General features: G+C 34.8%; 47 protein-coding genes and 1 pseudogene. 17 read left to right on the top strand and 31 right to left on the bottom strand.

Annotated elements, in window-relative coordinates; genetic code table 11:
* Window positions 1–93: 93 nt before the first annotated feature.
* The 7 genes from HNS38_RS08805 to nadA all read right to left on the bottom strand — a co-directional run bounded on the left by HNS38_RS08805 (window position 94) and on the right by nadA (window position 6,606).
* Window positions 94–1,170 (bottom strand): aminoglycoside phosphotransferase family protein, encoded by a 1,077-nt coding sequence (locus HNS38_RS08805; protein ID WP_172282558.1) that lies wholly within the window; start codon window positions 1,168–1,170, stop codon window positions 94–96.
* 716 nt (window positions 1,171–1,886) lie between these two features.
* A complete protein-coding gene (locus tag HNS38_RS08800) occupies window positions 1,887–2,792 on the bottom strand; it encodes a sugar phosphate nucleotidyltransferase (RefSeq protein WP_172346318.1) in 906 nt (301 codons plus the stop codon).
* 57 nt (window positions 2,793–2,849) lie between these two features.
* Complete coding sequence (locus HNS38_RS08795) at window positions 2,850–3,149, bottom strand: type II toxin-antitoxin system RelE/ParE family toxin (RefSeq protein ID WP_172282554.1); 300 nt, start codon at window positions 3,147–3,149, stop codon at window positions 2,850–2,852.
* Entirely contained in the window at window positions 3,134–3,367 is a 234-nt protein-coding gene (locus tag HNS38_RS08790; RefSeq protein ID WP_172282552.1) for a hypothetical protein, read from the bottom strand. The genes HNS38_RS08795 and HNS38_RS08790 overlap by 16 nt, the downstream gene beginning before the upstream one ends.
* 71 nt (window positions 3,368–3,438) lie before the next feature.
* A complete protein-coding gene (locus tag HNS38_RS08785) occupies window positions 3,439–4,170 on the bottom strand; it encodes an alpha/beta hydrolase (protein WP_172282550.1) in 732 nt (243 codons plus the stop codon).
* Between the two features lie 36 nt (window positions 4,171–4,206).
* On the bottom strand, window positions 4,207–5,652 hold the full coding sequence (locus tag HNS38_RS08780) for a DUF2079 domain-containing protein (protein ID WP_172346317.1): 1,446 nt from the start codon (window positions 5,650–5,652) through the stop codon (window positions 4,207–4,209).
* An 18-nt stretch (window positions 5,653–5,670) separates the two neighbouring features.
* Window positions 5,671–6,606: a quinolinate synthase NadA gene (gene nadA, locus HNS38_RS08775; RefSeq protein WP_172282546.1), complete on the bottom strand. Its 936-nt coding sequence runs from the start codon at window positions 6,604–6,606 to the stop codon at window positions 5,671–5,673.
* A 671-nt stretch (window positions 6,607–7,277) separates the two neighbouring features.
* On the opposite strand from nadA, the gene HNS38_RS08770 reads away from it, so the two are divergent.
* The 7 genes from HNS38_RS08770 to HNS38_RS08740 all read left to right on the top strand — a co-directional run bounded on the left by HNS38_RS08770 (window position 7,278) and on the right by HNS38_RS08740 (window position 15,837).
* On the top strand, window positions 7,278–7,835 hold the full coding sequence (locus HNS38_RS08770) for a DUF4494 domain-containing protein (RefSeq protein ID WP_172282544.1): 558 nt from the start codon (window positions 7,278–7,280) through the stop codon (window positions 7,833–7,835).
* A gap of 19 nt (window positions 7,836–7,854) precedes the next feature.
* Window positions 7,855–11,229, top strand: a complete 3,375-nt coding sequence (locus HNS38_RS08765; RefSeq protein WP_172346316.1) for a DUF4175 family protein — start codon at window positions 7,855–7,857, stop codon at window positions 11,227–11,229.
* Window positions 11,213–11,704, top strand: coding sequence for an ATP-binding protein (locus HNS38_RS08760; RefSeq protein WP_172282539.1), 492 nt, complete (start codon window positions 11,213–11,215; stop codon window positions 11,702–11,704). The genes HNS38_RS08765 and HNS38_RS08760 overlap by 17 nt, the downstream gene beginning before the upstream one ends.
* 3 nt (window positions 11,705–11,707) lie before the next feature.
* Window positions 11,708–12,130 (top strand): rRNA maturation RNase YbeY, encoded by a 423-nt coding sequence (gene ybeY / locus HNS38_RS08755; protein WP_216663674.1) that lies wholly within the window; start codon window positions 11,708–11,710, stop codon window positions 12,128–12,130.
* Window positions 12,131–12,236: 106 nt separating this feature from the next.
* The gene (gene mnmG / locus HNS38_RS08750) at window positions 12,237–14,108 is read left to right on the top strand and encodes a tRNA uridine-5-carboxymethylaminomethyl(34) synthesis enzyme MnmG (protein WP_172282537.1); all 1,872 of its coding nucleotides are present in this window, start codon (window positions 12,237–12,239) and stop codon (window positions 14,106–14,108) included.
* Between the two features lie 14 nt (window positions 14,109–14,122).
* Window positions 14,123–15,028: a methyltransferase domain-containing protein gene (locus HNS38_RS08745; RefSeq protein WP_172282535.1), complete on the top strand. Its 906-nt coding sequence runs from the start codon at window positions 14,123–14,125 to the stop codon at window positions 15,026–15,028.
* A 404-nt stretch (window positions 15,029–15,432) separates the two neighbouring features.
* Window positions 15,433–15,837 (top strand): heme-binding domain-containing protein, encoded by a 405-nt coding sequence (locus tag HNS38_RS08740; protein ID WP_172282533.1) that lies wholly within the window; start codon window positions 15,433–15,435, stop codon window positions 15,835–15,837.
* A 315-nt stretch (window positions 15,838–16,152) separates the two neighbouring features.
* Here the strand turns inward: HNS38_RS08740 and HNS38_RS08735 are convergent, their stop codons facing one another.
* The 6 genes from HNS38_RS08735 to HNS38_RS08710 all read right to left on the bottom strand — a co-directional run bounded on the left by HNS38_RS08735 (window position 16,153) and on the right by HNS38_RS08710 (window position 22,529).
* Window positions 16,153–16,407 (bottom strand): hypothetical protein, encoded by a 255-nt coding sequence (locus tag HNS38_RS08735; protein WP_172282530.1) that lies wholly within the window; start codon window positions 16,405–16,407, stop codon window positions 16,153–16,155.
* 3 nt (window positions 16,408–16,410) lie between these two features.
* Complete coding sequence (locus HNS38_RS08730) at window positions 16,411–17,832, bottom strand: monomeric [FeFe] hydrogenase (protein WP_172346315.1); 1,422 nt, start codon at window positions 17,830–17,832, stop codon at window positions 16,411–16,413.
* A gap of 18 nt (window positions 17,833–17,850) precedes the next feature.
* Complete coding sequence (locus HNS38_RS08725) at window positions 17,851–19,038, bottom strand: SpoIIE family protein phosphatase (protein WP_172346314.1); 1,188 nt, start codon at window positions 19,036–19,038, stop codon at window positions 17,851–17,853.
* A complete protein-coding gene (locus tag HNS38_RS08720; protein ID WP_172346313.1) occupies window positions 19,031–20,740 on the bottom strand; it encodes a [Fe-Fe] hydrogenase large subunit C-terminal domain-containing protein in 1,710 nt (569 codons plus the stop codon). The genes HNS38_RS08725 and HNS38_RS08720 overlap by 8 nt, the downstream gene beginning before the upstream one ends.
* Before the next feature lie 26 nt (window positions 20,741–20,766).
* Window positions 20,767–21,054 (bottom strand): NAD(P)H-dependent oxidoreductase subunit E, encoded by a 288-nt coding sequence (locus HNS38_RS08715; protein WP_172346312.1) that lies wholly within the window; start codon window positions 21,052–21,054, stop codon window positions 20,767–20,769.
* 683 nt (window positions 21,055–21,737) lie between these two features.
* Window positions 21,738–22,529: a carbonic anhydrase family protein gene (locus HNS38_RS08710; protein ID WP_172346311.1), complete on the bottom strand. Its 792-nt coding sequence runs from the start codon at window positions 22,527–22,529 to the stop codon at window positions 21,738–21,740.
* 440 nt (window positions 22,530–22,969) lie between these two features.
* Here HNS38_RS08710 and HNS38_RS08705 point away from each other — a divergent pair, with 440 nt between their 5' ends.
* The 4 genes from HNS38_RS08705 (at window position 22,970) to HNS38_RS08690 (ending at window position 27,100) form a co-directional block, all read left to right on the top strand.
* Complete coding sequence (locus HNS38_RS08705; protein WP_172282882.1) at window positions 22,970–24,118, top strand: N(5)-(carboxyethyl)ornithine synthase; 1,149 nt, start codon at window positions 22,970–22,972, stop codon at window positions 24,116–24,118.
* 419 nt (window positions 24,119–24,537) lie between these two features.
* Window positions 24,538–25,335, top strand: a complete 798-nt coding sequence (locus HNS38_RS08700) for a phosphocholine cytidylyltransferase family protein (RefSeq protein ID WP_172282880.1) — start codon at window positions 24,538–24,540, stop codon at window positions 25,333–25,335.
* A gap of 42 nt (window positions 25,336–25,377) precedes the next feature.
* Complete coding sequence (locus HNS38_RS08695; RefSeq protein WP_172346310.1) at window positions 25,378–26,475, top strand: histidinol-phosphate transaminase; 1,098 nt, start codon at window positions 25,378–25,380, stop codon at window positions 26,473–26,475.
* A complete protein-coding gene (locus HNS38_RS08690) occupies window positions 26,468–27,100 on the top strand; it encodes a phosphatidylcholine/phosphatidylserine synthase (protein ID WP_172346309.1) in 633 nt (210 codons plus the stop codon). Before HNS38_RS08695 ends, HNS38_RS08690 begins: the two co-directional genes overlap by 8 nt.
* A gap of 34 nt (window positions 27,101–27,134) precedes the next feature.
* On the opposite strand, the pseudogene HNS38_RS08685 reads toward HNS38_RS08690, so the two are convergent.
* Window positions 27,135–27,767 (bottom strand): annotated as a pseudogene (locus HNS38_RS08685) (acyl-CoA thioester hydrolase/BAAT C-terminal domain-containing protein); the annotation flags it as partial.
* A gap of 15 nt (window positions 27,768–27,782) precedes the next feature.
* Entirely contained in the window at window positions 27,783–28,103 is a 321-nt protein-coding gene (locus HNS38_RS08680; protein ID WP_172282872.1) for a hypothetical protein, read from the bottom strand.
* Window positions 28,104–28,334: 231 nt separating this feature from the next.
* On the opposite strand from HNS38_RS08680, the gene HNS38_RS08675 reads away from it, so the two are divergent.
* The gene (locus HNS38_RS08675; protein ID WP_253939370.1) at window positions 28,335–30,536 is read left to right on the top strand and encodes a glycoside hydrolase family 3 C-terminal domain-containing protein; all 2,202 of its coding nucleotides are present in this window, start codon (window positions 28,335–28,337) and stop codon (window positions 30,534–30,536) included.
* 148 nt (window positions 30,537–30,684) lie between these two features.
* Here HNS38_RS08675 and HNS38_RS08670 read toward each other — a convergent pair whose 3' ends face one another.
* From HNS38_RS08670 to pckA, 13 genes are all read right to left on the bottom strand, one after another.
* Window positions 30,685–31,047 (bottom strand): hypothetical protein, encoded by a 363-nt coding sequence (locus HNS38_RS08670; RefSeq protein ID WP_172346307.1) that lies wholly within the window; start codon window positions 31,045–31,047, stop codon window positions 30,685–30,687.
* Window positions 31,048–31,173: 126 nt separating this feature from the next.
* A complete protein-coding gene (locus HNS38_RS08665) occupies window positions 31,174–31,704 on the bottom strand; it encodes a hypothetical protein (protein ID WP_172346306.1) in 531 nt (176 codons plus the stop codon).
* 62 nt (window positions 31,705–31,766) lie between these two features.
* Window positions 31,767–32,774: a hypothetical protein gene (locus HNS38_RS08660; RefSeq protein ID WP_172346305.1), complete on the bottom strand. Its 1,008-nt coding sequence runs from the start codon at window positions 32,772–32,774 to the stop codon at window positions 31,767–31,769.
* A 149-nt stretch (window positions 32,775–32,923) separates the two neighbouring features.
* Window positions 32,924–36,076: a VIT domain-containing protein gene (locus HNS38_RS08655; RefSeq protein ID WP_172346304.1), complete on the bottom strand. Its 3,153-nt coding sequence runs from the start codon at window positions 36,074–36,076 to the stop codon at window positions 32,924–32,926.
* A 230-nt stretch (window positions 36,077–36,306) separates the two neighbouring features.
* Window positions 36,307–36,549 carry a hypothetical protein gene (locus HNS38_RS08650; protein WP_172346303.1) on the bottom strand — a complete coding sequence of 81 codons (243 nt, stop codon included), beginning with the start codon at window positions 36,547–36,549 and terminating at the stop codon, window positions 36,307–36,309.
* A gap of 18 nt (window positions 36,550–36,567) precedes the next feature.
* Window positions 36,568–37,605 (bottom strand): serine hydrolase, encoded by a 1,038-nt coding sequence (locus HNS38_RS08645; protein ID WP_172282860.1) that lies wholly within the window; start codon window positions 37,603–37,605, stop codon window positions 36,568–36,570.
* 152 nt (window positions 37,606–37,757) lie between these two features.
* Window positions 37,758–40,229 carry a TonB-dependent receptor gene (locus tag HNS38_RS08640; protein WP_172282858.1) on the bottom strand — a complete coding sequence of 824 codons (2,472 nt, stop codon included), beginning with the start codon at window positions 40,227–40,229 and terminating at the stop codon, window positions 37,758–37,760.
* 50 nt (window positions 40,230–40,279) lie between these two features.
* Window positions 40,280–41,116, bottom strand: a complete 837-nt coding sequence (locus tag HNS38_RS08635; protein WP_172282856.1) for a FecR family protein — start codon at window positions 41,114–41,116, stop codon at window positions 40,280–40,282.
* A 15-nt stretch (window positions 41,117–41,131) separates the two neighbouring features.
* A complete protein-coding gene (locus HNS38_RS08630; protein WP_172282854.1) occupies window positions 41,132–41,620 on the bottom strand; it encodes an RNA polymerase sigma factor in 489 nt (162 codons plus the stop codon).
* Window positions 41,621–41,743: 123 nt separating this feature from the next.
* The gene (locus HNS38_RS08625; RefSeq protein ID WP_172282852.1) at window positions 41,744–42,898 is read right to left on the bottom strand and encodes a hypothetical protein; all 1,155 of its coding nucleotides are present in this window, start codon (window positions 42,896–42,898) and stop codon (window positions 41,744–41,746) included.
* 90 nt (window positions 42,899–42,988) lie between these two features.
* On the bottom strand, window positions 42,989–43,123 hold the full coding sequence (locus tag HNS38_RS20705; protein ID WP_256367553.1) for a hypothetical protein: 135 nt from the start codon (window positions 43,121–43,123) through the stop codon (window positions 42,989–42,991).
* 475 nt (window positions 43,124–43,598) lie between these two features.
* Window positions 43,599–44,795: a TIGR03862 family flavoprotein gene (locus HNS38_RS08620; protein WP_172282850.1), complete on the bottom strand. Its 1,197-nt coding sequence runs from the start codon at window positions 44,793–44,795 to the stop codon at window positions 43,599–43,601.
* Between the two features lie 236 nt (window positions 44,796–45,031).
* Window positions 45,032–46,666, bottom strand: a complete 1,635-nt coding sequence (pckA, locus tag HNS38_RS08615; protein WP_172282848.1) for a phosphoenolpyruvate carboxykinase (ATP) — start codon at window positions 46,664–46,666, stop codon at window positions 45,032–45,034.
* 266 nt (window positions 46,667–46,932) lie between these two features.
* On the opposite strand from pckA, the gene HNS38_RS08610 reads away from it, so the two are divergent.
* On the top strand, window positions 46,933–49,395 hold the full coding sequence (locus HNS38_RS08610) for an outer membrane beta-barrel family protein (RefSeq protein WP_172282846.1): 2,463 nt from the start codon (window positions 46,933–46,935) through the stop codon (window positions 49,393–49,395).
* Between the two features lie 575 nt (window positions 49,396–49,970).
* Here the strand turns inward: HNS38_RS08610 and HNS38_RS08605 are convergent.
* Both HNS38_RS08605 and HNS38_RS08600 read right to left on the bottom strand, forming a co-directional pair.
* Window positions 49,971–51,329 carry an efflux RND transporter periplasmic adaptor subunit gene (locus HNS38_RS08605; RefSeq protein ID WP_216659382.1) on the bottom strand — a complete coding sequence of 453 codons (1,359 nt, stop codon included), beginning with the start codon at window positions 51,327–51,329 and terminating at the stop codon, window positions 49,971–49,973.
* Between the two features lie 30 nt (window positions 51,330–51,359).
* Window positions 51,360–52,757 (bottom strand): TolC family protein, encoded by a 1,398-nt coding sequence (locus HNS38_RS08600; protein WP_172346302.1) that lies wholly within the window; start codon window positions 52,755–52,757, stop codon window positions 51,360–51,362.
* 616 nt (window positions 52,758–53,373) lie between these two features.
* On the opposite strand from HNS38_RS08600, the gene HNS38_RS08595 reads away from it, so the two are divergent.
* Window positions 53,374–53,718, top strand: a complete 345-nt coding sequence (locus HNS38_RS08595) for a carboxypeptidase-like regulatory domain-containing protein (RefSeq protein WP_172282842.1) — start codon at window positions 53,374–53,376, stop codon at window positions 53,716–53,718.
* A 12-nt stretch (window positions 53,719–53,730) separates the two neighbouring features.
* Window positions 53,731–54,189 carry a toxin-antitoxin system YwqK family antitoxin gene (locus HNS38_RS08590; RefSeq protein WP_172346301.1) on the top strand — a complete coding sequence of 153 codons (459 nt, stop codon included), beginning with the start codon at window positions 53,731–53,733 and terminating at the stop codon, window positions 54,187–54,189.
* A 50-nt stretch (window positions 54,190–54,239) separates the two neighbouring features.
* Here the strand turns inward: HNS38_RS08590 and HNS38_RS08585 are convergent, their stop codons facing one another.
* A complete protein-coding gene (locus HNS38_RS08585) occupies window positions 54,240–55,082 on the bottom strand; it encodes a formylglycine-generating enzyme family protein (protein WP_172346300.1) in 843 nt (280 codons plus the stop codon).
* A 237-nt stretch (window positions 55,083–55,319) separates the two neighbouring features.
* On the opposite strand from HNS38_RS08585, the gene HNS38_RS08580 reads away from it, so the two are divergent.
* Window positions 55,320–55,955, top strand: coding sequence for a peroxiredoxin (locus HNS38_RS08580; RefSeq protein WP_172282836.1), 636 nt, complete (start codon window positions 55,320–55,322; stop codon window positions 55,953–55,955).
* Window positions 55,956–56,052: 97 nt separating this feature from the next.
* Window positions 56,053–56,901: hypothetical protein (locus tag HNS38_RS08575; RefSeq protein ID WP_172346299.1), on the top strand; the 849-nt coding region annotated here is incomplete at its 3' end.

Below are 56,901 nucleotides of genomic sequence, written 5' to 3'. Positions count from 1 at the left end.
ACAATTTTAATATATCGCTGATTAACTAATAGGTTATCAAACTGATAGGATAAGTAAACAATTGAGCACCTCAATTCATTTTTTATGAATCTTTCAATCATATGCAAGGCTTTTTTTTATCCTATTCACCAGAGTAAACTGATTAGCAGCTCTATCTAAATTATGATTGGCATATTTAATCTTATAGTATTGATCACCATTTAAATAATCGGTAAGAAACCTCAAACCCATAATAAAAGTGATGGTCGGTGGAGCCAGATCTAGCAAGTCCTTCTCTTTCTCACTTAAAATTCCATCTAATTCATTTATAAAAGCCCCTTTGTAAGATTTATAATACTCCAAATTAAAAGTCACTTTATCCAAATCCGTTTCATCCTCAGTACTATTACTACATATGGTACGAACCGAATCTCCAAAATCATAGTGTATGATGCCCGGCATTAAAGTATCCCAATCTATCACTGCTAAAGCTTTATCATTATTATCGAATAGTATATTACTGAGCTTGGTATCGTTATGAGTAACGCGTAATGGAATCTCACCTTGCTCATGCAGCCTTTGCAGCTTTTGCATTTCTTCTCTACTAGTCAGAACTTGTTGAATCCACTCTGCAGCTATTTTAATTCTATGCTGACGCATCGGTACAGCATCGTACCGATCCTCTCCTGCTCCATCCAAAGCTTCGTCAAACTGCTGATACCTAAACGACATTTTATGGAAATCGGGAATGATTTCATAAAGATCAGCGGCATCAAAATCATCTAATGCGCGGATAAATGCTGCAAATGCATATCCCGCTTCAGCAGCCTGTTCTTTATTTTCTGTTTTTTCAAGGACCTTAGAATCAGGAATAAAATTCATCATATTCCAGTAAAATCCTTCCTCGTCTTGATAATAGTATTGGTTTTTTAAAGTAGGATAAAAATGGAGGAGGCTTTGGTGAAAATCACATTTGTGTGCTAAATGTTGTGATACATTCACTTTATTATTCATCAGCTCTGGAATATTAGGAAAAACGAGATGATTGAGTTTTTGGAGTACATAAGATTTCAAATCTGTTTCTATGAGATAAGTATCATTAATATGTCCTGAAACCAGAGTTTGATAATCTTTGAACTCACCATCAGCAGTGAAGTTTTGATATATGTTTTTCAGCTTTTGTTTTTCCATGAGCAAATCTAATTATTTATGGATAATTAAATGTGAATCATGGAATATTATTAATGGGGAGGAAGAATATAGCTCTACGATTTACAGTTTTATCATACCTACTAACACTATTAATTCCACAGTTCAGGAGAACTGTGTTACTAGTAATCAAAAACTGTTTGCTGATAAGTAGAAGTAACGCGGCTCTCCTGAGCTGCGATTTTTCCAAACCAATTAAAACCATCTATTCTACAGTTCGGGAGAAATGTGTTACTGCTAATCAAAAACTTTTTGCTGATAACTAGAAGTAACGCGGCTCTCCTGAGCTGCCGTTTTTACAAGACTAATAACATCATCTATTGCACAGTTCAGGAGAACTGTGTTACCCTTAATCAAAAACTGTTTGCTGATAACTAGAATTAACGCGGCTCTCCTGAGCTGCCGTTTTTACAAGCCTTTTAATACTACTAAATTACACAGTTCAGGAGAACTGGGGTTTAACATATTCATAATCAAAATATAAGGCACAGCTCAGGAGAGCTGTGTTACGTATTCTAAAAAAAATGCCTAAGCTTTTCAGAAAAGGTCATTTTGAGGCTTGTGAACCGACCAAAGGGAGCTCACGAACACAGTAAAATATTTAACTGTGAGTAACTTTGAAAACAATAAGTTTACTTTTCGTAAATGTTTGTTATCAGCTCAAGCGTAACGAAAAAATTGATTTTTTGTGACAAACTTTAAAACAATCTCTCAGGATATTTTCCTGCTTTTATCAAATCCCGAATACTCTCCACCACCACTGGTCTGTCTTCTTGATAAGTCACACCAAACCAAGCTGCATCCGATTCTAAGACTTTAGTTTTGGCTATGCCCTCCTCTATCATCTCATTTACTGCAGTAGGGATATAAAATTCTGCTTTGAGCTGGTCTTTATTTTTTTGTATAAACTTGGTGAAACGAGTATTTAACTGACCAAAAAACTGAGGAGTAAAACCCCAAAAGTTCATGGAAACTAAAGTATTTTCATCTAGTTTAATTTGCTCTTTTTCCTCATTTTTAAAAAAGATACCATCGGCTTTCTTTTCAATATGAGTTCTTTCCACCACATCAATTAAATAAGCATTTTCATCGCTACTGCACTGTCCACGACTCACATATCCATTATCCGATAAGGTATTCTTTAAATTATAACCCACCATACAATTGTCATTGGCATTGGGGTCTAATTCACCAAAATATTTAGCAATGGTTTCATAGGCTTCACGTCCATAGAAATCATCGGCATTAATTACTGCAAAATTTTCTTTAATCACATCAGCAGCCATTAAAACGGCGTGTCCGGTACCATAAGGTTTCTGACGATCTGGATTTGGTGTTATTCCTTCAGGAAGTTTATCCAACTCTTGAAAAACATATGCTACTTCTATTTTTCCATCCAATTTATTTCCAATAAACTCACGGAAATCGGTTTCTATGCTTTTTCGTATCACAAAAACTACTTTTCCAAAACCAGCTTGAATGGCATCGTAGATACTATAATCGATAATGGCTTCGCCACCAGGGCCAACTTTATCTAATTGTTTTAATCCGCCATAACGGCTTCCAATTCCTGCTGCGAGAATTAATAGGGTAGGTTTATTCATTTGTTTTGTTTTTCAAATTAAAAGGGCAAAAGTAGGGAAAAAGGGAATATGTGAAAGCTATTTTTTATGTTTCACATTATCAGGATTTTGGTGGAAATCCCACAAAGATATAATCTCAATAGAATGATTTTTAAGCCTATAGAAAATACCAAACCTTCCTTCAATTAAAACTCTTACATTAGATGTTTTGGTTTGTATTCCAAGTTTTGGGTAAGAGCTTAATAATTTAACAGAAGAGCGAATATCAGAATTTAATTTTTTACTGTAGGTTTTATTACCATTTCTTTCAAAATAATAGTTCAGAATTTCGAATAAATCAATCTTTGAACTTGCTGACCAAATTATTCTTCTAACCATTGATCAACATCTTTTTCAAGCTGTTCATTAGTAATGTAATTACCAATGTTCAATTCTTTCAATCCTTGTTCAATTTTATATTCCTGTTCTACATTAGTAAGATAGAGTGTTGAATCTGTTTTTAAATCAATAATATTTTTTATTGCTGCTAAGAATGATTTATCATCTATACCAGCAATTTGATGTATCAAAATATTTTTTAGATCTATAGTATTCATTTTCTAATATTTATACAAAAGTAAGTATTTTTATAGCTAAAATCAATTTTCAATAAAAGCAAAGTTTTAAATTATTTTTTACAATTTTTCAAAAACTCTTCCACTTCCTTCCAAACCAATTCATGTCCAACTTTCTCTGACCATAAAGCTCTAGACCCATGAAATCCTTCTTCCTGAGGTAAATAGAAATACTTTTCGCCTGGAACAGCATTGTAAATAACTCGCCAATACTCCTCTTCATTTTTCGCAGAAGTGATAAACACTGGGCATTTCACTTGAGCTGCAAAAGAACTAATCGTTTCACCACTAATCTCAAAATATTCTCCAGGAGAAAATGCCAAAACTGCTTTGATATCTTCAGGATATTGGCTGGCCATATAAAAAGTTAAAGCAGAAGAATAGGAAGAACCCCAAATGATGATGTCTTGAGCTTTCAATTCTGATTTTACATACTCAAGTGTGGCTTTTAAATCGGGAATAGCATTTACGTATTTGGTTTCTTTGCCTTGTTTTTCGGCTGCTAAATGCGTTTGATTAATCACTCCATTTACTTCTTTACCAGAACGTTGATCGGTAGCTATACAATTAAAACCTAATGCATTGAGCTTAGGTGCAATACTTCTATACTCTCCCCTACTAAATCCTGCCTGATGATGAAGAATAATCCAAGGTGCAGCATCGTCTATTTTATAAAGATCAGCTGTAATTTCAATACCATCCTCCGATGGAAATTTAATGGTTTCTGTTTGAGCAAATGTGCTCATTACAAAAACACTAAAAACAATAATTAGTATATTTTTCATCTTGATATTTTCTTTCAAAGGTAAATATTAATCGAACTACTTTCTTTTCAATATTCGAATAGGTCCTTGTTCATATTGCACGCTCCAAACTTGTGCTTTTAAAAGCTCCTCTGTTTTCCTTTTAAAAGCATCTTTATCTAGAGGATAGGGGTCTTCTTCATAGGAAAAAATTACATACTCAGCATCCGCTATCATCGGAAATTGATAAATATAATCTCTTAAAGCCAAATGGGGTAAAAAAGGTGATTGAGCTGAAACTACAGCATTTTCAGGAATATAATTCAACTGTTCGTGCAAAACTTTTACATTAAAATCTCTGGAATAATGATCCGCTTTATAGATTCTTATTTGTGCTCTTCCTAAATGAACAATGGGATTATCCATCACTCTAAAAGTAATACCTAAATTGGCAATCACTAAGGAATAAAGTAATACTTTTCTCCATTTATCACTCTTGATTTCATTGATAATCATAAAAATTCCAATGACCATAATCACTGCAAATTCAATACTATATTGTCCATTGGTGCTCCAGATGATATATTTATCGTGAAACATTTTCTGAAAGAAAATAGGAATCAACATTAAAATATATTGAGGCTTTTTAAAGAGCAGAAAAAATCCAGAAATAAATAAATAAATATGGAATTCAAGTTTAATGAAATCGGCATCAGGGTCTCCAATATGATTCACAAATAAGGTTTGAATACTCTCTAGAGGATGGCTCAACAAGAAGACTAGGGCTTCTTTGGAATTTGTGCCTAAAAAGGAATAATGAAAATGTGGATAAGAGTTATTATTAGCAAAGGCGGGCATAATGAAGCCAGTCACTAAAACAAAATAAAAAGCACTAAACAGGAAAAATCCCAGTAGCCTATTTCTCATTTTAAAATCTTTCCAATATTCAATTACCAATCCTAAACAGATAAAAGCCATCCAAAGCGGAATATTTTCTTTACTGATTAAAATGAAAATCATGAGCATAAAGCTCCATCCTATTTTTCTCTTTTTAATGGCATAAAAAAACCAAGGAACTATAGTTGCCGCCACCACATTAGAATGATAGTCGAAAGCTAAAGCAGTAAAAACTCCAAAAAAACTAAAATACCAAATCAATGCTGAAATGGCAATGGAGGGTTTATATTCCTCATCGGAGAAATATTTATATATGCCCCATCCTCCAAAAAGAATAGAAAGTATTTGAATAATAAGTAGAGTATAGGTCCCAAAAAGGAGAGAAAAAGGAGCAAAGAGAATCAAATAAATATCGAAATGATCAGCCAATAGGTTCTCTGAAATAGGTTTAAAAACTCTACTGTCGTTAAATTGAAAATGCATATAATCATAAAGAGCGTTTGTATAAGCTCCTAAATCGAGCGCAAAAGTTCTGAAATGATAATGATTGACTAGGGATAATATGCTATAGATAAAAGCAAAAAAGAGCAGAACAATAACAAAATTTCTATGTTTACATTTTAACATTCTTGCCGAATTATCTCATTAAATCAATCCCATCTCACGACTTATATCCAACATCTTATTAATAGGTTTTTCAGCTCTTTTCATCACATCTTCAGGAAGTTCAATTTGAGGAGTCTCATTTTTAAGACAGAGGTATAATTTCTCTAAAGTATTCAATTTCATATAAGGACAGTCGTTACAGTTACAAGTCTCATCCTTAGGAACCACCATAAATTCTTTTTCTGGAGCATCTTTTTGCATCTGATGTAAAATACCAGTTTCACTAGCTACAATAAACTTCTTAGCATTCGATTTTTTGGTATATTTCAACATAGCTGTAGTAGATCCTATCATATCGGCTAATGCCAATACTGGTCCATCACATTCAGGATGAGCCACCAATTCAGCATCTGGATGTTCCATCTTTAATTTGATAATGGCCTCAGTGCTTAGAATATCATGCACTTCGCAAGTTCCATCCCATAATACCATTTCACGACCCGTTTTGTTGTTAATATATCCTCCCAAATTTTTGTCGGGAGCAAATATGATTTTCTGATCTTTGGGGAATGATTCTACGATTTGAACAGCGTTGCCACTGGTGACTATCACATCGGAAAGTTCCTTGATTCCTGAACTACAATTGATGTAAGAAAGTACGATATGATCAGGATATTGATCTCTAAATTTTTTAAAATCCACTGGAGGGCAACTATCCGCCAATGAACATCCGGCTTCCAAATCTGGCAACAAAACCATTTTATTTGGATTCAAAATTTTGGCAGTTTCAGCCATAAAGTGAACTCCAGCAAATACAATAAGCTCAGCATCAGTGCTTGCAGCTTTTTGAGCCAATCCCAAACTATCACCGATATAATCGGCAATATCCTGAATTTCAGGAATTTGATAATAGTGAGCCAGGATGATTGCGTTTTTTTCCTTTTTGAGTTTCGCTATTTCGCTGATATAATCCATCGTTCAAATCTTTTGTTTTGTTGCAATGCAAATTTAGATAAAGCTTTCAATCTTCCTCAAAAAAATTATCAGTTTTAAACATCATCAATATTTATATATTATCTTATTTTAAATTTTAAGTTATTTAATAATAATATAGGAGGCTGTTAATATCGTTATAACTTTCTGTCAAAAAATTAGATTTTTCCGAATGATGCCATTTTTCACCTTTTTTGAACAATAGAATAGACTTAAATATCAGATTTTTGAAGGTCTTATTAACATCCTGTTGAAAAAACAAATGTGTACATTTATTTTGGTGAAAACAGGAAATCTGATGTTAATTTCAAGTTAAGAAGCTATGAAAACTTCTGAAAACTTTTCGCATTTTAACGTAACCCTAGCTTTCTTGTTCATAAGCTCCATCTTATCATATTTAATGAACAAGTCATCAACATGATTTCAACAATAATTGTTAATAGCCCTATAATCCTTTATTAACAAGTGTTGATAAGCTATTCAAAATGGTAGTTTGTAATAGATTAACATGTTGAAAAAGCATATATTATTACTCATTTTACACTATAAATCCCAAAAATTCCTAAATATTGATGTTTATGCATAAAAAGGGCATTTGGTGGTATCGAACATGATTGGTTTTGTTATTTTTGCATCTTATATAAAGAAAGATTATGCAAACTTGGTTTAGTTGTAAGGTAAAGTACCAGAAAATTGATGAGCACGGAAAACAAGTACGTGCCAGTGAAACATATTTAGTAGAAGCCATTAATTTTACTGAAGCAGAAACTCGTATTTACGAGATTATGGAGCAGTATGGTAGTGGTGATATCGTAGTAGCAGGAATATCTAAGACCAATTTCTCTGAAATTGTAAACTATGAGGATGGTCAATATTGGTATAAAGCTAAAGTAACTTGGGAAGATTTTGATGAAAAATCTGCTAAAGTTAGTAAAGTAACGAATCACTTTTTGGTAGCTGCTAATAGTGTAAAACAAACTTTTGATCGTGTAGAGGAGAATTTGGAGTCTATGATGGTTCCGTTTGAGATTCCTAGTATAGCTTTAAGTTCTATTTTAGATGTATTCCCATTATTTGGTGAAGAAGAGGAACAAGTGATTCCAGATAATTTGAAACCATTAAGTGATTTTGAAGGAGAAGCTCCAAAAACAAATATAAAAGAAGAATCAACAGATACTGATGAAGAAGCTTCGGAAGAACCGGCTGAATAATTTTACAAATTCCTGAAAATTGAGCATCAATAATTATGAAATTATCATAAAGAAACTGGATGCCTTTATAAATAAGTATTATAAGAATCTTATTATTAAAGGCTTTTTGTATTTGTTTCTGATTTCATTGAGTATCTTCATTATCCTAGCTGTTAGTGAGTATTTTTTGCATTTCTCGGTGCAAACTCGTACCATATTGGTATACTCTTATTTACTGATATTTATTGGTGTTTTTGTCTATTTTGTCTTGCTTCCGGCATTAGCCCTCCTCAGAATTTATCGTCATATTAATTATCAGGATGCTTCTAAAATTATTGGAAAGCATTTCCCTGAAATTAGAGATAAGCTTAGTAATGTTCTTCAATTACAAGAATTGGGGAATATCGATAAAAATCAAAGACTATTAATAGAAGCTGGTATTTCTCAGAAAGCGGAAAAAATTAAACCTTTTCCATTACTTAAAGCTGTTGATTTTCGTAGTAATTTAAAATATGGGAAATATCTACTTATTCCTTTAACTATCATTTTATTCACTTGGCTTATTCAACCAAAATATGTGGAGGAACCCACAAAACGCTTGGTGCAGTATGAACAAGAATTTGAAAGACAATGGCCTTTTAAAATTGAGATTGTTAATGAGGAATTAAGTGCTTTTCAAAAGGAAGATTTCGAACTCAAAGTTCAAATAATAGGAGAAGAATGGCCCGATCGCCTTTTTATCAATTATCAGAATAGTAGATATCTATTCACTAAAAAAAGTGGAAATGTATTTGTGTACACTTTTAAGAATTTGAGGAATTCCATTGATTTTTATATTTCCGATGCCTATGAGTTTCAAACCAAGAATTATCAATTAGAAGTTTTTCCAAAAGCCGTTTTTAATCATTTAGAGATAAAAATTTTTCCACCAGCTTATACTCAATTACCAAATAGAGTGGAGAAAAATATTAATGATTTGCGTGTTCCTGTTGGAAGTGTTTTACAATATCATATTAAAACAGCTCATAGTGATAGCCTTCTCTTTATTCAGAATACTGTATTTCATAAATATCAGGTTGAGGATAATCTATTTATTATTAGTGATACAATAGATGAAACTAAAAATTATAGACTTTATTCTTCTAATCAATATTTAGATAAAAGCGATAGTCTTTCCTGGTTGGTGCAAATGCTTCCCGATGAATATCCACGTATTCAAGTGGAAACTGTTGAAGATAGTTTGAATACTAAATTGCTTTATTTCAATGGAATGATTGATGACGATTATGGTTTTTCTTCCTTGAGTCTCTATATAGAAAAAGGAGAAGAAAAAATTCGTCAGAATGTAAGTATCAATGCCAATACTAAACCTCAACGTTTCTACTTTTATTTGGATTTAGAGGAAGTCAATCAAGAAAAAGGATTAGATATCACCTATTATTTTAGTGTTTCTGATAATGACAGATGGAATGGACCAAAATCAGCTCGTTCCCAAAAACAAGTTTATCATTTCGATAGTCAAGATGAGTTGATAGAAAAACGTAATCAAAACTCTGATAGCCTGAAAAATGAGTTGAGCAATAATCTGGAGGAATGGAAAGACCTTCAGAATAGAATTAAAGACTTTAAAAAAGAATTAATAGATAAGGAACTCATGAGTTGGGAAGATCGCAAGAAAATGGAAGATCTACTCAAGGAACAGGAAGAACTACAAAAGAAGATTGAGGATTTCCAGAAGCAGAGTAAAGATATTAGTGAACAAAATGAAGATTTGGAGAAAAACCAGAGGATTTTAGATAAGCAAGAACAACTTCAGGAGCTTTTTGAACAGGTGATGGACGAAGAGACTAAAAAGAAGATGGAGGAGCTCAGGAAGATGCTGGAGGAGATGAATAAAGAGAACAGTCAGGAGTTGCTAGACCAGATGGAATTAAATTCAGAAGATCTAGAAGAGCAGCTGGACAGGAACTTGGAATTGTTTAAACAATTGGAGTTCGAGATGCGAATGGAAGAAAGTATTGAAGAGCTAAAAAAATTGTCCGAAGAACAAAAGAAACTAGCTGAAGAAACCAAAGACAGTAAAAAAGATGATGCGGATAAACTTCAGCAAAAACAAGACAGTATAAATAATGCCTTTGAGGATATCAAAAAGGAATTGTCGAAATTAGATAGTTTGAATAAAAGCCTAGAGGAGCCCAACTCTTTGGACATGAAAAAAGAAGAACAAGCAAAGATTGACAGTTTACAACAAGAAGCACAAGAACAATTAGAAGACAAGAAGATGGATGATGCTTCTGAAAAGCAAGAAGAAGCAGCAGAGGAAATGAAAGAAATGGCCGAAGGCATGCAGATGGAGATGGAGGCTAATGCCATGGAAGAAATGGGAGAGGATATGGAAACCCTTCGAGAGATTCTCGACCAACTCATTAAACTCAGTTTTACCCAAGAAGATATTATGGATACGCTTTTGGCCATGGAGGATATGGATCCCAGTTATAATGGCTTAGTTAGAAGACAATTTGGTATGGAATCTAAACTCCAAGGTGTAAGAGATAGTTTGTCTGCATTGGCAAAAAGACAGCCCGCTGTTCAACCTTTTATCCTCAAAGAATTCAATAAAATAGATTATAGATTACAATCTACCACCGATTTTTTAGAAGCGCATCAAGTAGATCAGGCTTTAAAAGATCAACAATTCATTATGACTTCCTTCAATCAACTGGCATTAATGCTATCTGAAGCCATGGAGCAAATGGAGCAGATGATGAATAGCATGATGAAGGGAAATTCTAGTGGAAAATCTAAAAGTTGTCCAAAACCAGGTTCAGGTAATCCTAGTGCTAAAAGTATGAAGCAAATGCAGCAGCAGCTCAATAATCAAATGAAAGAGATGCAAAAGCAAATGAAAGATGGAAAAAAGCCAGGTAAAAAAGGAGATAAGGGTAAACAAGGACAAGGGCAAGGTATGAGTGAGCAATTTGCTCGCATGGCTGCCGAACAAGCTAAAATCCGTAGAATGATGGAGGATTACCAAAATCAAATGATGGAAGAGACGGGTGGTAAGCCTTCTGGACTCGATGGGCTATTGAAGGAGATGGAAGAAACAGAGAAGGATTTGGTAAATAAGATGATTTCTCAGGAGACTTTAAAGCGTCAACAAAATATTATGACACGCCTTTTAAAGTCGGAAAAAGCTGAACGTCAGAGGGAGAAAGAACAGGAGCGAAAGAGCGATGAAGGAAAAAACATTAAAAGAAGTAACCCTAAAGAATTTTTAAAGTATAAGGAGATTAAAGAAAAAGATTTAAATTTGATGAAAACTATTCCGCTGGACTTTAACCAATACTATAAAAAGAAAGTGGACGAATATTTTTATAAGTTTGATAATACTGATGATGATGATGTTGAGAAGTAAAGAATTAATAATTAAATCCGATTTATCCGAATTGCATAAGTTAGAAGAATTTGTGGAGCAAATCTCCGATGTTTATAATGTAAATTCTACTTACTATTCTAATATTTTGGTGGCTTTAAACGAAGCTGTAACCAATAGTATTATTCATGGGAATAAAGAGAATGAGGAATCTGAGGTTCGAGTGTTATTCGAATCAAAAAATAAAGGACTTTTCTTTAGTGTAAAAGATGATGGTCCTGGTTTCGATTTTACAAATTACCCTGATCCTACTGATATTAGCATAGAGAATTACGAAGACATTGGGCATGGGCTTTATTTAATGAAGAGTCTAAGTGATGTAATCGAATATAACGAAGAGGATAAAAGCGTTGAATTAGGCTTTAAGATAAGCAGTATCAATAAAGAATTGGCAGTTTCAAGGGTGAATTCATTACAGGCCTATTTTAGTACTGCTAATCAATCTGTAAAAGCTTAATACTTGGCTCTATTTTTTCAAAATATATATCCTAACAAGAATATACCTATTCATAAATTGACTTCCTCATGGCTTTTAAAAGCTATTGAGGAAGAAAATTATGTATTAGGCAAATTGACGTATACATTTCTCACTGACGTAGACCTGCATAAAATTAATGTGGAGTTTTTAGATCATGATACTTTTACCGATATTATTACTTTCGACTATAATAGAGGAAATATGATTATAGGTGAAATATATATGAGCATTGATAGAATTAAAGAAAATTCTGTGAAGAATAATGTGACTTTTGCCCAGGAGTTTGATAGAATTCTAATACATGGTTTACTCCATTTATTGGGTTATAAAGATAAAGATCCTGACGATAAGATCTTAATGACCCAAAAAGAAGATTATTACCTATCTTTGCAGCCGCAAAAATAAATCTATCCCATAAGAGAGAGTATAAAGCTTCCCTTAATGTAGTTTTAATTTAGAAAATAACTTTATAAACGTAAAAGACAGGTTTCACGTGGAACAAAAATACGAGATGTTTCCTATATACGATCTTATTGTAGTTGGTGCTGGTCATGCTGGTTCTGAGGCTGCAGCTGCTGCTGCAAATTTGGGTTCGAAGACTTTGCTCATCACAATGGATTTAAATAAGATTGCACAAATGAGTTGTAATCCTGCAATGGGAGGTGTTGCAAAAGGTCAAATCGTTCGCGAAATTGATGCTTTAGGTGGATATAGTGGTATTGTAACCGATAAAAGTATGATTCAATTTAGAATGTTGAATCGTAGTAAAGGTCCTGCTATGTGGAGTCCAAGAGCACAAAGTGATAGAATGCGTTTTTCCGAAGAATGGAGAAAGATGTTAGAAGAAACCGAAAACCTCGATTTTTGGCAAGATAAAGTCTATGAATTGATGATTGAAGATAATAAGGTCATTGGAGTTAAAACGCAAATGGGTCAAGAAATTCGGGCCAAATCTGTAGTTTTAACCAATGGAACTTTTCTCAATGGAAAAATGTTTATAGGAGAGAAAGTTCTGCATGGTGGGAGAATGGGCGAGAAGGGAAGTACCGGAATTACAGAACAACTCGTTGAGCTTGGTTTTCGCTCTGATAGAATGAAGACAGGGACTCCTGTTAGAGTGGATGGTAGAAGTATAGATTATTCTAAATTGGAAGAGCAAGCTGGGGACGAAGTCCCAGGTAAGTTTTCTTATTTGGATACTCCTAAATTGGAAAAACAACGCTCGTGTTATTTGGCATATACCAACCTTTCCGTTCATAATACTTTAAGAACAGGTTTTGAATTTTCTCCTATGTTTACAGGAAGAATTGGAGGAATTGGTCCTAGATATTGTCCCAGTATTGAGGATAAAATAGATAGGTTTAGTGGTAAAGATTCCCATCAATTATTTGTGGAGCCAGAAGGTTGGAATTCTATAGAATATTATATCAATGGATTTTCAAGTTCTTTGCCAGATGATGTTCAATTGAAAGCTTTGAGAGAAATACCAGGTTTTGAAAATGCAAAAATATTTCGTCCTGGTTATGCCATAGAATACGATTTCTTCCCACCAGAGCAATTAAATTATACCTTAGAAACAAAACTGATAGAAGGTTTATATTTCGCTGGTCAGATTAATGGAACTACGGGATATGAGGAGGCAGCTGCTCAAGGTATGATGGCAGGTATTAATGCCCATCTTAAAGTCTATGGGAAAGATGAATTTGTACTGGGTAGAAGTGATGCTTATATTGGTGTTTTAATAGATGATTTGATAACAAAAGGAGTTGATGAGCCTTATCGCATGTTTACTTCAAGAGCTGAATACAGAATTCTTTTGAGACAAGATAATGCTGATTTTCGTTTGACAGAGAAGTCATATAAAATAGGTTTAGCATCCGAAGAGCGTTACCAGAGAATGCTGAGAAAGAAAGACACTGTTGAACAAATTATTAAATATTTAGGCAAAACAAGTGGATTGCCTGAAGAATTGAACGAGTATTTAATAGCTAATAAAAGCCAAGGATTAAAACAGAAAACTCGTTTTGCTCAAATATTAACACGTCCTCAAGTATATTTAAGAGGTTTAATTGAGTATTCTACTTCACTTGAAACCTATCTGAATAGTATAGAATATTATGATGATGAGATATTAGATGAGGTGGAAATTCTAATCAAATATGAGCGTTATATTGAAAAGGAAAGTGAGATTGCAGACAAACTTAAGAAATTTGAAAATATCCCATTGAGCAAGGATTTTGACTACGATAAACTTTTATCTTTGTCATTCGAAGCAAGAGAGAAATTAAAGAAATTACAACCTGCTTCCATCGGACAAGCTAGTAGAGTGAGTGGTGTGAGTCCTGCAGATATTAGTGTTTTATTAGTTTATTTAGGAAGATAAAAATCAAGTTTCACGTGGAACATCAAACAGAGATTTTAAAGAAATGCCCAGTATGTGGTTCAATAAAGTTGCAAAAAGCCTTTAAAACCAAGGATTATTTTCTCACTCAAGAGGAATTTGGCATTTGTATGTGTAAGAAATGTGGTTTCCATTTCACCAATCCACGTCCAACAAAACAAGCTTTAGCTCCCTATTATAAGAGCGACAAATATATTTCTCATAGCAATTCTAATCAAGGATTATTCGGGTTTCTATATCAGCAAGTGAGGAATTATACCCTCGGTAAGAAATATGAATTGGTTTCTAATATCAAAAAAGATGGAGAATCTATTTTGGATATTGGATGTGCTACCGGTCAATTTCTCAATGAATTTAAGAAGAGAGGATGGCATTGTGTAGGCATCGAGCCAGATAAAGAAGCTGCGGATTATGCAAAGAAAACCTACGACTTAAAAGTATTTGGAGAAGAAAAACTGGATGAATTACCTTCAGATTCTTTCGATGTGATTTCCATGTGGCATGTTTTGGAACATGTGAGCGATCTTTCTAAAAGGATGGAAGAGCTTAAAAGATTAATAAAAGCCAATGGGACTGTTTTTATCGCCTTGCCAAATCTGGATTCTTGGGATGCCCACCATTATGAAAAGTATTGGGCCGGTTTAGATGTTCCTCGTCATCTTTATCATTTCAAAAAAGAAAACGTAGAATTGCTTTTTAATAACCATGGTTTTAAAATGCATCGAATCGATCCTATGAAATTTGATTCTTATTATGTGAGCCTCCTCTCTGAAAAATACAAAAAGAATCCACTTCGATTATTTTCTGCTTTTTTCAAAGGGGCTTACTCCAATTTGAAAGCAGGCAAGAATCCTCCCAATCATTCCAGTTTATTGTATATTCTTAAGCCAAGAGTGGTTTAGGAGTCGATAATCAGCTGAAATTTGCTTTTTCGCTCATAATTAGGCTCTATTTGCTTCTTGTGCTTCTCTAGTATTACTATATTGATTTTTCGAGAAAAGCGCTTAAATCAAAACATGTTTGTAAGTGATTGAAATATAGAATATCCAATAGGGCTTTTTAGCATAAAATAACTGGTTTTTATATTTTTTGTAGAGAATTGTGTATTCTTGATTTTTTTATTTGGTCTAAAAAGTCAACTGAGCTAATTGAATTGAATAATGCGAAAATAAAAAAAACGGTAATTGTTAAGCTAGCTACTTCAATAAGTTCACTCACTATATTTATTTCTTGGGTTAAAAAACTCTTAAACCTGAAATGATCAATTCATTTTTCTTATTTTTGAGGAAACCTTAAAACAAATTTTATGAAAAAGTATTCTATTATTCTCACTGCTGTATTTTTTGGCTTTCTGTTTTATAATTTTACATGCCTAAATGTACAAGATGGTAGTATCGTACCTGTTAAAGGAGAATTAAATATGCCTGCCGATGTTAAAGCTATTGTAGATAATTCTTGTTATGGATGCCATCACACGGATTCTAAAAATGAAAAAGGTAAGAAAAAACTTAATTTTGATAGTTTTGGTAGTGATTATTCTGCCATTAAAAGCAGTGGCAAATTAAAAGAAATAGCCAAGGTAACTATGGATGGTGATATGCCACCCTCAAAGTTTTTAGAACATTATCCTGAAAAAGCCCTAGATGATAATCAAAGAGCACTTATAAACGACTGGTTTCGTATAGAAGCAAAGAAGTATCAGGAAAAATAGAAAATACGCTTAGAAGCTTTGTTTGTGCTTGGAAATATACATTGTGCTTGTGTGAAGGATCTATAAGATGAAGGATCTAGTACTGCTTTTTTGGTCACTGAGTTTGTTGAAGTGAGCTCAAGAAATGCATTTTATGTCGTTATTTCAACTGGCTCAATGAACTAATAGTTGCCTTTAAACATCTATTTGAAAAATAAAAAAGCCACCTTACCAGGGTGGCTTTTGCATTAGGGATACTACGGCTAATAGTATCGGTTGTTATAGAATATTTCTTAAAGAGTTGGAAGATAGAAGCTAACCTCTATCTTCATGCTTTTAACTGTTCATTATCTTCTCAATTTCATTTAAAATCTTCTCCTTCGAAGCATCACACATCAGCTCCCCATTTATCTCAACAAAGGGCGGCGTCATGCTCTTTTCATTGCAACCCGGAAGGCTCACAGCCGCATCTATTTTTATACGGTCTTGCCATGGCTCTTGAATCTCTTCATTCAGGTTCATTAGTTCTGCTCCACCCATGATATAGGAATAAGTTCCTACACAAATTCTGATATGTATTTTCTCTTTCATAGTTTAGTTATTTGTGGAATATTTTAATATCTGACGCTTGGCCATACTTGGTTTGGCAATGGTATTACAACCATTTATACAGCCATTTTCACAAGCCATGATTTCATAAAAATTATATTCACCTTTGCCTAAAGCAAGAGCTTTTAATTCCTTAATATTCTCTTTAGAAAATCCAGATAGCTTGGTGTTATTTAAGTTTTTCTCGGACATTAAATAGTTTTTTACCATTTCTGTTACGCCGCCACTATAGGAGAATACTCGTGCTTCTAAATTTTCTTTTTTAGGGTTTATATTGATGTTGTGCATTTCTATTTCGGAGGCTGCTAACATAGAACCAAGCTCCTCAAAATTTAGGGTGTAATCAGCTACTTGAGTAGAGAAAACCTCATGCTTTTTGGCCATACAAGGACTGATGAAAACCATTTTTGCTTCTTTGTTTTCTTGCTTAACCTGCTCCGAAGTATAGTATAGTGGTGTCTTTGTTGTAGATAGTTTATCTTTCAATTTAGGGAGATGTTTTATCACTAATTCCTGATAGGATGGACAGCAAGAAGTCGTCATTTTCTTATCTGGATTTCCAAGAATTTCCTCCTCCAATTCTTGAGCTTCTTTTTGTGCAGTGATCACAGCACCTTCAGCAACTTCCACCACTTTATCGAAACCCAATTGAAGAATAGCCGCATGAACTTGTTCGGGTGTGGCGGCAAACTGTCCGTATAAAGCAGGAGCTACTAAAGCTATCATTTCCTCTTCAGATTTTAAGGCTTGATAGATATTTACAATATGTGATTTCTCCATTACTGCTCCGTATGGGCAAGCTTCGAAACATCTTCCACAGAAGACGCACAAGTCATGATTGATATTGGCAATACCATTCTTGTCTTTTGAAATAGCATCAACAGGGCATACTGCTTCGCAAGGAACTGGAGTGAAAATAATGGCATGAAATGGACAGTAATTCATACATAAACCGCAATTAACACAATCATCGGTATCAATTTGTGCTCTACCGGAAGAAAAGTTAATGGCATCCTTGGGACAATTGACTTGGCAAGGGCGGCCATCGCAGGATTGACACATATTGGTGACTACATAATTTCCAGGACTGCAAGAAAGGCAAGCCTCGTCAACTACTGTCAACCTCACATCACTGATACCTTGTTTTTCCTCCGCTATTTTTACATATTCCGATAAGGGAGTAAGTTCATCAGTTTCATCCTCAATACTGAATCCTAAACAAGCCATGAGTTTATATTTTAGAACTGCTCTATCCTTATGCACACAGCAGCGAATATGACTATTATTCCGGGGTTTCATTTCCAGAGGAATTCGGTCAATTAGTTCTCGAGAACCTCCATCTTGCAATTGACTGCAAAGACGAGTGAGAAGCTCCCTTCTAATAAACATGGCATTGTTTTTAATCATATATCTGGTTTTTAGCTTCTATAAATATTCGAGTATCACTCTTTTTAGAAATTTGGTCTCTAGCAAGTGAGCTATTCGTTTCATTACATTTCTTCTAATTTCTAACTCCACTGGTAGGGTAGGATCTTGATGTGCATTATTCACTTTGGTACCGACTATAATGTAGATTTCATCATTGTCAATAAACTGCTGTATGATTTGTCCAGCAGGTGTATCTTCAGGTTCCTCAAGTATACTGTTTGATTCTAAGAGTGTTGATATTCTTCCTAAAGTTAATATGCCTTCAGAAACTAAATCGATACCTTCAATCTTAGAAAGAGGTGGAAGTGTTGGTGTGGCTGAATCCATATCTACATCAATTTCTCTATTTAACTCTCTGGATATTATTTCAGCTGTGGTTCCTCCACATAGTATTTTTGTTCCTTCGAAATGGTCTACTTTTTCAGCCAGTAGTTTATCGTTTTCTCTGCTATAAGGCGGGCCGGTACATAGTAATAATTGACGGGCTTTGGTGAAATGAATCACCCCACAAGTCATATCATCTTGTGCTTTTTGAATATCATTACTGATGGCTTGAGCACAAAGCTTTTTACTTAAATCCCTAGCTGAGATATTTGGATGTTTCTGAGTATTGATTTTGAGAAAGGATTGTACCGAAGTCATCTCCCATCCAAAAGGCATATCTTTTCTGCCCATTCCCGATTGACTAATACCATCAGTCATATAAGCGATTCTATCATTTTTTTGTGCTTGGAAATTCCAAGAATAAAGATTTTGAGGATACTCCATTGTTGAAGAGAGCACTAATAAATCACGATTAGGTTTTATACATTCACCATCTCTAATGAGAAGCACGGGTGGATTGCCATATTCTATGATATGGGTTTCTCCATCGGAATCAATATCGATAATAGTAAAGGTAGAGAAGCCTATTTTGCGAAATGGGTCGACGGGTAAGGTTTTCATGATGGTCTCGGTAAAACGCTCCAATGGCTCGTTTAAGGACATAAAATTAACGATCATCCCTGCAGTGAGGGAAGCCAGCATGTTTGCTTTGATTCCGCTGCCCAATCCATCAGCTAAAACCACCAAAGTACGGTTTTCTTGTTTTAAGCGTCGGGAAAGGAACACATCTCCACAAACTACTTTCTTGTGTTTGCAAACCTGTTGGTATTCCACATCGATGAAAAGCTCACTGCTATACATTCTCCGAATCTTCGTAGGATTGAACAATGGTATTTAGCATGGTCTCTGTTTTTGCGGCATTTTCCCCCAACAAAAAGGCCACCTGTTGTACGGTAGATAAGTTTTCCAAAATCACTTCCTTGGTTCGCTTGATGACCTCCTCATTTCTGACTTCTGGAGATTGTAGGTTTCTCAAAATTCCGCAAATGATTTTATGTTTTTGGATGGTGAATATGGAAAGGTGATATAGCTTTCCTTCAATTCTTATGTCTTTGTCGAATTTCTCTAAATCCAGTTTTATGGCATTTTGAAAAAGTTTATAAGGTGGAAATACCGCTTTCAAATGCGCACCTTCTAAGCCTGGGATATCATTAAAAAGCTCACAAGTTTCTTCGCCTAACATTTCAGCAAACTGAAGATTGGATTCTATGATTTTGAGTTTATCGTCGCACATAACCACTGCATAAGGCATTTTCTGTAGCAATACAGAAGCTTTATTTTGCGCTACTTTTCGCATATAAGAAACACACATGCTGCTTTCCGCTTTTCCTTCTAAAAGTGCTTCAGCAAAATCGCGGCAGTTTTCATACCCACAGCCACTACAATTCAACTCGTCTTTGCTCGATAATTTTCCAATGGACTTTAATGATTCTAAAATATCCTCCCCCGAATGCTTTGGAATATTGACTTGGCTTTTCTCATAATCGAGACTAATTTCTATGGCATTTTTCAGCATTCTCTCCTGTGCAGATGTTTGCTGATGGGTTCTAATGATATTGGCTCTTTTTTTGGCAATAGAATTATTTTCAGAACAACCAGGGCCATTCACACAACCTCCATTGCAGGATAGTAATTCCAAAAAGCAGAGCTTATCAGTCTCGATACCTTCTAGGTTTTCCAAAACATCTTTCACGCTATTTCTACCAGAGAAAGACATGAAATCTAAATCTACCGTAGTAATTTGTGATTTTAGGCTATTAATCATTCCGCCATCCACAGGATAAAGAGAACCATCGGCTGCTTTATTTGGATAGAATAATTCTTCAGTTTCAGATTCCTCAAAATAGGCAGATTCTTTTTCAAGCCATTCAGATAATTCCTGAAAAGTGATGGAAACATCCACTAAACCCTCATGTTCTTCGGCTTCATTCTTTTTAGCAATGCAGGGGCCAATAAATACGATTTTAATGGGCTCGGTTTGCAAGCTGCGTAAATAGGCCGCATGAGCAAGCATGGGCGACATGATGGGTACGACTTTATCGATATGTTCGGGATAATATTTCTGAATAAGGCTGACTACAGTGGGGCAGCAAGACGAAATATGCAATCCTGTTTCTTGTTGATTCAAATATTGATTAACGGATTCGGAAACCATTTCGGCACCCAAAGCCACTTCAGACACTTCATGAAATCCGAGCTGTTTTAAGGCTGAGATAAAAGAGGAAGCCTTGTGCTCACTAAACTCAGAAACCCAAGCTGGAGCAATGGCTGCGATCACTTTCTGTCCGCTATTGAAAAGGTTTTTGGCAGCGGCTACATCGTTTCTAATCTTTTTGGCACCTGCCGGACAAATGGTGGTACAATACCCGCAGTTAATGCAAAGCTCCGTAATGATAGAAGCACTATGGTCTTCTATTTTGATGGCTTTAACGGGGCATCGTCTCACACATTTGTAGCAGTCCTGACAATTGTTTTTCTCAGTGTAAATAGATTGGAGAATCATGCTATTAAATTTTTGGTTATTTTTAGCTATTTCTCGGTATGGTAAGCTTGAGGCGAATGTTGTTTTTTGGGCTTGAAGGTAGCGTCTAGAATTTTGACGATGCTTGATTCGGTCACATTGAGGTGTTTTTGGTCACCGATGCTTAGAACTGGGCCATGGTTACAATCGTTGGAGCATAGTTTCCCTCTAAAATCGGTTTGATCGATTAGCTGGTTCATGGCTAAATAATCTTTTACTATTTCCAATGTTTTGGCGTTTCCACGGCTGTAGCAAGAGCTACCCAAACAAATTACAACTTTAATTTTCTCTTTCATCTATTCACTTTTACTTTAACTGTTAGATGGAATCACATGATGAAGAATAATTATTAGATAAAAAGTTTAATAATTATTTTAATCATGCTTATTTCATCTGATCGTATTTACAAGGTGTCAGAATAAAACCATTGACTTATCAAAAAGGCTTGCTACTCACCTGATAAAGAATAACAAGCTCATTTTGATTAGTACAAGGTATGAAATTCTATTGCTTATCCCTTTTCAATTGGCGTGCCATGGTTTGTAAAACAAAGGATATGAGGTTGGTATGTTGGATTGTGTAAAATGGAGGAAATTAGAGGTGTCATTATATGTGACAGTTAGGGGGTTTGGATTGTCCTGATATATTACAGTGTTTTGTTTTAGGACGGTGGTTTTAGTCATTTTGGATAGGAAAAAGAATTTTGAGGAGGGTTTTAATTGAGATTAGAACATAGGCTGGAAGAAATATTTAAGGATTCTAATTGTAGCTGGTATTTATAAGCTAGGCCACCCAGGGCCTCAATCCTTTCTTTATGCTCAAAGCTTTGATCCCATAGTTACAGCCAAAAAAAATCAATAAAACATGTCCCAAATATTTACCAAATTTGGGACATGTTTTACAAAAAAAAAAGCCTTTGGGAAGTCCCAAAGGCTTTTTTATAATCCGTTAAAGTAAATAGATTTCAATTCAGTAAATCTTAATGCTTATGGTCATGATCATGAGAATGCCCATGGTCGTGATTGTGTTCATCAAGAAGAGTAACTTTACCATCGGTGAGGCTATAATAAGCGCCAACAATTTTTACTTTTCCTTCTTTTTCTAGATTGCTAAGGATATGGCTGTTTTTTCTAATGTCGGCAATGGTTTGGCTCACGTTTTCTTTAATCACATGATCAAAATAGGCTTTGTCCTTATAGTTTCTTTCGCCTTCCACATTCTGGATGGCTGGTTCAATTTGAGCTAGTAAGTTATCCACATTGATACTTCCCACATCTACTTGTTTAATGGCAGATTTTACTGCTCCACAATTTTCATGGCCCATAACCATTAGCACTTTAGAACCAGCAACGGCAACACCATATTCCATACTTCCTAACAAATCTTTATCTTCAATATTTCCTGCCACACGAGCCACAAAAACATCGCCAACTCCTTGGTCAAAAATATACTCAACAGGAACTCTAGAATCTATACAAGCTAAAATTACAGCCTTAGGAAATTGCCCATTTGTGGTGGCTGAAATTTGAGCGTTTAAGTCACGGTTTTCCATATTCCCAGATACATAACGCTGATTGCCTTCTAATAAATCTTTTAAAGCGGCATCGGGAGTGAGTGCATCTTGCATTTGTTTAGTCATCACGGTTTTTACTTTGGTGGAAGTTAAAACGGGAGATTCTGTGTTAGAATCTGATTGTTGTTCAGACTGATTACAACTGATTACAAAAAGTGCTAAAAGGCTGATAAATAATAATGAGAATGATTTTTTCATTGTTTTGTGATTTGATTTTTGTGTTTTTATTTGACTGATATATAATTCTTAAGGATTATAAAATCTTAATACTTTACGAAAGTATCACTAAGTCATTAAATCACAAAACACTATATGGATTTTAACGCTGATTTAGCAATTTTTACTGCTTGTTGCTATAGAAATCTGGGCTGTGATAGTTAGCATTTGAGAATTGTAGTGGTCGGTATTTATACCCCACTTTCTAGGTCTTATATCACTTGTGTGAATATAATTCCCAAGGTTCTGAGGAAATAGCCTACCTTTACCACTGGTTTATACCATTTTTGATTTCAATCAGTCATTAGTCCATTTTGCTGCTTTTATAATTTCCTTTCTATACAGCAATTATTTCTTATTGAATTACGGATTGTCGAGCCGACATACATTTGTTACCTAACAAGATCAATAGAGAAATATTTATGAAAAAGCTAAGCTTAGGAGTTATTGGAACTTCAAAAAAAGAAGATGAAAAACGCGTACCTATTCATCCTGATCATTTAACACGAATCCCAGAAAAAATTAGAAAACAGTTAATATTTGAAAAGGGATATGGAGCCCCATTTGGTTTGGATGATGACTTTTTTATTGCCCAAACTGGTGGAGTGGCCTCTCGTCATGAATTATTAGCAAATATTGGTTCTGTTATTATAGCCAAGCCTGTTTTAACTGATTTAAAGGAAATACGTGAAGGTGGATTTATTTGGGGATACCCACATTGTGCTCAACAGGGTGATATTACGCAAACTGCCATTGATAGAAAACTAACCTTAATTGCCTTTGAAGACATGTTTGTTTGGTCGCCAAGCGGACAAGTGGGAAGACATACTTTTTATAAAAACAATGAAATGGCAGGTTATTGTGCTGTTATTCATGCCTTGCAATTAAAGGGTATCGATGGTCATTATGGAAATCAGCGCAAAGTCATTATTTTTAGTTTTGGTGCGGTGAGTAGGGGTGCTATTTATGCACTAAAAGCTCATGGTTTTAGAGATATTACCATTTGTATTCAGCGACCTGATTATGAAGTAAGAGAGGAAGTTTTAGATGTTCATTATGTCCGTATTCGTGAAGGTGTAGATGGGGAGGCTAGAATGGTAACAGTAGAGCATGATGGAACCGTAAAGCCTTTGTCTGATTTGATTAGTGAATCAGAAATTATAATTAATGGTACCTACCAAGATACTGATCATCCCATAGATTTTGTAACAGAAGCTGAAAAAGATTCTTTAAAGCCAGGATGTTTAATTATTGATGTGAGCTGTGATGAGGGGATGGGATTCTATTTTGCTATACCTACCACTTTTAAAAAGCCATTAATACATGTGGACAAGATTAGTTATTATGCTGTAGACCATACACCAAGTTATCTTTGGGAAAGCGCATCCAGATCAATATCCGCAGCTCTAATTGTATATTTAGAAACGATACTGAATGGCCATGATAGTTGGATGGATAATGATACCCTTCGAAGAGCCATTAACACAGATAAGGGTGTGATTAAAAAAGAATCTGTTTTAACTTTTCAGAATCGTGAGGCAGAGTATCCACATCATTTTAGAAAGAAGTAGATTCAGAAATATTATTTTTTGAATCCGAATAAAAACATGAAGATGTTATGGCTAGTCTAATAGAAAGGCTAGTTCTAACATCTTTGTTATTTTATAATTCGCGGAAATACTCTTAATCCATGGATCTCTTTTTGAATGATTTAAATTCAATTGATATAATACAACAAACTGAAAAACTATCCTTTTCGTTGGTCTTGTTATTTAACGTATCTTTGCAGCCGGATTACTAATCTTTTAGTATCAATCATTCACTATCATTTTTGTTGATGAGCTCTTACAGCCTTGATCATCACATTAGCAGACTTCATACTTATAGTTGAATTATCAGCAAACTAGTCCCAACATCAGAGTGCTAATACATAGTGCACTAGATGCTTCATGGCATTTAGTTTTTTCTGATGTCACCAATACATTTCTATATGCATAGTGATTCAGATCATGGTTATGCTCAAAAACGCATAACAACAGCATTGCTTCTTGCCGCTGGTACCGGTAGTCGCCTTTTCCCTTTAACACAAAACTCGCCTAAATGCCTTACCCTTGTCAACGAAAAATCGATTCTCGAAAGATTGATCAATAATCTTAAAAGCCAAGGATTTAAACGACTTGTCATCGTCACCGGTCATGAACAAGCATCTATCAAAGATTATCTTGGTGAAAAATCAGGAGACATTAGCATCGAATACGTTCACAGTCCCCTATATAAAACAACTAATAATATTTACTCGCTTTGGATGGCCCGCCATACTATTAAAGAGTCTTTTGTGCTTTTTGAAAGCGATTTGGTATTAAACACTACATTGTTGAATGATATGGTTTATCCGGATAGAATGGCTGTAGCACTTATGCAACCTTGGCTTAATGGAACAACAGTTTCTGTGAACAAGGCAAATATGGTGACTCAATTTCAAAAAGGAACAACAGATGTCTATTCTGATATCCGGTACAAAACAGTGAATATTTACAGTTTTTCATTGGCATCATGGCAAGCCATTATATTGAAATTGAATCAATATATTAGCGAAGGTAGTGTCAATTGTTATTATGAAGCTGTTTTTGCTGAGATGATTGAAAATAAAAGTTTGGCATTAGAATCGGTTTCTTTTGATCATAAACCATGGTATGAAATTGATACCATGAAAGATTTAGCAAAAGCGGAATTATTATTCCCTAAGGATTTGAAAAAGCTTGTTATGCAAGAATTTGCAGTGGCATAGTTTATTAATTTATATACAGACAATAATTATTATACTAATACCATGGAAATCAAGTATAACACACCAGAAGAAAAATACGAATACATTGCAAAACAACATGGAGGATATTATCGCCACCATTTTACAGATCATGCTTACCTGTATAATTTATATTTCCCGCCCAAGCAGGTTTTTGATCATCTAAAGGATAATATTCACAATTTGGTTCTGAACTATCCCATGGCACAAAATGCTTTGGCTGAATTGATAGGGGAGCTTATTCATCAAGATGCGAATAAAATTATTGTAGGAAATGGGGCTGCCGAAATCATAAAGATACTTTCGGGTAGTTTAGCCAAAAAGTTAATTGTTCCGGTCCCATCTTTTAATGAATATGCAAATGCAGCACCAGAAGAACGAGTGGTGGAGTTTCCCCTTGAATTTCCATCTTTTCAGCTGGATGTAGACAAGTTTGCTGCCGAAGCCATTAAAGTTGGAGCCGATGTGGCGGTTGTCGTCACACCCAATAATCCTACGTCCTTGGTAGTGCCCAAACCCGATTTAATACGATTAGCTGAAAAGTTAAAAACCAGCAATTGTATGCTTATTATAGATGAATCGTTTCTTGATTTTACCGACAAGAAAGAGCAAATTAGTTTGGAACTTGACATCGACAAATATCCCAATATGGCTATTCTGAAAAGCATGAGCAAAGCCTATGGAATTTGTGGTTTAAGAATAGGATATATGCTAACAGCTAATCTCGAATTTGCCCAAGCAGTTCGCAATGGCATTCATATTTGGAATATTAATGGTTTTGCGGAAGAATTTTTGAGGATATTGCCACAATATAAACAAGAGTTTGAGGCCAGTTGTGAGGAGGTTAAAGTGGATCGAGATATTTTTTATAACGAGCTATGTTCCATTGAGGGCATGACTGTTTTTAAGCCCGATGCCAACTATATTTACTGTCGTTTGCCCGATGATGCTTTAAGTGGCCCTGAGGTTTGTAAACGTCTATTTATTAAGCATAATATTTATATAAAAGATAGTGCTGGAAAAACCCAACCCGATGGCGATCGATATATTCGGATTGCCAGTCGTACTCAAAAAGAAAACACTACTCTTATTCTTGGACTGAAGGAGGTGATGTATGGATAATAACAAACAATTAAGCGTATTCAGCTTTATTAAAGATATGCCAAACATTTGCTCTCTTTTGGGATTGTTGAGTGCGGTGATAGGAATCTATTTTGCCATTCAAGGAAATTTTGAGGCGGCAATAATAGGCGTTTTATGGGCGGTATTATTCGATTGGTTTGATGGTATTATCGCTCGAATATTAAAAGGAAGAACCAAAATACAAGGTGATTTTGGCGCTCAACTCGATTCCATGATCGATATCGTCAGCTTTGGTATTTTGCCGGCCATTATCCTTTTAAGCTATGGAGAATATAGTATCTGGTTTTTACCTGGAGCATTTGTCATTATAGCTGCTAGTGCTATCCGTTTGACTTATTTTAATGTTTATGGATTGATTGATACTAAAACATACAAAGGATTTCCTTTGGATAATAATGTGCTTATTTTGGCACTAGTATTTGTCTTCGAAAACTTTTTTGAGCCTTCTATTTTTGCCATTTTAATCTATGCCCTCCTGATGCTGTTTTCAGTACTTAATTTATCTTCTATCCCAACTCCAAAGTTTGGAGGAAAATGGGTTTATGCTTTGGTGGCTTATGTGATTATTCTAACAGGTGTTTTTGGATGGTTATTATGGGTTTAAATATAATTGGATAGGATACTACTTTAAAAAACCATTATAAATCAGCAAGAAACTCAAACACCTTCACACGAGCCTGATTTTTGGCTAAATTATCACCCTCCATGGTTCCACCAAAATCAAATTCATAGTCTTTTCCATTGATATTCATTTGGCCTTTTCTTATGGATACATCTGATTCCGAATCTGGGTTTCTAGAAATGAGATGACCAGCATTTTCGTATTGAATATTTTCAAAAGCAAATTTAAAATCATGGCCTTTGATTCTCTTTTCTATACTATCTGCCATTTGAGCAGCCGGCCAAACGCCATCCTCTTTGCCTGAAAAGAGTAGGATAGGACCCTTAATATTTTCAACTTTAATGGAAGCCAATTTAATGTGCTCATATTTTTCCAAACCCGATTTCCAATAAGCCAAAGTATTGATTTGAGAGGATGCATTTGGAATGATTTTTTCCATAGGGATATAAGGAATGTCTTCGTCTTTATAGGTCCAAGAGGCTTTAATGTGATCTGAGTTATAGGGAAGAACTCTATTTGCCCAAGAAACGGAACTTGGGGCATAAGCAATGACTCCGCTAATTTTATTTGGAAGTACAGAGGCCAATACCAAAGCTAATTCCGCATTTCTTGAGGCGCCCATCACTAGGATTTTCTGGGCATCAACTTCAGCTTGTTTGCCTAACTAATCTATAGCTTTCTCAAAATACTCTAGGGGAATTTCTTCAGGAAGATCCGGCAATCCTTCCAATCTGGTATAGGGCAAGGATAAACCTACATAACCTTTGTTTGCAAATTGTTCACCCCAATAGTTACCCCATTGTCCGCCACCAATCAAGATAATAGCAGTTTTGTTTTGAGTCTCGCTTCTTGCAAAATATTTGGCTTGAAATCCATCTTCATGAATAAAACTAGTTTTAAATCCATCGAACAGAAAATGATCGATTATGAGATAAGTAACTATTAATAATAGAATGGATATAATGGTGATGATAACTTGTTTCATGATTATAATATAATTTAAAAAAAGAGCTTAAAGATATACCTAATCATTCGAATAGGAAAAATGGTGTTTATTCAAAGCATATTTTAATATCTGTTCATGAAATATTATATTTGCAGTGATGTAGTGAATGATATCACTAATACTCTTAACATCAGACAAATAATTGTTTGTCTAACCTAAGTAAACTAAGAAACTAAAGAAAACTATATATTAATACTAAAACAACAAATGATGTTTAAAAAACTAAAAATCACCCTCCCCATTTTTATTTTGGCTTTAATGCTGATATCATGTGGAGAAAAAGAGAAAGCTGTGGAAGCGATTAAACCCATTGAAAAAGTGAAGTATAGTCCAGAAGTTTCAGAGGAGCTTGCCCTTGAGCGTGCTGAGTCTATTGTGAAGAAAATGAATCTGGATGAAAAGCTAGATTTAATAAAAGGACATAAGGGCTTTTTCATTAAAGGATATGAAAAATATGGTTTACCTGATGTATACTTGAGTGACGCTACTCAAGGTGTAAATATTAGAGAAAGCTGGTTGGGTGATGATATTAGCGATTATGCTTTAGAAAAATCAGTGTCTTTTCCCAATGCTTTGGAATTGGCTGCTACTTGGAATCCTGAAATAGCTTACGATTATGCCCACAGTATTGGCGAAGAATGTAGAGCAGCTGGAATTGGTATTTTATTAGGTCCTGGGATGAATATTTATCGCAACTCTCAATGCGGAAGAAACTTTGAATATATGGGAGAAGATCCTTATTTGGCTGCTAGAATCGTAGAGCAATATGTGGTTGGTGTTCAGAATACTGGAGTTATTTCTACTATGAAACATTTTGTGGCCAATAATACCGATTATAAACGTCGTGCTTCCAACACAGTGGTTTCTGAAAGAGCTTTACACGAAATATATACGCCTGCTTTTAAAAGTGGTGTGGATGCTGGTGCCTTGGCTGTGATGACCTCATATAATCAAATTAATGGGGAATGGGCCGGACAAAGCGATTATGTGATTAACTATCTATTACGTCAACAACTGGGTTTTGAAAACTTGGTGATGACCGATTGGTGGAGTGTTACAGATGCTGAGAAGTTGGTTAAATCGGGACAAGATTTGGAAATGCCTGGAGGAGAGACCATGACCGAACTTAAGAGTTTAGTGGAAAGTGGTAAAGTAGAAGAGAAATATATTGATGGCATGTGTATCAATATTATTAAAACCCTTGCCAAAGTTGGATATCTTGATCGTCCTATGAAAGATGAGTCTTATTTAGAGAAATTTGCTGAACATGAGCAGGTAGCTTTAAAAACAGCCCGTGAAGGGATTGTTTTATTGAGAAACGAGAATAATATTTTACCCATTGCTAAAGGCAGCGAGAAAAACATCCTGATTACTGGAATGTTTGTGAAAAGAAATATTTACGGAGGAGGTTCTGGTGAAGTAGATGGTTATGATATAGTTAGTATGTTAGATGCCTTAGAGGAGGTTTACCCGAATATTCAGTATAAAGAATATGCAACAGAGCAAGAAATGAAACAAGCCGATGTGCTAATGGTGAACACAGTGACTTGGGACTACGAGGGTAGTGATAGACCATTTGCTATTTCTGAGAAGCAGGAAGCACTCGTTCAACTAGCGGCAAAAGCCAACCCAAATACTATTGTGATAGTAAGTTCCGGAGGTGGTATTCGTATGACCGACTGGAATGATATTGATGCCATCCTCTATAATTGGTATCCTGGTCAGATCGGGAATATAGCTTTGGCAGAAGTACTTACAGGACAAACCAATCCAAGTGGAAAACTCCCCATGACCATAGAAAAAGAATTTAAAGATTCTCCAGCTTTTGGCTATAGACCAGCCGATGCTAAATTCCTTTGTGAGCATCCTAGTTATTTTGATATGGATGCGCCAAAGTCAGTTATAGACCGTTGGAGTTTTGATACCTCTATTCAACAAGCTCCTGACCAGCTTTACGATGTAAATTATGAAGAAGGAGTTTTGGTGGGTTATAGATGGTATGATACTAAAAACATAGAGCCTTTATTCCCATTCGGATTTGGCTTGTCTTATACGAGTTTTACCATCAGCGATGCTCAATTATCCTCCTCAAAGATAACAAAGGAGGAGGCTATAAAAATATCAGTAAAGGTGAGCAATACAGGAACTCAAGCAGGAGCCACCGTAGCCCAGCTTTATGTAAGCGAAAAGAAGCCTACGGACATTCGCCCCATCAAAGAGCTTAAAGCTTTTAAAAAGGTCATGCTGGCCGCTGGTGAAAGCAAAGTAATAGATTTATACCTAGACAAAGATGCTTTTGCTTTCTGGAATAGCGAAACCAAGGCATGGACGGTTAATCCTGGTATGTTTGAGATTTTGATAGGTCAATCTTCTAGAGATATAAACGAAGTATTGAGCCTTGAGGTGAAATAGTTTTATTGAAGAGTTTTGTTTTGAAACCGGCCTTTTATGGGGTCGGTTTTTTTTGTGGATGTAGCTAAGTGGTATGAATTGGGGTCGTGCTGGTTTTTAAGCTTCAAATATATCACATCACCCTGCATTGAGATTGTTTTTATTGTGTTTAGTTGTTTTTTTCAATCCATCCTTGAATCAACTCATATTCTTTAATCTCATGTTTTGGATAATTACCACTATGAGACCAAATCTCAAGATAATCAATTATTCCACCCTTAATAAATAAAATTGCTTCTGCATCTAATTCAAGTTCTTGAGATTTTATTATTAATCCATATAATACCTTCTTATCAACCCCCTTGAATGTTTCAATTCCCTTTTGTTTTTCAAAGTGCACAAAAAGTCCTGTCCACGTATATTTATAATCCTTAATTTTCAAATAGTCTAATTGAGAGTTGAGCAAATCTTGGTCGTTTTCAGTCTCAATAATTTTTTCAAGAATGTCTTTAATATATTTAGAATCAATCATTTTATAGGTTTATTCAAATGGTGTTTTAATATTTCTTTTTGATATTATTATTCTAAAATTCATTTGTGCTATCTTGTATTTAATCCGACATAAACTATATGCGTTATTAGGCTACGTTTGTTTTTATTAATCATAATGACCAACCCATATAATTTTGTATTGTCCCTGCTTAATGCGTTTAAATTTGATTACCAATGGTGTTCCAGTCATACAAAACGTATATCCTCCATATTCTCTATCAGATGGAAATGAAATTGGAATTCTGTTGTTCCTTACGTTGCAATACCTGTTTGTTGATGATATTAATTTTCCACTTATATCGGAAGATGAGTCAATAGAATTAATAGGATAGGTATAATAATCCCAAATACTAAGTTCGTTGATAGAATCCGATTTTTCTAATTCACCCCAAAAGGATTTTTCTGTAGTGTCCGTTTTTGCAATGAAGGCCCCTATAATTTTATTAATTTCATCTGAAAACCTGTATTCAATTGGCTTACCGTAATCTGGAATCTGTGGATAAGATTTTGTGATTTTTGGAATTTGATATTCCTGCGCAGTAGTGCTTTGATTATTTATAAACAGGATTCCTAGTGTTAATACTATTGTAATTTGCAATTTCATTTTTAATTTATTTTTGAAAATAAGCATTCCCATTCAAATGGTGTTTTATTTTTCCTGCTGAATAATTATGGTTCTGTTTACAATCGGCAGTATTGTCATTTAACCTTTGGAACTAACTTCCTTTTTTTAATTAAAAATGTATCAGGTTCAACCCATGCATCAGTATAAGGTAAGATTCTTATATATATTGAATCCTGAATCATTTTATCACAGATATCTCTAAATTGACTATCAAGTTCTAGACATTCTTTTTCAATAGAAATACTATCATTTATAGATAATTTTGTTTGATAGGTTATTAAAGGGTAAACTTTTTTATTTGTAAATACTGGACAATAATCTTTGAGTTCTGGTTTTGAGTCTATGTTTACAAAAACCTTATTAAGCCTTAAGTTCCTATTAATTTTTTTGTTGATTCTTTTCATTTTACCAAGCACCTCTGGTTCATTTTCAAAACACCATAAATCTTGCGCTGGTTTAAGTAACCAATCAACCATTCTCATGCAATACGTGGCCATTATATAATCATTCGTTGATAGGCATTTTTCAGCTTCAACCAACCAGTCAAGAGCATCTTTATCATCTATTCTGTACAAGCCATATGTGATGTAATCAACCTTCCAACCATTATTATATTTTCCATATAAAGTTACCAAAGAGTATTGTACATCATCATCACCCAATAGTGCTGTAGTTACTGCTGTTTCTTTATTTCTAGTTATAAAATTAATGAGAAATGGGTTGAAATCTTCATCTTCAAAAAGTACTTCAACCTTGGTGTTTTTGAATAAGCTTTTTTGATAAAAAATATCTTGACTAAAATATGGATATTCAAACAAGCCATATTTTAAACCATAAAAAAGACTGTCATAGTTCGAACCAAGTAAATTTGCTGCTATAGAATCATTAAATAAGTCTAAAGTTTTATCATAATCACTTTTCATCATAGATGTGCAAAAATCAGATTGTAACTTCCAAATCTTCTTGCTTAATTCATCTGGAATTTCATAGTTTTTCTTTTTAACAACTGGTTTACAGTTTACAAGCATTATACTGATGAGTATAATAGTCAGTATTTGTTGTATACGAGATTTTTTATCCATAATTAATTCAAAAATGCAACTTTCTGTTCTTTAATATTCCAAATTGGCTTTGATTGAACATTGGTAAAAATAATCAAATAAATATATCTTCAAAATGAAAAGGTTTGGATTCATCTGTTAGCCACTATTGTACTAAGAAAAAGCCGCCTTTATTCCACAAACTCCAACATTGCAATTTGCATATTCCCTTTAGTGGATTTGTTTTCTAATTGAACCGCTACTCGTTCTGTTTTTTGATTTTTAGTACCATAATGAGTCGTTAGTTCAGCATAAACAGTAACGGGACCTGTGATGGTTTGTCTTGATTCACTAAAGTAATTTACATACACGGTATAAAAACCGCGTTTTGCTTCTTTTAAGCTAAACTCTTCTGGTCCATATCCTCGAGTAAAATCTCTAGAAATTCTTCCTCCTAGTGCAGTTAATGGATGACTATAGAAACATTTTTCACCATTAGGATCTACTACCCACAAATCTATATCATTATCATTACTGCTCCAGTCTATAGTGATGCGAATATCAAAAGGCATATCTTTTATATAGTCTTTATTCACTTTTGATAATTTCAATTCTTCTTCATGCAAAGATATAAGTGCATTCATTTCATTAAATACAACTTCTTTTATGTCATCAAAACGCTCCCACTTATTATCTAAAACAAATAAATACATCTCCAATGCGTTTTGATATTCTTTATTGCGCTCAAAGGCTATTGCCAAATCTCTAAAAGACTGAGGCTCTTCAGGACGTAAATCTCGGATTTCTTTATAAATGTCAATGGCCATTTCGTATTCCTCTTCGTCCAATAAACGTCTTGCAACTACTTTTAATAGTTCAGGATTTTCCAAATCTAATTCTATGATATTGGAAAGAATTCTAAGTGCCTCTTGATGCTTTTCTTTAGCAAAGAACAAGTCTGCTACCTGAATATAAAAGGAAGGTCTGTTTTTGTTTTCTTCTTTAAGCTGCTCATAAAGCATTAATATATCATCATCATTGGCTTTTCTTAGCTCTTTCATATAGGGAGCATCTGGCATCCAAGCCAAAACTTTTATAGATGACTTTGTTTCACTTCCTGTTACTTTCACACCATCAATATGTTCTACTGTTTCGCCTGAACGAGAACCTCTAACACTGCCGCCTTCTATATCTTCTGAAATAGCAGTTCGTACAGTCGCTCCTGAGCTAGTAACATCTCGGGAAATTAGTGGTAGCTCATATGCTATAACTTCTGCTTCTTCTAATATAAGAGAAGAAGGCCATAACCTGATTTGAATAGGATAGCCATCAGAAATTGTTATAGTGCTGGGTTCATAGCCAACTGATGACACAGTTAAAGTTAGAGAATCTAATACAGGAAGGGACTCTATGCTGAAATTCCCATTAAAATCTGAAGAAGTGCCTGCAATTTGTGTTTCATTGTCTATTATAGCCACATTTGCAAAGGGAACAGGTTCGCCAGTATCGAAATCAATAAGACGTCCTTGAATTCTTCTATTTTCACCAAATTCAATAATGCTATCGTAATAATTATTTCCGGTCTTTATTTTATAGGATTGGTCATAATTGCTAAAAAGAGTATTGATTCGTTGAATATTTTTCTTCTCTATGTCTTTTTTTGAGGCTTGTTTAGGCTTGTTTTTATTTTTAATGGCAATAAGCTTATCATAGTCTTTTTTCAATTCTGCAGGTGGAATAATATCATACCTTACATAATCTTCTACTCTATCAAGGACCAGCATTGACGTATTTCGAGTGATGATGTTATACTTCTGGCTGAGTTCAATAATTCTTTCCTTGTTCTTTTCATAATTTGCATCTAGATAGGCCAACTTTTTGCCGGCCCAAATGCGAGAGACCATTTGTGATTCTCCATTTTTTCTAATTAAAAAAGTCTTTGATTGATTCACTCCTGTTTTATTACCAAAATTCACCTTTAGGGTAGCTTCTTTATGGGTTAAAATACCTGTAATCTCAAATTTAGAATTTATAGATTCTGCTAGTTTGGGATAAACCTCTTTAATATGATTGGAATTGTATTCGCTAGAAAGAAACTTTTCTTCATCTTGTTGAATCAACTCTAATGCCCTGGGGATTGAAGTAGTCGTGAGGTCAATAAATTCTCCATTTGTTTTGGCACAAGAGGATTTCAATAAACCATAATCGCTGCCAGCAGTAGAGCTAATAGCATAAATGGGTTTCGTAGCTTGTATTATTGCTTTTCCAATAGTATTGACCCCATCAGAAAATAATAATATGAGGTCTTTATCATCTGAAAAATTGAGGTTCTGTAAACATGTCGCTCCATCATTTTTTAAAGAATGAATATGACTAATAATATCTGTGGCATTTGAAGCTAAAAAAGATTTTCCTTCTGATTCATAAAGATTAAAATGATAAATTGATACTTTTACCTCAGAATTCAAGCTATTCATGTATTCTCCCAAAAATTTTAATTCCTTTTCTGTATTTCGCTTTGAAGCTGAAAAGGAGTTATCCCAATAAATGGCAATACTTTCAGGTTCTTTCACCGTCACTTTTTCTAATGGATTGGGTGGGAAATTGAGGTAGAAATAGGTTTCTCCCTCAAAATCGCAGGTGAAAAGCTGAAAAGAATCTGTTGAATATCGAGGAATAGTAAATCTAATATCTTCTGTAGGTTTGAAATTCTTTTCCTTTAGATTTAGCACATAGGAATTTTCTTTACTATCGAAATTAATATTCTGAAAATCACTCTTGATGTCTATCTCATCAGAATTGCTTTTAAGCACTTTTACTTTCAATGAAAAATCGTCAATTTGATTCAGCTCTCCAAAAGGTAGTGAATAGTTTAGGTTTTCTTTATCACCATTTAAAGTTTCACTAAGCGCAAGAACTAGTCTTTTGGTTCCTTTAGCAGGAATGGGATAAATCTTGGTTTTAAAATTATTTCCTTTGGTTTTATTAATGATTCCAGGGTCAATATTTTTGCGGACTATAGCTTCAAAAGCTTGTCGAGCTTTTACTTTTTCAACAATGACACCTTCGCGTAGTTTTCCATTGATTTCTAAAGCATAACGATATATTTCTTGCCCATTTTTCAGAGGCATGGCTAATTCTCCTTCAAGAATGGTGGGGTATGGGTTATAAAAAACCATATCATAAGTTGTGGTAGCAATATTACCCACCACTTCAATCTGAATATCTAGCTTAGAGATTTCTAGTTGTACATTCTTATCTCCTTTATAAACACCTAAACTTGGAATTTGGGCAAAACAAGTTGAACTTAGTAAAACGAGTAGAAATAGTTTTAATGCCTTCATGTTTTTTCTATTTACCTGATGAAATTGAATATCTGAACATCATTTTAATAATAAAAATGATGCCAAAGTATGTGCTTGATCATATGCTTGGTAAAAATAGCTCAAAATTATATATTCTCAAAAGGATTAGATAGGAAATTAAATAGACTTAAGGTGTTATATTTAAACAAAGAAGAACAAATAAATAAAGCAAGTTTCTAATTGGGTCTTGTTTTTAAAGACATAGCATTTTACTTAAGGATTTCATATTTAAATTCTGCAGGCTCTTTGGTTTTGGAGTCTTCTAGATTGCTGATAATAAAAATAATGCTTATGATAAGCAAAATGCTAATAAAAGCATTACGAATTGATTTACTATTCGCTTCAAAAGGACTAGAAACTTCATCGGATAGCTTTCCTTTAAATCCTTTGAAAGACCAAACAATAAATGCTCCAATAATTTCTAATATAAAGTTTGCGAAAGATGGTCTCATTTTATTAAAACGGTGGGCTTATTTACTTTTGCTACGTCTCACTATTTTTACAATACGACTATATATGATTTCCGATAAATTCCAATCATATCCATTAAAGTCTGTGGTATTAATAAACTGAATAATGACGGTATCAATATCTTTATGATATTCTGCCAGGCTTTGATATCCAGGAACTAGGCCTCCGTGCTCGTATACGTAAATAGAGGAATATATTTCTTGTTCACCCTCTTCAAATACTGAACCATCGTTTAATGCACGCAAGAAAATTCCTACATCCTCTGCTGTGGCTATCATTCCGACCTCCTCAGTCTTGAAATCTTCATCATAGCCTGCATAATAGCCACTCATCACATCATCTAAATCCACTTCATCAAGAGAGCCGTAGGTATGGCTTAGGCCAAGAGGTTCTAATATTTCTTCCCTAAAATATTGTTGACGACTATAGCCTACCACTTTCTCTATGATTCTTGAAAGTAATAAATAATTGGTATTTGAATAGCCATAAGCTTTATCTGGTTCAAAGTTGGCTGGTAAGTCAAGCGCATATTCGAGCGCATCTTTTTTGAGGTCCGATCGGTCTTGCCAAAAGTCTGGATTATCTGTAAAATTAGGAATACCGCTCCTATGTTGCACCATTAATCGCAAGGTGATTTCATCTATATTTTCAATTCTTCCTTTAAGCTCGGGAAAGTAATCAGAGACTGGTTTATCTAATGACAAACGCTTATCATGGGCTAATTTACTAATAGCAACCGCCACATATAATTTACTGATACTGGCAATTTTGAATAAAGCTTTTGGCTTGGCAGGAATTTTCTGATCTCGATCGTGCCAGCCGGCCGTATAGAATGCTGGAGCTTTACCTCCTTCGTCCACATAAACTATCATTCCATCAAATCCATGTTCTATAGCTTCGTCGGCTTGTTCTTGAACCGAATTGGGTAAGGGTAAAATCCAAGCCCATACCAAAATCCATGGTACATAAAACAAGGATATTATGGTGCTACCTAGTAATACTATTCTGATAATTAGAGTCTTTTTTTTCTTTGTCATGCTATTTTAGGAAGATGTTTTTTGAGTTCATGTAAAAGTATAGCTTGCTTATAATTTTAATCAAAAAATTATATTTTAATCAAAAATATGGCAAATAATTTAAAAGGGGAAACCTTAACAGAATTCTTGGCAAAACAGAAGAAGGTTTCAGATTAAAATCCGATATAAACATTCAAAAGTAAAGTAAAAGGAGTGCTTTGAGAGTATACTAGTTCTTCTTCGGAGAGACGAATGAGATTGCTGTATTTGATATTATTATAATCTAAAATATTCAGAGCAGATATTCCGAATTGGCAATAAATGGTATTGATATTTAGTTTGTACATCAAGGAGGCATCCCATCGATTATAGGGGATAAGTTCTGAAGAGCTGGTACTTCTTGAAAACTCCAATCCCGAGCCATATACATAGTTGGTGGAGATATAGAAAGGTGAAAAATTGAGGATGGCGGCGCCTTTTAGCTCATGTCTTTGATGGTGTGGTGCCAGCTCAAACTCATCTAACTTGCTATTCTCGAAACGCTCCATGGTCTGGCTTAAAGTATAAGCTCCCCAAATTTCATGTTGGCCTATTTTTGCTTTTAAATAGAAGTCGATTCCTTTTATTTTGGCCTCCCCAGAGCTTCTACTGATTTCTTTATCGCGAAGAATGATGCTATAGTTAAAAATATGATCAATACTTTTATAAAAGGCTTCCACACTGAAATTGAAGATGTCATAATCGTAGCTCAAGCCCAATACATAATGATGTGCTGAGGTGGCCTCTTGCTTGTCGAGCTTAAGGATTTCCCAAAAATTAAACAGAACTTCCTTTTCATTATAAATGGTGCTTTTATATAGGAATTGCACATATTTTCCGTAGGCTGCATTTACTTTTAGGCCTTCTATAACAGAATAAGTCATATTAAACCTAGGCTGCACGTAAACTTCATTTACTTCAGGAACATAATCCGTTCTTAATCCGGCTTCAAGATAAAAATGTTTTGATATGGCAATATGATCTTTTAATACCAAACTGAATCGATTGCTCTCGTTTTCAAGTTCTTTAATGGTACTTAAGTTGATTTCATTTTCATAGGAATTGGTATTTCTGACAAATTCTGCGGTGGCACTAATGAAATTCTTTTCTCCCAATACAAACTGATGGGAATGATTGATTTTAATCTCAGATATTTGATTGCTAGTAATAGAATTGATTTCGAAACTTTCTTGGCCATTGCCATTAATATTAGTATTTACAAACCTTCTATTGATATCGATATTATACTTTAGATGGCTATAGGAGATGACAGAGGTGGAGCTATTTTTGTTTTTATAGAATTTATTATACTCAGTAGAAAATCCACTTTGAGTTTTGTCTTTATCGCTTTTTGCACTAAAAACGCCAGAGTTTCCTCTAACTTGAGAGTAAGAATAATATTCATTATCTTCACTAGTGATCACATTCATTTTAAAATGATCTTTATCGTTGATATGCCCTGTGAATTTTACATTAAAATCTCTAAAAGAGGTCTCCGGAATCACATATTCTTTCCCATCTTTAATACTTTGATTAGAGCTGTTATCCTCCAATATATTATAGAAAGTTTGTCGGTAGGCGGTTTGGAAAGAAAATCGACCAGCAATGGGGATGTTCAGGTATCCGCTTACAGCTTGATTACTGATATTGGCATTTCCATGAAAATCGCTATAGTCTCCACTTTTCCCTGTAATATCCACCAAACCACCCACACCGTTTCCATAGTCTGTATTAAAAGCTCCTTTTGTCACATTGATCTCTTGTATCATGAGCGGATGAACAATACTTTGATTCTCGTCGAAACTACTCATGCTAAACAACCTGATGTGATCGTATTCCATAATGTTTTGCCCAGGCCAAGAACCCCAAATGGTATAATCGTTGGTTTGTTCTCCTGAGGCCATAATCCCGGGTTGTAAGCGTAGCATATTATAAATGCCATTATCCATATTACCCGGTAAATACCTACTGGTTTTTTGATTGAGTTTTATGGAAGCAGCACGCTGCCCTGTAATCATATCGAAAATGGAACTTTCCGACTTTACCTCTACTTCATCTAAATAGAAATCGGCTGATTTTAATTTAATTTGATAAGATTGAGAAGGAGTGAGGAGGGTATCTTTGGTATAATATCCTAAATATTGAATCTGAACCTTCTCGACACTATCGGTAGAACGAAAAGTAAAATAGCCACTTGAGTTGGTGCTCAGAAAGCCATTCTTATATTTAATCAATGCCGAAGGAAGGCTTTCACCAGCCGTGGCATCTGCAATAAAACCGTAGTAAAAATGGTAGTTAGGCTTGTCTTTCTTTTTCTTCTTTTGGGGAATGATAATAAAAATGGAACCTTGCTTTTTATAATCTAAATCGAAGCCACTAAGTAAATCAATGATGGCCTCCTCCGGATTTTTATAAATTGCATTTTTACTCAGCACACATCCCTCTATATCTTCAGCATTAAAACTAAATTCCACTTGGTATTGGCTTCTCATTTGATAAAAAACGGCAGATAAATCCTGGTTTTCTACCTGAATGCTGATACTTTGAGTATAGCCTAAGGTAGACAATAGAATTAGTAAGAGTATGGAGAAAAGTCGTTTTATCAAATTGCTCTATTATATTTTAAATTTAAAACCTGCATAGCATTACAGGGCATTTAGTTTCTGAATACTTTATAATATCCATTTGCTGTTTCTTCAAAGTTAAGCTGGAATTGAATACAAATCAAGTCTAATGCCAAATCAGGATGCTGTGGTCGCTCAAAATAGGCTCCATATTTCAGTGCAGATAAGTCCTCGCTATAATCTATATGGATATTATACTGTCGTTCTAATTCTTGAAAAACTTTCGTTAGAGGCTCATTGGTGAAACTAAATTTATGATCAATCCAGGAGGTATAATCCCGGGCATTCATTTGTTTTTTCATACCAGACTTGGCCAAATTATCAATAAGAGCTAGTTCGCCAGCTATGATTCTATAATGGATATCATATTTATTACTCGCCACTTCTACTTTTCCACTTTTACAATAGACCTGATATTCAGAATCGCGGGCAAATATATTAAAGCTGGTACCCAATACAGTGGTTTTACCCTCCTCCGAAATCACGGTAAAGCTTTCTCCTTTTTCGACTTCAAAAAAGGCTTCTCCAGAGAGTTCTACTTCTCTTTCCATATTCCACCAATAGGGTTTATAATGGATTGAAGAAGCAGCATTTAATTGCACCATGGAACCATCTGGAAGTTCATGAGAAATGTGTTGGCCTTTGCTGGCTATAATATCAATGGAATAGAGTTTCAAAAACATGGTCATCCCCACTAAAATAGCTATAGATGCTGCAATGCCATAGGATTTCCATCCCAATTTAATGGTTTTACTTTCTTTTTTCAGGATGGTTTTCTCATCAATTTTTGCCCACAAGGCATCATCACTGGTAGCAAAATCGTTTTCCAGATTTTTAAAAGAGTCTATATTTTTATCATATTCAATCATTTTGTTTTCTTTTAACTATTTGCTGTTAGTCTTTGGCTCCTGCAGCTTCTTTAATGCCTTAGTCATTCTCTTCTCTACTGCCTTCACACTAATTTCTAAACAATCCGCTATATCTTTATAAATCAATCCTTCCATTTTGTTCATTAAAAACACGGTACGTTCTTTTTCTGTGAGAGATTGAAGCGCTAATTCGCATTTCTTTCGATAATTTTCAGCATTTTCATCAGGAGAAGAAGAGTCTTTTAATTTGAATTTAAAATGGGCAATATAGTCAGCTTCTAATTTCGTTTTCCTCATATAATCCAGAAATAAACCGCCTGCTATTTTATAGAGAAGTGCCTTGATTTTATCAGGCTGGTATTGAAAATCTCCTTCCCATAGCTTTACGAAAGTGTCCTGTGTTAAATCATTAGCCATTTCTTCCTCACCTGATCGGTAGTAAAGATATGCTCTAATGCTTCTTCCATATATACTATATATATTTCTGAATTCTTCTTTATTCAATAGAGAATGATTTTTTTGATGTAATGTTAAACAAGGAAGGAGATATTGAAAACCAGATGCTATTATATCCATCCGGTTTTCAATATTCTTTTCAAGATAACATCTTTATGGGTTTAGCTTAAATTAGTTACCATGACCATTACCATGTGGATGACAGGCGCGGCGTATTTCCACCATTTCTTCCTGATTATTAATAGTAAGAACTGTTTCGTCTTCCATGGTGATTTCTACCGGAAAAACCAATACTGGTTTTTCTTCTACACCTGGGTTTTCAGTATACCACGCTTTAAGTTGGGCCCAGTCTTCTTCGGTTTCAATGATAATAATAGAAGCATCGGGCATGGTGAAACTAATTGGGAGGTTGAAAGTGAAACATTTGGCACCATATCCTTGTTTGCAATCTTTTTTAGCTTGACGCATTTCTTCTTCTGTATTGAGTGTTAAGGTAGTTCCATCCTCATAAACTATATCTACAGGAAAAACCAAATTAGCTCTTTCTTCAAATTCAGGATTATTGATATGCCATTCCTTAATAAGTGACCAATCCTCTTCCGTTTCTATAGTAATTGTGCTATTGTCTGGCATTAAGTAGTTCACAGGAAGTATGAGTTCAAAGCATTTTCTACTGTGAGCCTCTTTACAATCGATTCTAGCTTCTCTAAGCTCTTCAGCAGTATTAATAGTAATGCTAGTTTCATCTTCATAAACAATATCTACAGGGAAGTTTAAAGTAGGCTTTTCATCATAAGAAGGGTTGGCTGTACACCATTCTCTTAATAAATACCAATCGTCTTTACTTTCTATGATAAGCTCAGAACCATCGGGCATGGTATAAGTTAAAGGAAATACAAAGCTGAAACATTTTGGACGGTAATTCCCATCGTTATGATTTTTGAAGAGTTTCCAAACATCTACTACTTTTGACTGTGTAAGTCCTTCTTCATCAAGCCAAGTTACAGTGGCTACTCCATCGCATTCCCCGTTGCCGAAATCCACTGAAAACACCATTTCACCTTGATAGTAATATTCTACAATTCCTGAAACAGGTTGTTTTTTACAAGTCTCGCCTCTTATTATTTCTTCGATAATCACTCTTTCATAATCGCCTTTATCACCAGTTCCTATCACTTGAACATCCGGCTCTAAGCTTTTCAATGATAATTCACTTTCGCTTAAAGAGCTATCTTTTGCTGTAGCGTCCTCCTCTTTATTGCAAGAAGTAAATGTGAATGTCATCACCAAAGACAAAGCCACTAATAATCCAAATACCTTTTTCATGTTTTATAGTTTTTGTTTAAAAATAATTTTCTTTTCACTTAATAAACCGATTGAGTTTTTAGAAAACCCTACTTCAGTGAAAAAAAATAATTAATCACCGCCTTTAAAAGCCATTTTGTGCGAATTCCCTAGGCTTCTTGTTACTATGGTATTGTTTTTTGAATCTGAGTATTCAAAGATAAAGGAATTCAGGGCAAACTCACCATTACTTTCACAATTTATCATTGACATCTATTTTAAAAAAGAGAAAATCTAAACCCTGATTCCACTAACCAAAGCGGAGCGAGCTCATTGAAATCCGTACCCATTTGTGATAATCTGCGGACAAAATAAAAGTATGCCTTTGCCTTGTAAGGGAATTTTAAATGAATGGCTATTATATTTAAGTTTTCTGCAAAAAATCAAAATACCATTAATTAACTATTTGCTTATCTACTAGATTGGTTAAATATATAATTGAACATCTCAAACTATTTTTATTAGAACAACTCTACTATTTATTTGCAAAAGTAATGAAAGCTCTACTCTAATCATGAAAGTTTGGGATGGTTCTTCGGATGACAATTTGTAAGCTGCTTTAGCTCCATTTAGTCATTCTCACCATTTAATGATATAAAGACTTTAAGCATTTCATTATACACTCATCAAGATGATGACTAAAAAAGCAACTGTAATCAACACAATACCGATAAGCATTTTTCTATTCATTTTCCTCCAATGCATTCAAATGCTTCGCTAACACAAATCCCATACTAAAAGAGCCCTGCAATAAATAACCACCAGTGGGGCCCCACCAGTCTAACATTTCTCCAATAGCATAAGTATTTGGTATTTTCTTATACTGAAAATTCCCATTTATTTCATCTAAAGAAACACCTCCTAAAGATGAAATAGCTTTATCCAATTCTTCAGCAGAATGGAGAGTAATGGGGAGGGATTTGATGGTTTTTGCAAGTAGATCCATATCCAAAAAGCTTTCCTTATCTGAGAATTGTTTCAAGAGCGCAATGGAGCAACGATCTAGACTTAAATTCTCTTTTAAAATATGACTTATTTTAGCTCGTTTAGAACTCTTCAATTTATCCTGTATTTGCTGAATTAACAGCATTGGCTTGAGGTCCAGGTGGATGAGCGTAGTTTCTTCTTTAAGCAGTTTCTCTTGAATCTTCTGACTCAAGGCATAAATGGCATTGCCTTCCAAACCAAACTTAGAAATCACCAATTCGCCTTTTGAAACATGCTTATTGAATGTCAATGCAATATTCTTTAGAGGAGTCCCTTCATAGGTATTTATAAAGCTGTTATTCCAATCTACGCCAAAAGCACAATTAGCAGCTCTAAAAGGTTCTACGCGCACCCCACGCTCTTTAAATGCTTCAACCCATAAACCATCAGAACCGGTCACCTTCTTACTGGCTCCACCCATAGCAATTACCACAATATCAGATTTAACATCCTCTAATCCTTCAAAGCATAAATGCCCCTCCTCATTCCAACCCGTCCATTTGGTATCTAATTGAAATCCTACACCATTTGCGGATATATATTCTTTAATCTTATTGAGCACTTTCACCGGCTTTAGACCCTTTTCAGGAAATACCCTATTACTGGACCCTACAAATGTAGGAATCTCATGAACATGAAGCCAGTTTATCCAATCCTGATTAGTAAACTTCCGAATGATAGGATCCATAAACTCACGAGGAACATATTTAGATATGAATTCTTCTAAAGGGGAATTGAAAGTGAGGTTTAAGCCACCATCACCAGCCACTAAAAATTTCCGACCCACTGATTTCTTCTGGTCATATAGCGTCACCTGATACTTCTCGGTGTCTATTTCTGCTGCAAGCATTAATGCCGCAGGACCTCCTCCTATGATGCTTAATTTCTTCATGTAAATATCTATTTCTTTAGGTCTGGCTTATGATTTTGGAAATGCAATTTTGCAGTTTGAGATTTGTTCACCATCAATTGATGACAGCTGGTAAAATTAAACAAATAAAAATTAACGCTTAAAAATCAACAAGTAGGTAATTATCTAGAAAACTCAAAACATATATAGATTCAAAAAACAGAGCACAAAAAAACCCGGCCGCAAAAGCCAGGTTTTTATTATGAAAATGTGTGTAATTATATTTGTGGTCCGGCAGCCACTAAAGCTTTAGCATCGTCACTATCTGTAAATTTAGCGAAATTGGCAATAAACTTCTTGGCTAGATCTTCGGCTGAAGCATCCCAAGCTTTAGGATCTTCCCAAAGGTTACGTGGGTTGAAAATCTTACTGTCAACACCGTCTAATGCTTTTGGAATGTTTAATCCGAAAACAGGTAATGTTTCATATTCTGCATTCTCAAAAGAACCATCTAAAATACCATTGATGATGGCACGTGTAGTTGGTAAATCGATACGTTTACCAGTACCGAAAGCTCCACCAATCCACCCTGTATTCACCAAATAGGCTTCTGCTCCATGGGCTTCCATTTTACGGATAAGCTCATGCGCATATTTTGTTGGATCCAATAATAAGAAAGCAGCTCCAAAACAAGCAGAGAAAGAAGGGACGGGTTCTTTAATACCACGCTCTGTTCCTGCCACTTTTGCAGTATATCCACTAATGAAATGATATTTTGTTTGATCTGCTGTAAGCTTACTTACTGGAGGCAATACTCCAAAAGCATCAGCAGTTAAGAAAATGACTTTATTGGCGTGTCCAGCTTTTGAAACGGGTTTCACGATATTGTCAATATGATAAATAGGATAAGAAACACGAGTGTTTTTGGTTTTAGAGAAATCAGCGAAATCGATAACATTGTTTGCATCAAATGCTACATTCTCTAATAAAGCATCTTTCTTGATGGCTCTATAGATATCTGGTTCTTTTGATTCGTCAAGGTCGATGGTTTTTGCATAGCATCCTCCTTCAAAATTAAATACTCCATTTTCGTCCCAACCATGCTCATCATCACCAATTAATGCTCTGTTTGGATCGGCTGACAAAGTTGTTTTTCCTGTTCCTGAAAGACCAAAGAAAATAGCAGTGTTTCCATCTTCTCCAACGTTTGCACTACAATGCATTGCAGCAATTCCTTTTAGAGGAAGGTAATAGTTCATTACCGAGAAAATACCTTTCTTCATTTCGCCACCATACCAGCTTCCACCAATACAAGCCATGCGAGCCTTTAAGTTGAAAGCGGCATATACTTCACTATGTAAACCTTGCTCTTCCCACTTAGGGTTACTAGTTTTAGAAGAGTTAAAAACCACGAAGTCAGGCTCAAAGTTCTCGAGTTCTTCTTCACTTGGACGGATAAACATGTTTTTCACGAAGTGGGCCTGCCACGCCACTTCAACAATAAAACGAATCTTTAAGCGAGTATTTTCGTTGGCACCAGCATATCCATCCTGAATGTACAATTTTTTTCCTGTCAACTGCTCAATAGAATTGGCTTTTAACTCTTCCCAAACCTCTTCGCTAATAGGTTTATTATCAGAAGCGGGTCGGTGTTCGTTCTTCCACCAAATATTATTTACATTCTCCTCCTCTTCAACAATGTATTTGTCCTTTGGAGAACGTCCTGTAAAAATTCCTGTATCAACAGTAACTGCACCTAAATTAGTTACATAGCCCTTCTCGTAACCTTCTAACTTAGGGTTTGTTTCATGCTTATAAAGCTCGTCATATGAAAGATTGTAATAAATCTCCTCTACTTCATTAATTCCATAAGAAGCAAGGTCCTTTCTTACTTTTTCAATGTTTTTAGCCATAGTATTTTAAGTTTAATGATTTTATGCAAACGTTTGCAATGGGAGAACAAAAGTAAAAAGTATTTCGTTTTAGCCTTTATAATATGAAGATTTATTTGCTACTATTCTCTTTATTTAAAATGATTAAAATTAAACCTGCTGATTTCTAGGTAGTTTGCTGATTAACGAATAAATAGTATTTTATTTAATCAAGGTAATTAAACTTTTCTTTGTTTTGCACATCAAAGTCATCTAATAAATCAAGGAACACATACTATTATTAATATATGAAATCAATTTTACGATCATCAGTACTTAGCTTTATTTTATTGCTAAATATCAGCTTATTAGCACAGCAAGGACAAAGAGGAGGAAAAGGACCAGGTGGAAATAAAGATCTTCCTGCCATTGGCCAAATCAGTGGGCAAATTTTAGATGCCAACACCAACGAGCAAATAGAGTATGCTACCATTGCTCTTTATCATAAACGAACTAAAGAATTAACGGGAGGTACCATTAGCCAAAGAAATGGTAAATTCTATCTTGAAAAGCTAAAACCGGGCAAATATGACCTGAAGATTTCATTTTTGGGTTACGAAGAAAAAACCATAGAAGAAGTGATGATTAAAATGGAAGAACCCATTGTCAATTTACATAAGATTAAAATTACTCCAAGTATGAACAATCTAGAGGAGGTTGTTATTGATGGTAGTGCTCCCCGTATCGATTATAAGATAGATAAAAAGGTGATTAATGTGAGTAAACAAATCACTTCCATTTCTGGTTCGGCAGTGGATGTTTTAGAGAATGTTCCTTCCATTAAGGTAGATATTGAAGGTAATGTTTCACTGAGAGGAAGCACAGGTTTTACAGTTCTAATAGATGGACGCCCCTCTGTTTTGGATGCCAATGATGCCCTCCAACAAATTCCTGCTTCAACTATTGATAATATTGAAATCATCACTAATCCATCGGCAAAATACGATCCAGATGGCACTGCTGGTATTATCAATATTATCACTAAGAAAAACAAACTGCAAGGATTTAGTGGTATTGCGAATGTAAACTTGGGTTTGGATAATAAATACGGTGGCGACTTTTTATTGAATTATAAGAAGCGGAATTTAAATGTATTTTTTGGTGCGGATTATAATGTGAGAAGCCACCCCGGAACGAGTTATAGCTTGAGAGACACCTATAAGAATGATACTATTTATAGAACGATCATGAATGGTGACAATAATCGCGAAAGAACCATGTGGGGTCTGAAAGCAGGAGCGGATTATAGTATTGGTTCCAATGATATAATTGGGGTGAATTTCCGCTTTGGCGACCGACAGATGAATGGAAACACCACATCTTCCTACGATGAATGGAGAATACCTGAAGAACTTCATAATATCTATGAAAATAAAGACATGTCGGAAAGAGGAGGCCAGTTTTATTCGGCAACAGCAAATTACCAACATAAGTTTGAGAAAAAAGATCATGAAATAAAAGCAGAATTTAGCGCAGACAATAGAGATTTCAAAGATAATTCCACTAATGAGCTTACTAATGAAAATGATTTGGTAGTAGATGGAAAAATCAACACTGAAACAGGACCATCGAGCCGATTAAGAGGAAAATTAGATTATACACTTCCTGTAGGTGAAAAAGGTAAAATAGAAGCTGGTTTCCAAACCCGTTTTTCTAATAGCGAAGACAATACTGAACTTAAAGAATTGAATACAGAAACTGGTATATACGAATTGAAACCAGAATATACAAACCAAACTACCTATAAAAGAAATATACATGCCATCTATACTACCTATGGCAACGAAATGGGAAATTTTGGTTACCAAGCAGGAATTAGAGGAGAATATACTTTTAGAGATATTATTTCAAAAGCTACAGACGAGCAATTTGGAATCGATCGCTGGGACTTTTTTCCAACCCTACACCTATCTTATCAGTTTCCAAAAGAACATCAAATGATGGCCAGCTATACCAGAAGAATAGAAAGATCTAGAGGATGGTATTTAGAACCATTTATCACTTGGGTTGACGCTTTTAATGTACGACAAGGGAATCCTGATTTGCAACCTGAGTATATTGACAGTTTTGAAATGGGCTATTTAAAGAAAATAGGTAAAACTAACATGATATCTCTGGAAGGATATTATAGAGTTACACATAATAAAGTAGAACGAGTTCAAAGCGTATATCAAGATAATGTAATGCTCAGCAGTATTGAGAATGTGGGTAAAGATTATAGTCTTGGATTGGAAATGATGTTTAGCTTTCAGGTTTTTAAATGGTGGGAAATGGACTTAATGGGTGATTTTTATAAATACCGTGTTGAGGGTGTTCTTTATGATGAAGATTTCTCCAATAGTAGTAACAACTGGAGTTCGCGATTTAATAATACCTTCAATATTAGAAAAAGCACTAAGGTTCAAATTAACAGTATGTATAATGGCCCTACTGTAACTGCACAAGGTAAAAGAGAAGGTTTTTATATGGTAAATGCTGCGGTACGCCAAGATTTCTTAGACAGAAAACTATCAGCTGTGCTACAAGTAAGAGATATTTTTGCCACAGCAAAACGAGAAATGACCACCAGTGGCCCCGATTTTTATAATTATAGTGAATTTACGAGAGATGCACCAGTTGTAACGCTTTCTATCAGCTATAAATTTAATAATTATCGTGCCGATAGAAAATCTCGCTCAGATGCAGATGGCGGAGAAATGGAAGAAGAATAGAGAAGATGAGAATATAATATGCTTGAAAACCACGGGTTTTATTCGTGGTTTTTTTTGTTTCAGAAAATAGATAATTCAAGGTGATTCAAAGAGATAAAAGGCTTGATAATATACTTTGCTAGATATACACTAAATTCTAGGACTGAATTAAAACAAATCCCCTACGGGGAAGAAAAACAGTATAGCTAAGGTTTTATATAAAATCTTAACCGCTACACGGTAATATTTGGGGTGCAAACCGAGTAATCTCAGTTCAATATCAAATTATACCACAGTTTCAGATAATTAGCTCATAAATGACCCAAATTTATGAAGAGCTATCGGGATAAACAATGAAATTTTGGGAAATAGAGGGGCTAATTATCGAAATAGGTTAGTATTGCACAAAAGCATTACCCAATAAGTTCTGTATAAAGACATACAAAAGTGTTTTAAATTGCTCGTAGAGTATATGTTATAAAAATTCTATACAAAGTAAATCGCCTGAAAAAGGAAATACACATTCCTACTGTAAATACAAACATAAAAAAAAGAGCTACATCATGCAGCTCTTCATATTGTCGTTTAAGAATCAACTATTTCTTTTTATCGAAGAGTTTATCCTTATCGGTCTTCTCTACCTTGTCGTGGTTCTTTAAATCCTTAGAAACCGCTGAATAAGGGCCAGTAATCACTTCATCACCTTCTTCTAAACCAGAGACGATCTCGATATACTTATTATCCTGAATACCTGTTTTTACTTCACGCATGACAGCTTCTCCATCAACATGCATAAACACATATTCTTTAATTTCTTTCTCGTCTTCTTTTGCATCTTTTTTCTCTTTTTCCTCTTCTCGCAATTCGTAGGATGATTTCTTTCTTCCTGTGGTATCGTCACGAGTGGTAACAGCCGCTATTTCAACAGCAGGAATCATTTGACGAACCTCTGTTTGAATATCTACTGATGCAGACATGCCTGGACGGAATGGACTGAAACCTGCAGGTTTCCCTTCTGATAAATGCATATATGACTCACTTAACATTCTGATTTTTACATCGAAGTTAGTTACCTGATCAGCACTAGTACCAAGAGTATTGGCCGAGGTTGCAATCTCAGTAACCACTCCTTTAAATTTGTCTTTCAAGTAGGCATCAACCTCTATTAATGTAGTATCACCAATAGAAACCCTTACAATATCGTTCTCGTTCACTTCTACGTGTACTTCCATATTATTAAGGTTGGCAATTCGCATAAGCTCAGTACCAGCCGAAAACTGAGAAGCACCTTGTACTCGTTCTCCTTTTTCAACACTTAATAAAGAAACCGTTCCATCTTGAGGAGCAAAAACGGCAGTACGGGTGAGATTTTCTCTGGCTTCTCGTAAGCTGGCCTCGCTACTTTTTACTTGAAACTGTGCAGACTTTAATGTTTCTTCAGCGGCATCCACTCGGCTTTTACTTACTTCGTAAGTGGCTTCAACTTTTTCAAAATCCGAATCACTAATGACTTGCTTTTCCCATAGTTTTTGATTTCTTTCAAAATCTAAACGGTTTTGTAAAAATTCTGATTTGGCCTGAGCTAAACCTGCTTTTGCATTGGCTACAGAAGCCTTTTGGGAATTTAAAGAAGCCTCGGAGCGGTCAAAAGCAGTACGATATTGCTCTGGATCAATTTTGGCCAGCAGCTGTCCTTTCTCTACTTGATCTCCTTCTACAACAGTTAGCTCAATAACTTCGCCACCAATAAATGGACTCACTTTAATATCTTTTTCTGGTTGGATTTTACCATTGGCAGTAACTGTTTCGATGATGGTTTTCATCTCCACTTGTTCCACACTTACTTTGGTATTGTTTTCTTTACCCAAAACACCTTGTTTCTTCAATACTACCAATACAATAATGGCAATAACAACAACAGCGGCAAGGATAATCATCCATTTATTCTTTTTCATAATTTCGGTTTTACAAATGTTAAATGTGAATTACAAGGTCAATGGAATTCCCATGTAAAAATCTAATATCTTGGTTTTGAAAATATAATCGTATTTGGCTTGTAAATACTGAGATTGAGCTTGAGTCAATTTAATCTTAGCTAAGCTATAATCCACAGAATTTACCATCCCCACATTGAATTTTTCTTCGGTATAATTAAATGCTTCTGATAGAGATTCCACAGAGAATTTACTGGCATTATAAGTCTTGTAAGCAGCAATAGCATCGTGGTATTTTTGCTCTATATTTTTGCGAAGTTCATTCTTTCTTAATTGTAATCTGAAGCTTTGGTCTACTGTTTGAACTTTAGCACGTTTCACATTAGATTTAACAGCGTATCCATTAAAAATAGGAATATTTAGATTTAGTGTCAGATATTCTCCAGTATTTAAATCTAACTGATCTGAATAAGGGATATCTTCCCAAACGGGATCTAAATTACTATCCAAAACGGGATTTCCAGCATCATCGTAAGCAAGTTTCTGGGCAGAACTATAATAATTAGTGCTAATTCCTCCATTCAAGGAGAGACTAGGATATAGAGAGCCTTGAGCAATTTTCACAGACCTTTCGGCACTTTGAAGGTTCACTTCCCCCCCTTTAATTTCTGGCATAATATCCACAGCATTGGCATAAATTTGGTCGGAAGGAATAATTTGTAATTCTTGAGACAATTCTATTTTCGGGAAATCTATTTCTAAATCTGTTTCAGATGGTAAATCAAGGAACTGTTTTAAATCTAAATAGGCTAAAGAAAGGTTATTTTGAGCAGTAATCAAATTGGTTTCCTCTTGAGCACCTTGAGCTTGAATTTCTAATAAATCTCCGCGAGGTAGTGTCCCTGCCTCAACCAAATTATTGGTTCTTTCGATTTGTTGACGTGTTACTTCAACTTGTTGTTCCGCAACATTCAACAATTCATGACTGTAAATGATATTCAAATAAGCTCCTGTTAAACCCAAGGAAATATCATTTTCCATCTCCTCAGACACATAATTACTGGCTTTTAAGTCCAATTCGCTTTTTTGAAGCGTATTCCACTTTTTCATTCCACCAAATAATTCCAAACTACCGTTTAATCCAAAAGAATTTGATAAGGTAGACCTATCGATATAAAGTCCTGATTGACCTTGGTTTCTTCCCCAATTATTTCCTAAAGAAGCATTGGCATTTACTGAAGGAGCAAAATCCAACTTACTTTGCAAAAGATTAATTTCTGCAGTTTGAGTTTGTAGTCTGCTTTGTTTAATTTGAATGTTATTTTCAAGGGCGTATAAGATACATTCTTCTAGTGTCCATGTTTTTTGGGCTAAAACTGTACCTAAACCTAAAACCAAAAAAGAAAATGTAATCGCAATTATTTGGGGAAATAGTCTCTTTATCATCATCATTAGAGTTTAAATTCACAATAAAAGTAATAAACTAATAGTCATTAATTCTATATTTAATGTTTTTTAGCATCTAAAAACATGCCAAAGCCTTATTTTACCACTATTAGCGGCTTTTATGTCATCATTATGACGAATAGTGTTTCATGAGGTTACACCTGTTGTTCAAATATGAACAATAAAAAGCCGAAATCAGGAGGTTTGTCATGCTTAAAATCAGGGCAAACGCGTACTTTTAATTTTCTAATTATTTTTAATAAAGCTAACGCGGATTTGCAATCCGTGTGACTTAAATACATTCCTTAATGTTAATATTTTCGCACGTAAAACATTTCCGCGCTAGCATTATACCTATAGATTAAACTATTTTCTTCTAAATATAGCTTTTTAACAAAGTATGCGTTTACCCTGTGCTTAAAATACTGATATTATTATGTTTTCTAAGATTATATATATTTGCAATGGATATCTGAAACCTATATTAATTTAATGTAAATACGCGATTATCTCTCCTAACATTGTCTTAACAATATGGTAAATTAGCCTTAAAGCCAAAAGTTTGATTCCATGCGATTGTGCCTATATCTTTGCTTCATCAATTTAAATAAGACAAATCATGAAAAAAGGTATATTTTTAATCGTTCTAAGTTTAGTTTTAACTATTTTTGTTCAAGCATCAGTAGTAGAAAAAGTAACAGTTCCTCCAGTGGCAACCATGAGTATTAATGGTGTAATAGCTGATGTAGACACCGACGAAACTCTTGCAGGAGTTATGGTTAGTATTGAAGGTACAGATTACAAGACATTAACCGACTTAGACGGAAAATTCAGGTTTGAAGGTATTGAAGCTGGCGATTATGACTTAAAGCTATCTTATATTTCTTATAAAGAAGTAAAAGTGGAAAACATAGAAACTAAATCTAGTAACAAAACTTTAGAGCTGACACTCAAATCTGAGTAGAAAATACTATAAATGAAGAAAAGCATATTACTTTTAGCACTTAGCCTGATTATAACAGCCCTAAGTGCTCAAGAGTTGCAGCTACAAGAAGGGAAGGCCTATAAAGATGGAAAGCTTTTCACTGGAGTAGATGTAACTTTTTTTGTGGACACAGAAATAAAAGAAATTGAAACCAATTACGCTAAAGGATTAAAAGATGGCACTGAATTCTTTTTTCATGAAAATGGGCAAAAGAAAGCAGAGCGAGTCTGGAAAAAAGGAGCCAAAGAAGGTATTTGGATGAATTGGGATGAAGAAGGAAATAAAACCGCTGAAGCATCCTATACCAAAAACAAAAAAGATGGCGCTTGGTTTATTTGGTCATCAAAAGGAGTAAAACTTTTTGAAATGCATTATGATAAAGGTAAAAAAGTAGGTAAATGGCTACAGTGGGATGAAACTGGGCAATTAACCATGGAAAAAGAATTCTAGAAGAGATTTTATAATGATTGACTAAGCGCTAATATTTATTGGCGCTTTTTTTATTTGACAACACGAAAACCAATATAAGAGCTTGCTGCATTTGGATCTGCTCCTGGGTAACGAAAAGAAATGCCACTACAAACAACTGGATTATACCAAGAGCCACCTCTAACAACACGACTGACACCGGTTAATGGTCCCTGAGGATTATTTTCAGGACTTAGACCATAATAATTATATTCATACCAATCATTACACCACTCCATCACATTTCCACTCATATCAAAAAGACCTAATTCATTTGGTTTTTTGGTGCCTACTTCTTGTGAGCCATTTCCGTAATCTATAAAATACCAAGCTACTTCATTAGGATCGTTACTTCCGCTGTATATATAGTTCTGACTATTAATTCCTCCTCTGGCTGCAAACTCCCATTCCGCTTCGCTTGCTAGACGTCCTCCTAGCCAATTTGCAAAAGCTTTTGCTCCAACCCATGTTACAATAATTACAGGATGGTTATGCTTCCCTGACTCTGGGCTGAAACTTCCATTGCTATAATTAATCTGTACAAAAGAATTTTCAATTTCCAGATAGGTGACACCTTCAAAAACACCATTCTCACCACATCCTATATCGTTTAGAAACTGACAATATTGATAATTAGTGATCTCTTGTTTCGATATTTGAAAACTATTTAGGCTGACTTGATGCACTGGTTTTGTGTTTGCTTCCCCTTGTGCATCTCCCATTTGAAAACTTCCTCCAGAAACTTGTACAAATTCTATAGATTTATAATCTATTGTTTCTATTACTGTATCCTCCTTCTTTGTACAGGAAATAATTAGACAGGAAATAAGTAAAAAAGCTAAAATCTGTTGCCTTTTTATTATTCTATAATTCATAAGAAGTATTTTACATGCATTTTTTATGATAAATATATATGATAAATCAAGAAATAAGAAGGACAAATATCTATTTGATAAAGACCAAATGATATTTGTGCTCTCCTGAAAAGAATTTGGAGCGAAAATCTATACCAATTAAGTATTCTAATTCTTAATTTAACTTAAATCAATTCTAAATAAGAGAAAATGATTATCTTTGCACTCAAATAAAGATTAACCCTTTAAAATAAAAATATGTCAGTATTAGTAGGTAAAAAAGCTCCTGAATTTTCAGCTATGGCTGTAGTAAATGGTAACGAATTTGTAGAAAACTTCTCATTGAAGCAGTATATTGGTAAGAAAGATGTAGTATTCTTTTTCTACCCTTTAGATTTTACTTTCGTTTGCCCAACAGAAATTCTTGCCTTCCAAGAAAAAATGGAAGAGTTTGACAAAAGAAATGTGGCTGTAGTAGGTTGTTCAGTTGATTCTGAGCATACACATTGGGCATGGTTAAATACAGAATTAAAAGATGGTGGTATCAAAGGTGTTAAATATCCATTGGTAGCCGACCTTTCTAAAACTATTACTACAAACTACGGTGTTTTAGCTGGTGAGTATGATTATGACGAAGAGAATGATGTTGAAGTATTCGAAGGCGCTGCCGTTGCATACAGAGGATTATTCCTGATTGATAAAGAAGGTGTTGTTCGTCACCAAGTGGTTAACGATCTTCCATTAGGTCGTAGCATCGACGAAGCCATCCGTATGGTAGATGCACTTCAGTATTTCGAAAAGCATGGTGAAGTTTGTCCTGCAAACTGGAAGCCAGGAGAAGAAGCCATGAGTGCTTCTCACGAAGGTGTTGCTGATTATTTAGCTAAGAAATAAGTTAACTCCAAAAAATTGAAAAAAGCTACCTCTTATGGTGGCTTTTTTTGTGCCTGTATTTTTCCTATATTTGATGGTAACAAATAAAACCAATGAGATGAAGAAACAGTTATTAATGATTGCTCTAATGATAAGTTTAGGATTATCATCGTGGGCACAAGAAGAATTAGCTCCCTATTTAGGTGTTCAAATCCCAGGAGACATCAGTAGTCTGAGTGAGCAAATACAAGACCTAATCAGCAACGAAGGCTTCCACGTTATTGGACAATATCAAGTGGCCGATAGAGACGACCTTTTGGTGCTATGCTTTACCCGTGAGGATTTAAAGAAAGTATGTGAAGACTTTGAAGATAGGGGTGCTCTTGCATCGGTATTGAAGGTTGCTTTACGCAAAGTCAACGATAGTGTGGAATTGAGTTTGCTTCATCCTAATTATATGTTCTACGCTTATTTTGGGGATGATTATAAGATACAAGCACCAGCTTTAAAAAAGATTGATCAAGATGCTAAAAAACTTATAAAAGGCTTTGGAGAAGCTCAGCCGTTTGGTGGTGGATTAACAGCTGATGATCTAGAAAAATACCATTATAAGGTGATGATGCCCTATTTTGATGATCCTGTTGAGTTAGAGGAATATGCCAGTTTTGAGGAGGGTTTGAAATATATTCAGGATAAAATTTCTGAAAGTGGAGATGATATCAAGTTGGTTTATCAATTAATTGACGAGAGAAGACAGACAGCGGTGTTTGGCATCGGATTATTGAATGTTGAATTAGGTGAGCCCAGCTTTCTTCCTATCATTGGTGAAAGACATATCGCAGCCATGCCCTATGATATTATTCTACAAGGGAACACCGTAACTATGCTTCATGGTAAATATCGTTTTGCATTATATTGGCCAGAACTCACCATGGGGACTTTCATGAAAATCATGAGTACTCCAGGT

This window comes from Lentimicrobium sp. L6, assembly GCF_013166655.1.
In the GTDB taxonomy this organism is placed as follows: Bacteria; Bacteroidota; Bacteroidia; order Bacteroidales; family UBA12170; genus UBA12170.
This window is presented reverse-complemented; position numbering and strand designations above follow the sequence as displayed.

Excerpts from the sequence above, each read along its gene's own strand:
- HNS38_RS08585 (WP_172346300.1), bottom strand. The coding sequence starts at position 55,082 with ATGAATTATAGAATAATAAAAAGGCAACAGATTTTAGCTTTTTTACTT.
- HNS38_RS08785 (WP_172282550.1), bottom strand. The coding sequence starts at position 4,170 with ATGAAAAATATACTAATTATTGTTTTTAGTGTTTTTGTAATGAGCACA.
- HNS38_RS08740 (WP_172282533.1), top strand. The coding sequence starts at position 15,433 with ATGAAAAAGTATTCTATTATTCTCACTGCTGTATTTTTTGGCTTTCTG.
- nadA (WP_172282546.1), bottom strand. The coding sequence starts at position 6,606 with ATGGATTATATCAGCGAAATAGCGAAACTCAAAAAGGAAAAAAACGCA.
- HNS38_RS08710 (WP_172346311.1), bottom strand. The coding sequence starts at position 22,529 with ATGAAAAAATCATTCTCATTATTATTTATCAGCCTTTTAGCACTTTTT.
- HNS38_RS08610 (WP_172282846.1), top strand. The coding sequence starts at position 46,933 with ATGAAATCAATTTTACGATCATCAGTACTTAGCTTTATTTTATTGCTA.
- HNS38_RS08625 (WP_172282852.1), bottom strand. The coding sequence starts at position 42,898 with ATGAAAAAGGTATTTGGATTATTAGTGGCTTTGTCTTTGGTGATGACA.
- HNS38_RS08665 (WP_172346306.1), bottom strand. The coding sequence starts at position 31,704 with ATGGGAATGCTTATTTTCAAAAATAAATTAAAAATGAAATTGCAAATT.
- HNS38_RS08720 (WP_172346313.1), bottom strand. The coding sequence starts at position 20,740 with ATGATTCTCCAATCTATTTACACTGAGAAAAACAATTGTCAGGACTGC.
- HNS38_RS08690 (WP_172346309.1), top strand. The coding sequence starts at position 26,468 with ATGGATAATAACAAACAATTAAGCGTATTCAGCTTTATTAAAGATATG.
- HNS38_RS08660 (WP_172346305.1), bottom strand. The coding sequence starts at position 32,774 with ATGGATAAAAAATCTCGTATACAACAAATACTGACTATTATACTCATC.
- HNS38_RS08580 (WP_172282836.1), top strand. The coding sequence starts at position 55,320 with ATGTCAGTATTAGTAGGTAAAAAAGCTCCTGAATTTTCAGCTATGGCT.
- mnmG (WP_172282537.1), top strand. The coding sequence starts at position 12,237 with ATGTTTCCTATATACGATCTTATTGTAGTTGGTGCTGGTCATGCTGGT.
- HNS38_RS08760 (WP_172282539.1), top strand. The coding sequence starts at position 11,213 with ATGATGTTGAGAAGTAAAGAATTAATAATTAAATCCGATTTATCCGAA.
- HNS38_RS08670 (WP_172346307.1), bottom strand. The coding sequence starts at position 31,047 with ATGATTGATTCTAAATATATTAAAGACATTCTTGAAAAAATTATTGAG.
- HNS38_RS08595 (WP_172282842.1), top strand. The coding sequence starts at position 53,374 with ATGAAAAAAGGTATATTTTTAATCGTTCTAAGTTTAGTTTTAACTATT.
- HNS38_RS08645 (WP_172282860.1), bottom strand. The coding sequence starts at position 37,605 with ATGACAAAGAAAAAAAAGACTCTAATTATCAGAATAGTATTACTAGGT.
- HNS38_RS08680 (WP_172282872.1), bottom strand. The coding sequence starts at position 28,103 with ATGAAACAAGTTATCATCACCATTATATCCATTCTATTATTAATAGTT.
- HNS38_RS08790 (WP_172282552.1), bottom strand. The coding sequence starts at position 3,367 with ATGAATACTATAGATCTAAAAAATATTTTGATACATCAAATTGCTGGT.
- HNS38_RS08800 (WP_172346318.1), bottom strand. The coding sequence starts at position 2,792 with ATGAATAAACCTACCCTATTAATTCTCGCAGCAGGAATTGGAAGCCGT.
- HNS38_RS08590 (WP_172346301.1), top strand. The coding sequence starts at position 53,731 with ATGAAGAAAAGCATATTACTTTTAGCACTTAGCCTGATTATAACAGCC.
- HNS38_RS08735 (WP_172282530.1), bottom strand. The coding sequence starts at position 16,407 with ATGAAAGAGAAAATACATATCAGAATTTGTGTAGGAACTTATTCCTAT.
- HNS38_RS08655 (WP_172346304.1), bottom strand. The coding sequence starts at position 36,076 with ATGAAGGCATTAAAACTATTTCTACTCGTTTTACTAAGTTCAACTTGT.
- HNS38_RS08770 (WP_172282544.1), top strand. The coding sequence starts at position 7,278 with ATGCAAACTTGGTTTAGTTGTAAGGTAAAGTACCAGAAAATTGATGAG.
- HNS38_RS08600 (WP_172346302.1), bottom strand. The coding sequence starts at position 52,757 with ATGATGATAAAGAGACTATTTCCCCAAATAATTGCGATTACATTTTCT.
- HNS38_RS20705 (WP_256367553.1), bottom strand. The coding sequence starts at position 43,123 with ATGATAAATTGTGAAAGTAATGGTGAGTTTGCCCTGAATTCCTTTATC.
- HNS38_RS08620 (WP_172282850.1), bottom strand. The coding sequence starts at position 44,795 with ATGAAGAAATTAAGCATCATAGGAGGAGGTCCTGCGGCATTAATGCTT.
- HNS38_RS08695 (WP_172346310.1), top strand. The coding sequence starts at position 25,378 with ATGGAAATCAAGTATAACACACCAGAAGAAAAATACGAATACATTGCA.
- HNS38_RS08725 (WP_172346314.1), bottom strand. The coding sequence starts at position 19,038 with ATGTATAGCAGTGAGCTTTTCATCGATGTGGAATACCAACAGGTTTGC.
- HNS38_RS08795 (WP_172282554.1), bottom strand. The coding sequence starts at position 3,149 with ATGGTTAGAAGAATAATTTGGTCAGCAAGTTCAAAGATTGATTTATTC.
- HNS38_RS08730 (WP_172346315.1), bottom strand. The coding sequence starts at position 17,832 with ATGATTAAAAACAATGCCATGTTTATTAGAAGGGAGCTTCTCACTCGT.
- HNS38_RS08635 (WP_172282856.1), bottom strand. The coding sequence starts at position 41,116 with ATGATTGAATATGATAAAAATATAGACTCTTTTAAAAATCTGGAAAAC.
- pckA (WP_172282848.1), bottom strand. The coding sequence starts at position 46,666 with ATGGCTAAAAACATTGAAAAAGTAAGAAAGGACCTTGCTTCTTATGGA.
- HNS38_RS08780 (WP_172346317.1), bottom strand. The coding sequence starts at position 5,652 with ATGTTAAAATGTAAACATAGAAATTTTGTTATTGTTCTGCTCTTTTTT.
- HNS38_RS08605 (WP_216659382.1), bottom strand. The coding sequence starts at position 51,329 with ATGAAAAAGAATAAATGGATGATTATCCTTGCCGCTGTTGTTGTTATT.
- HNS38_RS08715 (WP_172346312.1), bottom strand. The coding sequence starts at position 21,054 with ATGAAAGAGAAAATTAAAGTTGTAATTTGTTTGGGTAGCTCTTGCTAC.
- HNS38_RS08700 (WP_172282880.1), top strand. The coding sequence starts at position 24,538 with ATGCATAGTGATTCAGATCATGGTTATGCTCAAAAACGCATAACAACA.
- HNS38_RS08805 (WP_172282558.1), bottom strand. The coding sequence starts at position 1,170 with ATGGAAAAACAAAAGCTGAAAAACATATATCAAAACTTCACTGCTGAT.
- HNS38_RS08675 (WP_253939370.1), top strand. The coding sequence starts at position 28,335 with ATGTTTAAAAAACTAAAAATCACCCTCCCCATTTTTATTTTGGCTTTA.
- HNS38_RS08705 (WP_172282882.1), top strand. The coding sequence starts at position 22,970 with ATGAAAAAGCTAAGCTTAGGAGTTATTGGAACTTCAAAAAAAGAAGAT.
- HNS38_RS08650 (WP_172346303.1), bottom strand. The coding sequence starts at position 36,549 with ATGAGACCATCTTTCGCAAACTTTATATTAGAAATTATTGGAGCATTT.